The organism is Catonella sp. (assembly GCF_052173895.1).
In the GTDB taxonomy this organism is placed as follows: Bacteria; Bacillota; Clostridia; order Lachnospirales; family Lachnospiraceae; genus Catonella.
The window spans coordinates 57,672-106,836 of sequence record NZ_JBQMXS010000003.1; the positions used below are offsets into that span (position 1 = coordinate 57,672).

A 49,165-nucleotide genomic window follows, 5' to 3' on the forward strand; every position below is an offset into this window, starting at 1 on the left:
GATGAAAAGGTAAGGGATATTGTCAAAAACATTTTTGATATGAAACTGAAAGGCTATTCATCGAAAGCCATTGCAGAAGAATTAAATGATTTAGGGATAGATTCGCCAAAAGTTTACAAGGAAAAGCAGGGCTTGCATTATACAGGCGGTTTTAAAGCAGTAAAAGGTGGAAACTGGTCTGCCAAATCTATCAATCGAATTATTGAAAATGAAGTGTATATCGGAACAATGCTGCAAGGCAAAAGTGCCACAATCAATTACAAAAATAAGAAACAAATTGAAAAAGACAAAAAAGATTGGGTTAAGGTGGAAGATACCCATGAAGGACTGATAAGTAAAGAAGTCTTTTACATTGCAAATCGTATGCTAAAAAGAGATTTGTATAACACGAAAGAGAAAAAAACGGATCTTTTTACAGGAATGTTATTTTGTAAAGACTGTAACAGTCCGCTTGTAAGGAGAGTTGTTAAATATAAAGAAAGAGAGCAGGTGTTTTATATCTGCTCAAAGTACAACAAAGAAAAATCCTGCTCAAGGCATAGCATAAAAAAAGAAGATTTGGAGGAAGTTATTGCAGGAATTTTTGAGGAATACTTGTTATTTCATGAAAATCTGTATCAAAAAGTCCAAAGGATTGATATTACAAAAAACATTAAAGATAGTAAGATAGGGATACTTAAAAGAGAAAAGGAAATGACACAAAATCTTTTATCTTCATTATATTTCGACTTGGAAGAAAAAATTATTTCAAAAGAAGAATATCAGATGTTTCGTGGGAACTATCTGGAGAAAATCACCAAGCTTAATGAAAATATCGAGTACAGGAGAAAAAAACAGGAAAGTGTCAAAGAACGCATTAAAAATAATGAAATGTGGCTGTTTGACCTGAAAAAATATAAAGCACTCACAAAGCTTGATAGACTTTCTGTTGTTATGCTGATTGATAAAATTCTTATCGGAGAGAACAAGGAAATTGAAGTAGTTTTTAATCATCAGGAAGAAGTAGGCTTTTTAGAGGCTATAGCAAATGACAAGACGGAAAATAATGTGAAATGTGCAGGCGGTAAAAAAAATCATAAATTTTTGCTTGAAGATAATAAATGGCAGATACCATTGACACTAGTAGAGGGTGTAGCACAAAAAAGGGCGGAAAGTGAGGTTTGTTATGGCTAGAACTAAAAGAAGATATGAAACCTCTGTTATGGAGGAACGTAGTAGCAGTAGCAAGAACCTTACTATTTATCGAGCGGGAATTTATACCAGATTATCTCAAGACAGAAAGGAAGAATATAGAGATAAAAGCAATTCTCTTGCTATGCAGGAAGAAATTTGCATAAAGTACGCTAAAGAAAAAGGAATCCCTGTTGTTAAAGTCTATCAGGACTATGAATATACCGGAACCAATTTTAAAAGACCTGCCTTTAATGAAATGATGGAGAATATTAGGGAAAGAAAGATAAACTGTATTCTTGTAAAAGATATGTCAAGATTTGGAAGGGAGTATTTGGAAATTGGAAATTATATTGAAAAAGTATTTCCTTTCTTGGGTGTCCGCTTCATATCCGTAAATGATAAGTTTGATACGGAAAATAAGGCAGATGATAAAAAATCCTTTGAAATTACAATCAAAAACATCATCAATGACCTCTATGCAAAAGATATTTCTAAAAAGGTAAGCAGCACTAAACAGGCAAAGATGAAACAGGGGTACTTTATAGGAACTTTTGCCCCTTATGGCTATAAAGCAGTTAGAAAAGATAAGGGAAGGGTTCTAATTGTAGATGAAAAGGTAAAGGAAGTGGTAGAGTTAATCTTTCAGTTGGCTTACGAAGGTGCATCACAAATAGATATTGCAAGAGAACTGACCAAGAAGTATACGACACCTTGGCAGTATATGAAAACGGGGGAAGTTTTAAGAAATGCAGATAATAAAAAGCAATGGAGTCCCGGAGCAATCGGACAGTTTCTTGAAAATGAAGTCTATATCGGAAATATGGTGCAGGGTGTATATGAGAAAAAAAGCCTTAGAAAAGAAAAAGGCTCACAAAAGCCTATGGAGGAATGGATTAGAGTGGAACATACCCATGAAGCTATTGTTAGTAAAGAAAAATTCCTTGCTATCCAAAATATCAGAAAGGAAAAGGGAAATGTTCAAAGAGAAAAGCATAATTTATATACCAAAACCAAAACGATAGATAATAAATACAAAGGACTTTTGATATGCATGGAATGCGGACAATTACTAAAGGTAAGACATACGAATACTTTAAGTGTTCATTCAGGAATAGAAAATAAGGAACAATACTATTTCTTTTGTAAGGGAGAAAATTTTTTGTTTGCAAGTGATTTACATTGTAAGATATGGGAAAGTGAAATTGATAAAATTCTGTTTCATACGATAAAAGATATTATAAACAGTTTTGGTTCAAAATCTGAATTGCAAAATAGATTGAGGTATTTTTATCAATCCCAACAAAAGGATATGGAAATCAAGCTTAAAAATCTGCAAGACAAGAAAAAAGATAGATTATCGGACTTGCAAAAGAAGTATGAAGAATATGTAAGGGGAGATTTTTTATTAGATAAATACCATAAAGAAAAGCTTGTTATTCAAAGACAAATTCATTCTCTCGAAGAAGAAATCGGAATATATTTTGAGAAAGAGGAAAAAACAAAGCAAAAAAGAAAAGAACTTAAACGCTTTATAAATAACTTGTTTGATGTGAAATCAAAAGATGTGGATAGCATAGATGAGGAATTTATTCATAAAATTATTGATTTTATCCAAATTTCCAAGGATAGGGAAGTAATAATACACTTTAAGTTTGATGTATCAAAAGAGATAGAAATGTCAGGAGGCAGTGAATATGAGTAAATTAGCGATTTATCTAAGATTATCCGTAGAGGATTATCAGAAAAAAGAGGAAAGTGAAAGTATTCATAACCAGAGGGCATATATCAGAAACTATCTCAAAGAGCAGAAAGATTTAATGGAGTATGAAGTGGCGGAATATGTAGATGACGGATTTTCAGGAACAGGCTCTAACAGACCGGCATATCAAAGATTACTTGATGATTTAAAAAATAATCAGATAAGCATTATTGTTGTAAAAGATATGTCCAGATTTTCAAGAGATTATATTGAAATGGGAAATTATTTAGAGAATATCTTTCCGTTTATGGGTATTCGCTTTATTTCTATCAATGATGCCTATGACAGCCAAAAAGAAAGAAGTAACGGAACCAAGATAGACACCCAATTCAAAAGCTTGTTATATGATTTTTATTCTAAAGAATTATCTCAGAAAATAAGGAGTATATCCCAAGAGTTAAAATCACAGGGGAAAAACACGAATGGATTAGCTCCTTTTGGCTATTTAAGAGATCCTAATGATAAGTACCGTATTCTTGTAGATGAAAAGACGGCATTTATTGTAAAAGAGGCATTTGAACTTATTTTACAAGGATATTCTTGCAGAAAAATAGCAAGAATATTTAATGAAAAAGATTATATAACTCATTCTGAGAGAAAAGAAGAACTTGGAATTATAAGCTATAAAAATAATTTTAAAACAGGAACAGAGATAAAAAAGAGGATGTGGCAAGGAGCAACAATTTCCAGAATGACAGGTATGGAGATATATACCGGAGATTATGTATATAATCGAATTAAAGATAGTAAAATTGGTGGAAGAAAATCAAAAACACTGCCTAAAGAAGAATGGAAAAGAATTTCTGATACCCATGAAGGAATCATTTCTAAAGAGGTTTTTAATAAAGTTCAGGAAATAAAGCAGCAAAATATAGAGAAAAGTTTCAATAAAAGCAGCAATAAAAAGAGATATTTCGGTATTTTTGAAAGGAGAGTATTTTGTAAAGAATGTGGAAGAAGGTTACTTTACAGGGAAGATCATCGAAAAACAAAGAAGGGGATTTCCACCTATAAAAAATATTATTGTGAATTTTGCAAGGCAAATCAAAAGAGTAATATTGTCAAAGAGAAAAAGTTGGAAGAACTGCTTTTAGATAAGATAAAAAATTAAAGTAGACAAAGAAAGTGTAAAAGCTACAGTTCGGGAAAGGGATAATATTTCTTGTGAGCTTAATAGCATAAACCTTACTTTGCAAAAACAGTATGAGAAGTATAAAGAGAAAAAGCTATCGAAGGAAGAATATTTACAGGAAAAACAAAACTTCTTATCGAAAAAGCAAAGGCTGGAGCAGGAATTGGAAAAAGCAAGTAGATTGAATGATGTAAAGGAAATGTCAAATTTGGCTGATGTTGGAGAGATTACAAAAGGGTTTGTAGATACTATGGTAGAAAAGATTGTGGTATCAAGATATGGAGGGGTGGAAATAGAGTTGAAAGAAGAATAGTAGAAAAAAGCACTTAAATGAATGAGATATTTTACTTTCTCAAAAATTTAGGTGTTTTTTTATATCATATACTTGACATTAGAGGGGAAGACCTCGTTCATTAATCGTATGCAGAAGCGTCTGGATGAAAAGGATAATGAAATTGTCACAGTATATTTTAACACTTGGCAGTATTCCCAATTCAATATGTCGGATAGTCTGTATTATTCTTTTGTACAATGTATTGTCAATTGCATTGAGGCAAAGAGACCAGAACAATCAGCAAAAGTGAAAAAAATTCTAACGAGCCTAGGTAAGATATTCCTAGACATCACTAAACAAATAGTAGAAAATAAGACTGGTTGCAATTTGAATATTGTAGGAGAAGAACTAAATGAACTAAGAAGTGAAAAGATGGAGAATATAAAAAAGCTCAAAGAAGATTATAGAAATCTTATTAATGAGACTGCTGGTAATGATGGAAGAGTAATCATCTTTATTGATGATTTGGATAGATTGAATCCTGAAATAGCAGTAGCACTACTTGAGACGATTAAACTTTTCATGGATGTGGAAAAATCTGTATTTGTAATTGCTATCGATTATGATGTAGTAGTGCGTGGAGTTCAAGCCAAATATGGAAAAGATATGGATGATGAGAAATGTAGAAGCTTTTTTGATAAGATTATACAGCTGCCATTCCGTATGCCTACAGAAAATTATAAAATTGAAAAAATGCTAGAAAATAAGAATAAGCGAAGTCAATTCGCAGAATATACTAATATACTGGGTACTCTTATCGAGGATACACTTGGATCAAGTCCAAGAACATTTAAACGCATTATCAATTCATATGAATTACTGAAGATTGTTGAGAAAAAGAAAGATGATCCATATGAAGAGACTCTTCTATTGATAAATCTTATCTTCCAAACATATGCTTACGAATCATATTTGTCATTTCTTGAAAATGAATGTAATGATATTGTTCGCTTTAATAAGTTTAGAAAGGAAGGGGATAAAACAGAAGAGATACAGCCGGTGTTTAAAGCACTAGATTCAGTAATAGAAAAGTCAAAGAAAGGTGAAAAAGTTATTAGTGATTTTTGGAAAGAGATTAATGCATCATCTGAAATAATGTCTTTAGTTACAAACAACCAAGAAAGTAAAGTAAAAACTAAGGTGACAAAAATCCATATTTGTGGGAATGAAAAGTTGGTGAGCAGTGGGGCTGAAGCAATATGCTTAACTGTTCAAGATATTCTGAATAAATTTCCTGATAAGATTGATGATATTGTTAATAGATATGACACATCAATTACAACTGATGAGAGTAAAACAATCAGTAGGTTTGAGTCAAAGAAAGAAATTAAGGTAAATAATTATCCTCAAAGAATCTATGTAGGGGTGCATTCAGGACTTTTTGATAAGATCAGATTAGTTAAGAATATTTTATCATTTGTTGGTGGATTAGATGATGATGTTAAATGGTATGATGGAGATAGGCAAATACTGTAATACAATATCAGATACTTCAATTATCGAGTGATATTAGACAACACCGTTAGATTGATAAATATATAGATGTCCGTGATTGACGAGTGTTTGCATAAAGTCAGAGTTGAAATTGTAAGCTAAACGGAGTTATCAGTTCCAGTTGATAAATTTCTAAGTGAGCACATTGAAGCGGAATAAGAGTAAGTAGGAAGAATAAACAGTACTCTAACCTTAAGAGAATATGAAAAAATTGTAATCATATATGATAATAAAGGGTGGAAATCTCATAGACAGGATTTCCACCCTTGTTTATTATTTAGTAAGCTTTTGTTTGCTTTTCTTGTTGCCAATGAGATTATAAGTGATGAAGCTAAAAAATTAGTCAACTATAATTTAGTAAAGTATAGTTGACTAAATTATAATTTACTAATATACTTTATATAGAAACGGAGGTATTAGCATGTTCATTGGCAGACATAAAGAACTTAGTGCATTAGAGAGTCTGTACAAATCAGATAAATTCGAATTTGCAGTAATCTATGGAAGGCGCAGGGTAGGAAAGACAGCATTGATTAACTATTTTATAGATAATAAAAAATCTATATATTTTATGGGATTAGAGAGCAATGAAAAACAAAATTTAGAAAACCTGAGTAAAAGCATAATTGAATTTAGTAGTGGCATTTGGGCTGACAGTTATTTTGCATCTTTTCAGGCTGCACTTGAATATGTATTTGAACTGGCAAAAAAAGAGCGTATTATACTGGCAATAGATGAATACCCCTATGTAGCAAGAGCCTCAAGAAGTCTTGCATCTACATTACAGATGCTGATTGATAAAAATAAAGATGAATCAAAATTGATGCTCATTCTATGTGGTTCTTCTATGTCATATATGGTGGATAAAGTTTTGGCATACAAGGCACCATTATATGGAAGAAGGACTGCACAGCTGAAGGTTATGTCATTTGAGTTTGAAGAATGCTGTGATTACTTGAAATATTTATCAGATGAAGATAAGGCTTTGATGTATGGTATTGTGGGAGGAACACCACAATATCTGCTCCAGATGAATGATAAATTAAGTGTAGAAGAGAATGTTAAAAATACTTATTTAAATCCCATTTCTTTTCTGTATGAAGAGCCGGTAAATCTATTAAAACAGGAGGTCAGAGAGCCTGCAATTTATAATGCGATTGTTACTGCTATAGCAATGGGATATTCTAAAATGTCAGAAATATCGACAAAGGTAGGAGAGAGTACCACAGTATGTTCAGGATATATTAAAAATCTGATTGATTTAGGAATAATCAGGAGAGAAGTTCCATACGGTGAGAAAATTTCGAGGAAATCTATTTATTCTATTGAAGATAATATGTTTTGTTTTTGGTATAAATTTATTCTGGGTAATATGTCAATGATTGTACGAGGTGGAGCAGATCTTGTATATAAGCGTATTGAAGCCGGGCTATCTGGTTATATGGGAAGAGTATTTGAAGAAATATGCAAACAATATTTGTGGAAACAGCTTATGAGAGGAAATATGCCTATAGAATTTGTTTCCCTTGGACGCTGGTGGGGCAATGATTCTAAAAATAAAACTCAGGCTAAAATTGATATTATGGGAGAGCAGGATAGTTCTTCGGCAATTTTTGCTGAGTGCAAATGGCGAAATGAGAATGTGGATTTGGATATTCTTGAAATGCTGATTGAACGTAGCAGACTATTTAGCTATACTAATGTGCATTACTTTGTATTCTCGAAGACAGGATTTACTAAAGGTTGCGTAAATAAAGCGAGGGATATGGGGAATGTGACCTTGGTTAGCTATAAGGATATTGTTAATTTATTTGCATCAAAAGGAGAGCAGATATGAGACTATTGCTTGCAGAGGATGAAAAATCGCTTTCAAAAGCTGTAAAAGCCATACTTGAAGCCAGTAAATATAGTGTAGATGCAGTATTTGACGGAGAAGAGGCACTGGATTATATTGAAACGGATACATATTATTGAAGTAGTTCAAAAAAGAGGTGATACATATGTATTTAGAGGAGATAATTAGAGATACACAGCTAGAGAGTGATAAGTTTGAAAGCAAAGCAGTACTAAATCGTGAGGATATTATTGGCTGGCTTAAAAGTATTGCGGGGCTTTAGTTGCTTGCAATGTAATGGAGGCTGCAGGAACAGGGTTTGACAAGATTATGGAAGAGTATGCATCTGCTGATGAAGCACATAAACCATATATTTATTCAAAATCTGATCATTTTACATTGGTACTTCCTGACTTAACTTATGATAAGGGTATTGAGAATGATGGTGTTATTGCCCTTAACTTTATACCGGTTTCAAAAGGAACAGAATTAGATGGAAAAGTATTGTCCTTCTGTTATCTTAAAGCTCATAAGGTTTCAGAAATAGCTGAATATCTTGGTATCAGTGATTCGACTTATTTCAGAAAAAAGGTATTAAATAATCTTGAAAAACATGGATATCTGGAGAAAAGTAAGGTTTCAAGAGCAGCATATTATAAGACAAATCCTGATATGGTAAGGGTTGAATAAGATAAAATTCAAACTAAAAACTTAACTAGAATTATTGGATTTTATATAATTTTTGAGAAATAAAATATAAAAAAGGAGAAGATTATGAGTAAATTATTAAAGAAAGCTATATTATTGCTTTGTTTTTTGGTTGTTGTTTTAGGAGTAAGATTAGAAAAGGTATTTGCAGAATCAAAACCAATTTTATTAAAAGATGGGGAAAATATAGGTAATGGATATACTTATTGGTATAATCAGGATTTGGCAAATCCACAAGAAGAGTCTGTTAAAAATCAATATACAATAAAAAAGGGTGATTATGATATTATATTTAAAACAACTGGTCCATATAAAGATGAAGTTTATGATGATATATATTTGACAAAAATGACTATAACAGATAAAAATGGGAGATTGGTGTATGAAGGAAATTGTGGTACCAAAGGCACTATTGATGGGGTAGTAGTTGGAAAAAATATGTACTATACAGTAAAGTGCTTTGGAGGCTATGAACTTTGGAAAATAGACTTTAATAATGGTAGACGTAAAAAATTAAGAGCTGAATGGGGATTTCGGTTTAATTTTTATGGTAAAAAAATAAAAGATGTAATGTATCTTAAAAATTGGTCAGGAGATGGTGATGGCGGTGGATTTACAATAAATATAAAAACAGATAAGATGAAAGACTATACTTATCTGACTTCTGATGGTAATTATATTTATTCTGCTGTACGTAAGGGCAAGTATTTAGAGATATATAAGGCAAATTTGGATTTTTCAAATGAAAAGCATTTAGGTGATATTAAATTTGAGAATAATATAATGGGTTTAGTTAAGGCAGATAGTAAATTTTTATACTGTTATACTTCTAGTGCTGAAAAAGCAAGTAAAATCAAGCTTATTGTCTCTCTTAAACTTGCTTTTTATGCTTCTATAACAACCTTCATTCCACTGGTTTCTGAAGTACTAAATTGAACGCTCCACTTATAATAACGAGCAATTTGTTTAACGATCCTAAGACCTATTCCGTGTTCTTGAGCATTTTCTAAGTTGTTTAAAACAGGTGTGTTAAGTTTTTTTAATTGTTCTGCAGACACTCCAATACCATCATCTGAAAATTCGATGGTAAACTTATGTGAACGGTGAATTGATTTGCTGATCTTTATTTTAATACTACAACCATTTGGATTATGATGGATGGAATTATTAATAATATTCTCTATAACCCTTTGAAATAGACTTTCATTTACCTTAAGGATAATATTTGAAGCATCTTCTTCAATTTCAAAATCAAATTTATATTTTTGCTCAAATTCCCGATTCATAATATCAATGAGAATTTTTCTTGTTTTTGAACCGACCTTAAAACTCGTGTTTTCAAAATGATCTAGTCCAAAGTCCAACTTACTGGATACATTTAAATTCGCAACCATGTTTCTAATTCGTTCTCCCTGTTTTTCAATAATTTCTGCTTGAATCCGATTTTTTTCTGATTGCGGATCTTTTCTGATTTGATCTGCATGCCCCATGATAAGTGTTAATGGTGTCCTGATATCATGAGAAACACCTGCTATCCATTCTGTTCGGTCAGATTCCTTTCGTCGCAAAACTCTCTTTTGGATGTATAAAGGTATTAGAACCAAAATTAAAATATTTATAAAAATAATTAAAGGCAGGATGCGAGATAAGTTTTGTATAGTATCTATTTTATAAACTAAATTATATTTCCATTCAGTGTTTTTTGGTTCTCCAATAATTAAGAGTCCTTCATCTATGATATATGTCTGTACAGGGTAGTCCTTCAGATAATATCTTGTAAAGGCTGCAACATCTTTTAATGAGTATTGCTTATTTAATTCTTCAGGTAAATTTTTACTTAAAATTATTATTCCATCATCGTTCAGGAGCATAAGAAAATTATTATTCTTCGTCAACATTTCTCCTGTTTGTTCTGACAGCGTATAGTAGTTCCCTTCTCTTTTGATATTGTTGATGATTTCTGCTTCATCAAATGTAGTGACTTTTACCTGGCTGTATAAGATGATCAAGTTAATGGCAATTAATCCGATAGCACAGAATAAGAATATGACAAGATACAAAATAATATTAATCTTTTTTGTTTTCATTTATTTCTCCAACCGATACCCCAAACCTCGAACGGTTATAATGTACTTAGGTTTAGAGGGATCATCTTCAATTTTTTCACGCAAATGACGAATGTGAACAATTAAGGAACTCTCCAACCCATAACTTCCATCCGGCCATAGGGTTTCACACAGATCATCAATAGAAACTATTTTTCCACGATTTTCTACTAATTTTTTTAAAATTATATACTCTTTTGCTGTTAGCGAAGTCACTCTATTCTGTCTGGTGACTGTCCCTGCATCTGTAGAGAACTCTACTTCTCCTAATTGAATTTTAGACATTTTTTCGGCATTCCTGCTTATTCTCCTTAAAACCGCTTTCACTCGAAGCAATAGTTCCATAGGCAAAAAGGGCTTTGTTATATAGTCATCTGCGCCTAAACCAAGCCCTCTTAAGCGATCAGAATCTTCGTCACGCGCAGACAAAAAGATAACAGGTGTATCAAATTGATCTTGTTTTAGTAAATCAAAATATAAATCAAAACCATTTCCATCTGGTAAGGTAACATCAAGTAAAATTAACTGATACACGTTGCTCTTAATTAAACAGTTGGCTTCATAACAGTTCGATGCTCGATCTATATATTTATATCCTTCATGTTTCAAAATCTGATAAACCATCTCAAGTAATTCTGGCTCATCATCCACTAATAAAATATTACTATTATACATAATTAATCCTCAACACAATTTGGTGTTATCATTATAACATTTAAAACAAATGAGATGGTGTCTTTGACCATTTCTTAATGTAATCATAAGGTAGGCACAAGCGACATTTAATCTTATTACGCTATCATATGATTCAGGAGGAAAAAACAATGCAAAATATGATTGAATTACATAATGTTACAAAAAAGTTTGGAGATGTTACTAATGTCAATATTAAGGAATTAACTCTCAAGACGGGTGAAATTTATGGATTTCTTGGCCCTAATGGTGCTGGAAAGTCAACGACAATGAAGATGATCCTGTCTTTAATGTCACCAACGTACGGACAGATTGAGGTAATGGGTCAACCAATAAAAGATAGCCTCACTTATCTTAATAAAATAGGATCTATGATAGAGGAGCCGTCTTACTATCCTAATTTAACAGGATACGAGAACTTACTTGTCTTCCAAAAAATGCTGGGATTTGATGAATCAAATATACAGGAAACATTAAGGCTTGTTGGATTATGGAATAAAGACAATAAAAGAAAACTTGTTAAGTCCTATTCTCTTGGCATGAAACAGCGTCTGGCACTTGCTTTTGCACTCGTAAAAAAACCTCAGATTCTTCTGCTTGATGAACCTACAAATGGACTTGATCCATCCGGCATTCATGAAATCAGAGAATTGATTATCAAATTGTCGAAAGAATACGGTATCAGCATTCTCATTTCGAGCCATATTCTTTCGGAAATTGAGCAGATTGCTGATCGGGTTGGAATAATCAGTCATGGTCAGTTAGTTTATGAGGGTAAGATCAGCCAGATCAAAGCAAACGAATGGATTGAAATAGAAGGAAACTTAAATACTGACGAAGTAAACGATATTATTTCCAGGCATCCACAAACTTCATTGAAAGAAATCAATGATCATTTATTGAAAATTGCAAATCAAAATAATGATGAACTTGCTCTGTTTATATCTGAGTTAGTTTTTCAAGGAAATTTAATTTATCGTGTAGAGAGAAAAAAAGAAAATCTGGAGACGATCTTTTTGAATTTAATAAAGGAGGCCTGATCCATGTTGCAAAACATAAAAATTGAATTGCTTAAAATTCGCCGTACTCACATATTTTTGATATTATTCGTCATAATGATCATTGCAAGCCTTTGGCAGCTTTTTGCAATTAATAGTGAATTGTCGCATTCAAATTTGCATAATATTGCTGTTTTTTATAACAATCAAACGGTAGACTGTCTTATATTGCCCATTATGGTCAGCATATTTGCGTCTAAGATTATCAGTAACGAGAAAGAGGGGCAGACATTTAAGTTACAACAATCAAATGGAACTGAAATTTACAGGATATTTTTATCCAAGATACTGCTGATGGTTAGTACTTCTATAGTTCTTTTTGTGATGGAAACGACTTTTCGATATGTATATGCTTCTATAAATGGTATACATACCAGTGTAATGTTGCTTCTGCTCTTTTTGATAGGTCAAGTGCTGACAGTATTCCCTTTGATTTGTATATTCCTTGTTTTATCATTACTTTTAAATAAACAGGGAATTGTATTAGCAATCGGCTTCTTGTTTGGTTTTTTGGGAATCGTAATGATATCGCGCAGCCAGTCAATTTTAAGTTTCTGGTTGCCGGGAACAGGAAATGCCTATCTTGCCCCTTACAAGTATCATCTTATTGATAATGCTCAGCTTTCATATGAGTACACACTGGATCAATATTTGCCAGTTCGTCTTTTGATTTATATCTTATTCTGTTTATTGATTTATATGATAGCTCGGATGGTAATCCGCAGAAAGGAGATTTCTCTTATATGATGCTACACTATATAAAGTCGGAATGGAAAAAAGCCAGTAAAATACAAGCAGTTTTTATAACTTTCATATTTCTTGCTATTTCAAGTTTTATTGGTCTGGGCATATATTTTGCTAATCGAGAGGTATTGGAGGATGGAACACAGTCGCTTGTTCTATGGGGACAATTGACTTTTTACTATAGCCAAGTTCTTTTTGCACCGATGGTGGCTATTTTAACAGCTATCATTATGATGCCGGAATTTGAAAGAAATACCTTAAGCATGTTGAAAGCAAATAACATTTCTATTAATGGAATGTTGAAAGGAAAGTTTGTTGTAGTATTTGCATTGCTAATTCCTGTTCAGGTAATGCTATTTGTTGTTTATGTATCCGGTATGGCTACGGCACATATTCAAATAGATCATTCTGTCTTCGTGAATGTAAGATGGCTACTGATATCAATGGTTGCTTCCATATCGCTTATTTTCATACAATATTATATTTGTGTTAAAACGCGGAGCTTTGGTCAGGCAGTTGGTATTTCAAGCCTTGGTGCCATGGGTGGATTTATCATTCTTTTTATTAATCAAAATATAGGATATATTTATCCTTATTCGCTTCCAATGATAGCTCTTAGAAGTCGAAAACTTGTCGATTTTTCTCCGCTGGAGTTTGTATTTTTCATTTTTGTTTGTTTGATATATGCAATGATTTTTTATCATTTAACTAAGAAAGAATTGATGAGAAAATAATCTGATAGTAAGGAAAAATTCATAGCGATGCTAAGGTATACTTATTTATCAGAAATTATAGTAGGATTAGCACTAAGAATCAATTTATTTGGTGTTCCGGAAATCATCACATCTGCAGGTCATCTGAGACTCAGGGATTGCCGAAATGGCATGAACTGAGATCTTTCGTTAAAGCTTCCCATTAAACGTGATATTTAACGATGTATTAAACTCTGCAACACACATAAGATGAAAACCAAACGTAGGATTGAACGCAATATAAGACGATAGATTAAATGCCGTCCCGATAAGGTTTTCAAGCAAAAACAAATTTGCTTGGAATCTTATTGTGATATACAATAAAAGCGATTATATTTTGACTAAAATATAATCGATAAAATTCATAAGGAGCGTTATACTAAAATAAAGTTATTGTGAGAGGAGGATACTTATGGCAGCTTTTATAGTAATTTATGTATTAGCAATTTTGGGAATGGTAGGCTTTTTCTTTTTTGCAGGAACAACAATTGTAAGATTAACATTATTTACCTTAGATAAATTCGCTCTTTTTATAGCTACTTGGTATTACACTCATACATATTTTTCTATGAAATTTTCGTCAGGAAATGCGGTTTATTTTTGGGATACTATAGCCTCTTTATTGGCAGTCGGACTGTATACATTACTATTTAAATTACTATACAATAGATTTTCAATAATTGGTAAAATAATAAATTTTGCAATATCTTTCTTTCATTTTCAATATACTTATTATTGGAATATGAATTGTTGTTACTAAATAAGCTAATCTCCTTGTCCCAACAATCCATACCCATTATTTATAGCAAAATCACAAATTTCAGTTAGTTTTTTTGCAAAAATTTTTATTTTAGTAAAACTCAAATTATATTTAGCAATCAATTTATTTTCATCAATTTTGCAATGTTCTACCCATTCTGTTATAGAAATGGAAAAAAATTTTATTTTATCTACATTTTTGTTATCGATATATATTTCTCCGTATGGGTCAAATTTATAGTAATAATTGTAATTTTCAAAATTATCTTTGAAATCGTATAAAAAATCCCCAATATTATTAGGCTCGACAACACATATTTTATTATTTGTTTTTGCTGAATTTTGTGCTAAAAAAATAACTAAAGACATAATATCTCCTTATTTGATTGGATATGCTGTTACTACATTTCCATATTCATCTATTACCACTTTCATTTTATTTAAACTTTTAATTCCCTCAGTGCCTATTTTTCCGTAAAAATTTTTTATAAATATATATCCTTTTCTGCCGTTTATATTATTAGATATTGTAGACGCACTACTTGTTAACGTTTCCTTAATCGCCCATTTTATATCAAAGTTTTTCACAAATTTAGATTTATTTTTTAACCTCATCTACATTTAAGAGTAATTTCCCACCTTTTCTAAAATATGCAGAAGAAGGTAATGCAGGCAACAGAGCAACTGTGTCAAGAGCTGCCCAACCTAAATTTGCAAGTGATGGTTCGTTAAAGAATTCAGCCCAACTTGCACCTGCCATAACTACATCTAAGGCATTCCAAATTGTTCTTGGTTTCATTGGAGAGTTATAGAATCTGTCCACATAGTATGCAGTTCCATACTTTGTTTCAACTTTTCCTACTATTTTACCATAAGGAAATATTTTCTTAACTTCTTCGTTCACATTTTCTGATTCCGATGATTGAACATTTAATAAATTAAAATAATGTGAATTTGCTCTATTTTCAGCAAAAACCGGAATATTACTACTAAAAGTTATAATAAAAACAAGTAAGAAAGACAATATTTTTTTGAAATTGTTTTTCTTAGATAAATCCTTTCTCTGATTGATAAAATTTTGTCTACATTGATACTGAATAGTTAACTATTGTAATTGGTATAATATAATAAATTATTTAGTTTTTCAAGTAGCATAAAAATATTGTTTCTATCTCTCATTTTCAATATACTTGCATAGAGCTTTCAATTTGCTTAATTTTACCTAATGTATCTTGCCTTTGTGAAGCCATTTCTTGTAGCTTTTTATCAAGTTCATCATAAGAATTTACTCCGTACGTACAGGGGTTTGGGGATACTCCCAAACAAGCTGAAATTGACGAATTTATCCGCAGTGAAAGCGAAAGGATATGTCAATTTTTCGTAAGTGCATATGCACTTACTGTGCTTGTTATAAAACTTCGGAAGAGATTTTGATGTTTCTTGTATTTACAATATTTAAGCTATTGAGATTAAAGAATTGTCTATATTAAAGTAAAATAAGGCAAAATATAAGGATAAATCTTTTAGATTTTAAGTATCTCATAAACAAAAAATATTTGGAAAAAATGCGGTATAATTGTTGTCGAAGGTATAACAAAATCGGTATAACTCAAAATTGAAAATTTTATTTTTTTGCACTTTTTACTCATAACATTTTTTATAAATGTTAGTATAATATGAGCAAATAAGAAGAAAGGAAGAAAAACTAATGCTACAAGAAAAAATTTTAGCTGAAGCAATTGAAGAAGTGCCAGAAATGGAACTTGAAGAAATTGCTGGAGGTAAAAAAGGTTGTGGTTGGTTCTGCACTATTACAGACGATTGCCCTAATTTAGTGTTTGTGTGCTGCTAATTAAAGACCAGTTATAGGGAAATATACATTAGATGAAGAAGAGTTTTTATCCTTAAAGCCTGCATAGATATAATGGAACTACAATAGCTAGAGAATTTTGTTCTTTAGAAAGTGAAAAAAATGGAATGTATAAATTATCGGGAAGTAATATGTTAGATATAGAATTAGATAATGTTAGTTATAGATATGAATATAATAGTGATGAAGTTTAAAAAATATATCTTTAAAAATAAGGGATGGGGAATTTGTTTCTATTATAGGTAAAAGTGGATGTGGAAAATCTACACTTGCGAAAATAATATTAGGTTATTAAGAAGCAACAGATGGGGTTGTTAATTATAATAATGTAGACATAGTTACCGAAAAAATAATTCAAAGAAATATAGGAGAAAAAATAATGAACAAATTAGAATTAAAAAAAGTGTATAAAAAATACAATGGTCAAGAGAAGTATGTATTAGATGACATTTCACTAAATGTTAAAGATGGTGAGTTTGTATCCATTATGGGTAGGAGTGGCAGCGGAAAAACCACTTTGTTAAATTCCGTATCTACAATTGATAAGATTAACAAAGGAACTATTTTATGTGGAGATGTGGACATTTCCAAGCTGACAGATAAAGAGGCATCAGAATTTAGAAAAAATGAAATAGGATTTGTTTTTCAAGACTATATGCTTTTAGACAGTTTAACAATTAGAGAAAATATCGCTGTGGCATTATCTCTTAAAAAAGTAAATAAAAAAGAAATAGATAAAAGGATAGATACATATGCTGAAATGCTTGGAATTTATGACCAGTTGGATAAGTATCCATATCAGCTTTCAGGAGGACAAAAACAAAGGGCAAGCATTATAAGAGCAATAATCAAAAAACCTCTTATACTGTTTGCGGATGAACCTACAGGTGCTTTAGATCTGAAATCATCAAAGGATATAATGAAAATTTTTGAAAAAATAAATAAAGAGCTGAATGTAACTATAGTTATGGTAACGCACGATGCAATTTCATCTTCTTATTCAGACAGAGTTGTATTACTGAAAGATGGAAAAATTGAAAAAGAAATATACAGAGAAAATAATGGAATATTTTATGAAGATATAACAAATTCATTATCTAAGTTAGGAGAATAAAATGGAATTTAAGATTACTAAGGCAAATATAAAATCAAACTTCTTTTTGTATAAAGTTTATTTTTGGGCAACTGCAATTATCCTAACTATATTTTCAGCATTTTTAAATTTTTCATCAGATAGTATGATATTAGAAAGAATCAGCGAAAGTGGTAGAGTTGAAGCAATGGCAAAAGCTATCTATTTTTTTCTGCTAATTTTGGTTGTGTTCTTTCTTATGTATTTTAATCACTTCTTTTTAAAAAATAGAAGTAGAGAAATAGGCATACTTGCATTACTTGGATTTTCAAAAGCTGAACTGGTAAAAATTTTATGCTATGAGAGTATTGTAATATTATCACTAAGCTATATCTTTAGTGTGGTGCTGGGAGCATTTGCGTATTTAGGTATTAAAGTGGCTCTTATAGGCATATTAAATCTTGGCATATATCCTAATTTATATATTGATTCCGGTGCAGTGATAAAACTGTTATTGATAGCTTTTGTTATATTTATGGTAAATATGGTTATTAATTTGATTTTAGTGATGAAACATTCTTTGATAGAATTTGTTAATTACTCTAAAAAGAGTGAAAGAATTGTAAAAATAAGACCTGTGATGTCTATTTTGGCGTTTTTATTAATTATCAGCGGATATATAATTTGTTTGACAAGTTACTTTGGAATAAAAGGAATATGGAAAATAGGAGTTACACCTGTTTTTGTATTGGTTGCTGCCTTAATAGGGTTTGGAACAATTATACTTGTAAAATTTGGAGTGCCATATATATTAAACAAAATCAAACGAAATGTGAATAAATTATATACGCCGGTGGGTAATATTGTATATCCTAAAGTAATTTTTAGAATATCATCAAAAAACAAATTATTGATAGTTTTAAGCTTACTTATAACAATGACAGTTACAATGATTGGTATAATGACATTTACGCTTGTATATCCGATGAAAGCGATTGATAGATTGAATCCGTCTGTAATTGAGTATAATTCTAAAAATGATATATTTAATGAGGACAAGCTATCAGAAATTGCAAAATTAAATAATGCTGATGTGTTGAATACCACGATATTGAGAGTGAAGACCACGCCAAGCATTCCTATAACAGAAAGTGGAAATAAGGAAATAGATTTTTTTGATATTGTGAAGTTTAGTGATTATAAGAGGTTGATGGAAGCTCAGGATAAAGAAAATAAGATAGAGAAATTAGAAAAAGATGGATATTTGTTAATAAACTACTATCCTACTGAGAAACCTTTATATATCAAATTTACTCTTTACAACGACGATGAAATCAATATAAAGAAAGTAAATACAAATAATATTTTTAGTTTTGCTAACAGCGTAACAACTCTTGTGGTTGATGATGCTTATTATGAAAAATTAAAAACAGAAAATATCGGAGAAAATATTAACATAACTACTATAAATGGAAAGGGGTTAAGAGATAGCAAAGATTTTTATGAAAATTTTAAAGAAATAGAAGATATTCAAAGTAGTTATTTAAAAAAATATACTATTGTAAGAGATAATTCATCTACATTTATATTTATTTCTTTTATAGCAATATTGCTTGTTATATGTACTGCAAGTATTCTCTATTTCACAAATTTGATTGAAATAATTGAAAATAAAGAAGAATATAATTATCTTGGCAAAATTGGATATTCTAAAGTAGAGATTATTAATATCATAAAAAAAGAAATAGGTGTGCTATATAAAATACCACTAATTATAGGAATTTTGAATGGAGGTTTTATGTTGTTTTCTTTTCGCCATATATTGATTGATAAGTTAGTAGGTTCAAAAGATTTGATAACAACGACATCTGTAACCCTAATTTCTTTTATAGGAATTTATTTCTTGTTTTACCAAATGACAAAAAAAGCAGCAAAAAAAATGATTAAAATATAATATGTGTTATAATAAGTAGGATTGGATATACTGATCCTATTTATTTATTGGAGGTGGTAATAGTTTGTACGAGATAGTTCCTTTTTTTAAAGAAAATATAAATAGATATAGTTGGATAATGTTTATAATAGTACAGCAAATTCTTTTTCTGTTTTATTTAAAAACAAATATTTTGTTCGGTGAAATTTTATTTGTTGATGCTATGGTCTTAATTTTTGATTTGATAAGTATAATATATATTTATTTGGCTTGCCATATTAGGAAAAACAATGAAATTTTCCTAAAAAAAATTATAATTTATGTATCATTAATTTGTTGGCAGCACTTTTTTGTATTAAACGAAAACAATTTTTGGTATGGAATGGGAGCGATACTTCAGCCAATAGTAACATATGTTTTCACTATTGGAAGTTTCAATTTATTGTTATATGGAAAGACGGATTTTAAGAGGAAAATTGATACTTTTATTTGCATTGTTTTGTGGTTGATAGTGCCGATGTTTTTGGTAAATAGAACCATATTTAATTTTATGTACCTTATATTATTTGTCGGATTGCATTTGTATCCATTTTTAATAATGGTATTTTATAGGAAATATTTTAATAGCATTTTATCAAAAATTAGAAAAGAGTGTACTCTTTTTTCTTTTTTTCTTTTGTTTTTATTGTGCTTAATTTTTGTAGACGGGTTTGTTAAAATTGGCTTAGTTTATTCAAATATAGGCTGGTATGTGGTTACAATTACAATATGTGTTATTACTTATTTGAGATTTGTTCAAGAAGTATTATTAGTAAAAAGCAAAAATATTGTTGGAAAAATGACTTTAATCAGTAGCTTTATAATATTATTATTTGTTGCGTTATGGATGCTGATACTATATCAAAATGTGAAAAGATTTGATTATATAGTATTATATTTAGGATTAACCGAGCTATTTATGTTTATAATTGTATTATACATAAAGATATATTTGGAATATAGATTGTATATCAGGGCTTCTAATTTGGAAAATAGTAAGTTTATAAGTATGCTGAAAGTAGAGGAAGAAATCAAAGAGCAATTTGCGGAATATTTACATGATGATATTTTGCAAAGTGTTATTGCTGTAAAAAACATTACTCAAATATCTTGTATAGAGAATGAAAATAAAAAACTAATAGTAGGCGAATTAAATAATTTGGTGGATAGTATTAGAAATGAAGTAGATACCCAAAAACCAATCATTAATTCAGATGTAAATTTAAAAATGGTATACAGGGAATTGATAAATAGTTTATGTAGGAAATATAAAACAAACAAGATAGTTAACTTTAGATGTACTGATGAATTAAATATATATTCACCTTATTCTGCAATCATATATAGAATGATTAAGGAGCTTATAAATAATGCAATAAAATATTCTGAAGGATATGTAACCAATCTTTATTTAGATGTTAGATTTGATAATATCTACATAAAAATAAATAATATTACTCAAAATGATGAAATAAAAATAGGTAATGGACTTAATAATTTAAAAAAGAAGGTTGAATTTTTAAAAGGAAAAATAGATATTTATATCGAAGATGGTTGTTATTATGTAGATATTATAATACCAATGGAAAGGAGGGTTTGTTTTGAAAATATTGTTAATTGATGACCATAAATTATTTTCACTTAGTATACAGATGATTTTGAAACAAAATACAGAAATAGAAAAAATTGATATAATGTCAGATATAAAAGATTTAGAAAATATAAATACTGCACAATATGATATTTATTTAATAGACATTAACCTTAATAATATTTCAGAAGAAACAGGATTAGAACTTGCTGAAAAATTAATAAAAAAAGATAATAGTATTTGTATTGCAATACTAACAGGACACTTGAAGTTAATGTATGAAGAAAAAGCAAGTAAAATAGGTGCTAAAGGATTTATAGATAAAAATATAGAACCTGAAGAACTTATAAAAATTTTAAAATTAATATATGCCGGAGGAAAATATTTTAAAAATATCGAAACCAAAGAGTTTTTTTATGATAAATTAACTCCTGCTGAAATAAAAATTCTTTCTTTAACAAGGAAAGGCAAAAGCATAGATGAAATTACCAAAGAAGTCTATATAAGTAAAAGAACAGTATTTAATCATTTGAACAACATATATTCTAAACTTGAGGTTAATAATAAGCAAGAGGCTGTGTATAAGGCTGAACAGTTAGGATATTTTTTTGATTTTTAATGTTTGGTGTGAATTTAATATGTGAGAAATTATAGAGGGGAAAAATAGGCTGAATAATAAAAATATATTATGAAAATAAAAAAGGAGATTTGAAACAGGATATGCATTTCAGGAGATATCTAAGCAAGTGTGCATCAAATGTTTTGGCAGAAAGCATTCTGCTGGCTATAGCCAGGAATATGAATAAACTGCATAACAAAATTCAAAAAGGTAAAACAGGCACACATTTATTTAAGTTAAAAAGTGCATAAATTTAGAAAAATCAATATTGCCTTGCAGAAGTCATTCAAGGCTTTTTTAGTATACACTTTTTTATGGCACTTGGTAATAAATATAGATTTATATAGTTGAAAACTCATAAAAAAGGGATTGCACATTAACTTTTAAAAATTTGTTAATGCGACAGCCCCAGAGGTCCCAGAAGGAGATTTGGAACAAATGAAAACTTTGACCGGAACGGAAAGGAGGGTGGCAGATAAAATTTGTCTTAGAATATCTTTCATTTTTACAGCAAATATGGTATGATATGGGTGCTTATCAGAGTAAAAAGGAGTAACACCCATGGTTTTTTCGAGTATTTTGTTTCTTACAAGATTCCTGCCACTGGTACTGGCAATTTATTTTATAGTGCCAAAGCGTATAAGGAATCTTGTTTTGTTTTTGTCAAGTATACTTTTTTATGCTTGGGGAGAGCCTATATATATCTTGCTTATGTGTTTCACTATAACAGTGGATTATGTTTTTGGAATTATTATTAATAAACAAATGGGAGCAGGTAAAAAAAATGGAGCAAAGGTTTCACTGGCTTTAGCCGTAGTAATCAATCTTTTATTACTAGGCTTTTTTAAGTATGCCAATTTTACTATAAATACTGTAAATTCACTTACGGGAGCAGGAATTGCAGCTATAAAACTTGCACTTCCGATAGGTATTTCTTTTTACACATTTCAGAGCCTTTCCTATGTAATAGATGTTTACAGAGGAGATACCAAGGTACAAAAGAGCATATTGGATTTTGGAACTTATGTGACTCTTTTTCCACAGCTCATAGCAGGACCGATAGTAAGATACCGTACAGTAGCAGAGGAAATGCAGGGTAGAGTAGAGAATAAAGCAGATTTTGCAAAAGGAATCAGTCGTTTTATTTTCGGCTTGGGAAAAAAGGTGTTGCTTGCAAACAATGCTGGCTTGCTTTGGGATAGTGTAAATGCACTTACAAATTCGCAGATGTCGGTGGGAGGATTTTGGTTAGGTATCCTTGCATATACTTTCCAGATTTATTTTGATTTTTCAGGATATTCAGATATGGCGATAGGTATGGGACTTATGTTCGGTTTCCATTTTGACGAAAATTTTAACTATCCATATATGGCAAAGTCAATAACTGAATTTTGGAGAAGGTGGCATATTTCACTTTCTACTTGGTTTAAAGAGTATGTATACATCCCTCTTGGAGGAAACAGAGAGGGAATTGTTAAACAGATTAGAAATATAATAATTGTTTGGATGCTTACAGGATTTTGGCATGGAGCAAGTTGGAATTTTGTAGCTTGGGGGCTTTATTATGGAGCAATTCTCATTATGGAAAAAATATTCTTATTAAGATGGATTGAAAAAGCACCTATATTTATAAGACATATTTATACAATGCTCTTAGTAATTGTAGGATGGGTCTTATTCTCTTTTGACTCATTTAAAAAGGGAGCATCATTTCTGGCAGGAATGTTTGGACTTGGAGGCTATGATATTATAAATACTGAATTTATTTATCTTTTATTAAACAATCTAAGCCTTATTATAATCCTTATTTTTGCAAGTACGGATTTACCTAAAAAATGTATTGAAAAAGTTGCATCTAAAGAGAAAATGGCAGGTAAATTCATAAATATTGTTGTACTGGAAATAATTTTTGGAATGTGTGTAGCTTACCTAGTTGCAGCGACATATAATCCGTTCTTGTATTTCAGGTTCTAATGGGAGAGATATATGAAGATATTAACTTATGAAAATGCTAAGATAGCAGTCTTTGGAACTACCTTAGCGGTATTATTTTTGGGAGCTGTACTCCATAAACCGATAGAGTTTTCAGAAACAGAGAACAGGTATCTTGAACAAAGACCTAAACTTACGACAGCCAAACTTTTAGATGGAAGTTTTATGAAAGATTACGAAACATTTATTACCGATCAATTTCCAAAAAGAAGTTTCTTTATGGGAGTAAAGACGGCTCTTGAGAGATTTCGTGGAAGAACGGATGATAATGGAGTATATTTTGGAAAAGAGGGCTATCTTTTTGGAAAGTATGATGGTGCTTTGTTTGAGTCGGAAACGGCTAAGAACAACATGACTGTAATAGCAGACTTTGTAAAAATGTATGCAGATAAATTCGGTAAAGAACATTTTAAGATAGCACTTGCTCCATCTTCTTCAGAAATATTGAAAGATAGGTTACCTGCCAATGCACCTGTTTATAATCAGACGGGTTTTATAGATAAGGTAATCAAGAAAGCAGGAGATGATTTTGTAATAGATTTAGGCAAAAATCTTAAAGAGCATATAGATGAATACATTTATTATAAAACTGACCATCACTGGACAAGCCTAGGAGCTTATTACGGTTATGAAACCATAGCAAGGGCAATGGGACTTGAGGTTTTGCCTTTAAAAGATTTTAAGGCGGATATTGTTGATAAAGATTTCCTTGGAACTTATGATTCTAAGGTAAATACAGGGATTACAGGCGGAGTGATACCGGACAGTATTACAATTTATTTTTCAGAAGAGATAGACAAAGCCGGTATGATGTGGGATAATGACAAGGATAAGACTTTTAACAGCATCTACCATTTGGATGCTCTTAAAGGAAAAGATAAGTACACAGTCTTCTTTGGTGGCAATCATAGCGTGACAGATATAAATACAGAAAATAAAACAGGTAAGACTCTGCTTATTATCAAAGACAGTTTTGCACATAGTCTTGCACCATTTCTAATTAAGGACTATGATAGGATAATAATGCTTGACCTCAGATATTTTAATAAGAGTCTTAAAAAATATCTGAATGAGAATAAAATTACAGATTTACTTGTACTTTACAGTACGCCTGACTTAGCAGAGGACGCAAATATTGGCAGATTGTTGAGGTAGATATGTTAAAAAAAGCTTTGAAGATTTCATTTATAATTTCAATTTTTTTTGCAGCAGTATTAGCAGGAGCAGCCTTTTTAACAAAGACTACAAAAGAAAATATCAAAAAAGCAGAAACTACTGTTCCTGATAGGGTAGAGTATGCAAAGCCTGAAATTATTACAGCAGAAAGTATGTATAAAAAGGTGGCAAAAAAGCTTAAGACTAAAAAGCCTGAAGTATATTCTATGAAATATCAAAAAATGGCAAAAAGTATAATAGACAAGTTCAAAAAAAAGAGAAAATATACTTTAGACTCTCCACTTTTAATTGTAAATCCTTATGGAACTAATACTACCGGACTCTATATTTATTTTAAGCATAAGTTTAGAGTAAATACCAAATACACAGTGAGCGTGAAAGAAATTGATGGTAGGGAAAATGTTAAGGCCGGCAATTTTTCAAATTCATTGTATACAAATACAAGTGGAATGCCTCTTGCAGAGCAGGAGGGGCTTATAGTAGGGTTGATTCCCGGTGAACGAAATTATGTATCTGTATATATTTATGATGAAAATAATAAGATGATAGCTAAGGCAGGATATAAAGTAGAAATTCCTGAGTCGGAGTCTGTTACAATGAAAACTCTTGATGTAGCTCATGAGAGGGAGATAAGCCAGATGTCAGAAGGGCTTTATGCTGTATTTGGTTTAGATGATAAGGGTAGAAAGAATAGACACATATTATTTTATGATAATTATGGAGTAATAAGAGCTGAACTTCCACTTGTTACAGGAGGAGAGGCACCTGAAACCAATATAGGACTGATTGATGATAAACTATTTTATGCAATAGACAAGAGAAGGTTTGCTTTAGTTGACAGGATGGGAAAAGTAGAAAAGTTTATTGGACTGGAAGACGGTACGGTAGCTTTTGGTGACATGGATTTAAATACAGGTATAAGAAAGGCAGTTACCCTGTCTAAAAGGAATGGGAATGACGGTATTTCTTCCTTAGATATTTTAGAGGGAAAATCAAAGGAAATAGTGAATTTTAATAAGCTGTTTTCTTCTTATTATAAGAAGGGGGGCTCTAAACTTAAATTTACTTCTGTACAGTTTATAAATGATAATGACCTTATAGTAAGTGAAAAGAATACCTCGTCAACAATAAGAATAAATAATGTTTTTAGAAATCCTAATATTAAGGCGGTTATTTCAGGAACTGATGAATTGAAGTCTGCTTATGAGAAAGTTTTTTATAGTAAGGACGGAGATTTTGTTGGTCAGAAGAGGCAGAGTACCGCTTATATAGATAAGAATGAGAAAATGGATAACAGGCAGTATCATGTAATGGTATTTAATAATAATACCGGAGGTAGGCATTCATTTTATTATAAATATCTTGTAAATGAAGAAAAGATGACTTATAGCTTGGAAAATGCAATAGAACTGCCTTATTCTGCGGATAATGGTAATATTGCTGTAAATAATGGTTATCTTATTGTGGCCTCATCAGATAATGGAAGTTTTGAGGAATACAATCCTGATGGGTACAAACTGGCAAATTTTTCGTTTGCAAATGATAAAAAGGCTTATAGGATATTCAAACATACTATGAAAGGTAGTTGGTTTACAAAATAATGGAATTTAATGAGTTTATAGAAGATAAGAAGATACTGGCAGGAATAGGGAAGTTTGGGTTTAAGCATCCTACTCCGGTTCAGGAAACAGCTTACAAGAAAATAATTGAGGGTGGAAGTTTCTTTGTGCAGGCACCTACAGGTTCAGGTAAAACATTAGCTTACTTGCTGCCGTTATTTGAAAAATATAAAAAGATAGAGCATGAGAATAAGATTGTAATTGTTGCTCCAACTACGGAACTTGCATTACAAATTCACAGACAGGCAGAGCTGGTGAGGGGGAATACAGGTATAGGACTTCATTCGGTGTGTCTTGGTGGCAATACAAGTATAATAAGGCAGATTGAGAATTTAAAGAAAAAGCCACAGATTATAGTAGGTACTTCGGGAAGAATTATAGAACTGATAAGAAAGCGTAAGATAGCTGCTCATTTGGTAAGGACTTTAGTACTGGATGAGGGCGACAGGTTATTTGATAAGAATAATAAAGAAAATACGGATACTTTGATTAAATGTTTTGTAAGAGACAGGCAGCTATTGTTATTTTCGGCCACAGCTACCGGTGCAGCTTTGGAAGGTGCAAGAGCTTGGGATAAAGATATTTCGGAAATTATTGCTGATGGTGGAAAAGAAATTCCGACAAACATCAAGCACTGGTATATAGTTTGTGAAAAGCGTAACAAACTTGAAATGCTGCGTGGAACAACCGGTGCTGTAAGAACAAGAAAAGCTATTATTTTCGTAAATGGTATTTATGATATAGAAGAAACATTTAAAAAGCTTGCTCATCATCATTATCAGGTAGATTTCATAGGTGGCGAGAGGGGAAAAGAAGAGCGAAAGAACGCTATGCAGGGATTTAGGAATAATAAGATTAAATATCTGATAGCAACTGATATTGCTGCAAGAGGTTTACAGTTTGATGATGTAGATACTGTATTTCATTTAAATTTGCCGGAAGATGCTGATACATACCTTCATAGAGCAGGTAGGACAGGAAGAGCAGGAAGGGTTGGAAGAAACCTAAGTATAATAACAGAAAGAGAACTCCCTCTTATAAAAAAATACGAGAAGGCACTTGGCATTAAATTTTCAAGGAAATTTTACTATGATGGAAAGTTAATGGATGTGGAAAAGGGAGATAAGTGAAATCCTCATATTCAGACAAATAATAATCTTAAATAGAAAGACAGGCTGATACTTATAATTGTAACAGCCTGTCTTTATGTTTATTGAATAGGATATTTCTTTGAAAATTAATAAGAATCAAAGCCTCTAAGCATTTTTGCTCTATTTGGATGACGGAGCTTTCTGAGAGCCTTAGCCTCTATCTGTCTGATACGCTCTCTAGTTACATTAAATTCTTTTCCTACTTCTTCAAGAGTCCTTGTCCTTCCGTCAAGAAGTCCGAACCTAAGTACGAGTACTCTCTGCTCTCTGTCGGATAAGGTTTTAAGAAGTTTTTGTATCTGATCCTGGAGCATTGTATAGGCAGCGGCATCTTCAGGCCCCATAATAGTATCATCTTTTATGAAATCTCCAAGGTGGCTGTCATCTTCCTCGCCTATAGGTGTGTCAAGTGAAATAGGGTCAGCAGAAATTTTCATAATTTCACGTACTTTATCTACAGAAAGGTTCATTTTCTCGGCAATTTCTTCCTCGGTAGGTTCACGCCCTAATTCTTGTAGAAGACTTCTAGATATTCTGTAGGCTTTATTTATAACTTCCGACATATGAACAGGTATTCGTATTGTTCTAGACTGATCTGCTATTGAACGGGTTATAGCCTGTCTTATCCACCAAGTAGCGTAAGTACTGAATTTATATCCCTTAGAGTAGTCAAATTTATCAACCGCCTTAATTAGCCCTAAGTTACCTTCCTGAATAAGATCGAGGAAAGAAAGTCCGCGTCCCACATATTTCTTAGCAATACTTACAACGAGTCTGAGGTTGGATTCTGTAAGCCTTTCAGAAGCAGACTGATCGCCTTCGGCAATTTTTTTAGCAAGTTCGACCTCTTCTTCCATGCTCAATAATGGATAATTTCCTATTTCTTTAAGATAAATCTTAACAGGATCATCAGACATGATAGAAAGGGTGATATCATCACTTATGTCAAGGTCGGCATCATCTTCAACTTCCGGAAGGACATCATCAAAAGCATCCTCGTCCATGTCATTGATGTTAATTATTGTAATATTATTATTTTCAAGGTAATCACAAATTTTTTCATATTGATTGGAGTCGATATTCAGATCCTTAAAAAAGTCATTTAATTTATCTGACTCGATAACATCTTTGTTCTTTCTGGCGATTTCAACAATTTGTTCTAATCTGGCAAGAAAATCATCTTTCGAGACTGTTATATTGTTAGCAGATTTTGTGTTTTCAGATTTTTTAACAGACTTTCTGGCAGTTTTTTTAAGTTCATTTTCATTTTTTAAAGATTTTTCTTCTTTATCTTTAGCATTGGAAGTCATTAGCACCATTCCTTTCACATCTTACATAGTTAAAAAGCGTAAACTTTTGTAATTATACCATAAATATAGATTAAAATCTATTGCAAAATTTTAAAATTGAGTGCGAAAATTTGAATATTTTGCCGAAAAGTGATAATATATAAGTATAGTATAATAATTAATAATATGAAGTGTCTGCTTGTATGAAGGCAGATTTTTGGTACAGACGATTAAAGTATATCACTATGGAGGTGTAATTTGGAGAGCAATAAGGTAAACAGCCAAATAATTGAGTTAAAAAATGAGGGTTCGGTAAAAAGAGTTATAGGAGTAGTAAGTGGAAAGGGAGGAGTGGGAAAGTCCTTTGTAACATCTAGGCTTGCATCAATATTTTCTAAAAAAGGTTATAAGTCAGCAGTATTAGATGCGGATATTACAGGTCCATCTATTCCAAGATGCTTTGGGCTTAAAGGGAAGGCGGAAGGACATGAAAATGGAATACAACCGGTTGTAAGTAAAGGTGGTGTTCAGGTTATGTCGGTCAATCTTCTTTTAGATGATGAATCCACACCTGTTGTCTGGAGAGGTCCAATCATAGCTGGCACTGTAAAGCAGTTTTGGTCTGAGGTAGATTGGAGGGATGTAGATTACATGTTTGTAGACATGCCTCCCGGTACAGGAGATGTTCCACTTACAGTATTCCAGTCACTTCCTGTTGATGGTATTATTATAGTAACATCTCCGCAGGAACTTGTATCAATGATTGTAGAAAAAGCTGTAAACATGGCAAATGCTATGGAAGTTCCGGTTCTTGGAATAGTAGAAAACTATAGTTATATTAAATGTCCGGACTGTGGAAAACTAATTTATCCATTTGGTGAAGGCAAGACAGATGATGTTGGCCTTAAATATGGAATACCGGTGCTTTCAAGACTGCCTATGGATACGAGAATTGCAGAGGCTATGGATAAAGGGCTGGTAGAAGAACTTGAATTGGATGTACTTTCTGAAACTGCTGATACGATTGAATATCTACTTCGTAATGTCAATCATACTACACCTATAGAAAGAAATGAAGAGGATCATAAAATTGCTATTGCTCTTGATAAGAATGAAACAGTGGTAGGGAAACTTGTGGATGCGAATAGATTTTTGATTGTAGATACAAGGGGAAAAAAGGTTTTAGAAAAGTCGGTTTTAGAGCTTAAATCTAATGAAGATGCCGTATTAGCCCTTAAAAATGCAGGGATTGAAATGATTATATCTAATGGAATTGATAAAAAACTTAGAAATGATTTGGCTGCAAAAGATATAGCGTCAATTCCGGTACTAAGAAGTACGGTTGAAACTGCAATTGACAATTTTTTAAATGGAAAATACAATAAGGCTTAAGTTTTATTTACATTTATGCATTGTTGTGATAAAATGTGGACAGTTAAATATAACTTATCATTAAAATAGCATTGTAAAAATGCGGAATGGAGTTTATTATGTATTTAGTATCAGCAAGAGATATGTTGGTTAAAGCAAAGGCAGGTCACTACGCAGTAGGTCAGTTTAACATCAATAACCTTGAGTGGACAAAGGCTATTCTTTTAACGGCAGAAGAGCTTAAAAGTCCTGTTATCCTTGGTGTTTCTGAGGGTGCAGGAAAGTATATGGGTGGCTACAATGCAGTTGTTGGTATGGTAAACGGTCTTCTTAAAGACCTTAAAATATCAGTTCCGGTAGCTCTTCATCTTGACCATGGCTCATTTGAAGGCTGCTATAAGTGTCTTGAGGCAGGTTTTTCTTCAATTATGTTTGATGGTTCACATTATCCTATAGATGAAAATGTGGCTAAGACAACTGAACTTGTTGCATCTGCTCATAAGATGGGAGTTTCTATTGAGGCTGAAGTTGGTTCAATCGGTGGAGAAGAAGACGGAGTAGTTGGTATGGGAGAATGTGCTGATCCGGATGAGTGCAAGAGAATTGCAGATCTTGGAGTAGATTTCCTTGCAGCAGGTATTGGAAATATTCATGGTGTATATCCTGAAAATTGGCAGGGACTTTCTTTTGATACTCTTGATGCTATCCAGAAAAAGACAGGTATTCTTCCTCTCGTTCTTCATGGTGGTACAGGAATTCCTGCTGATATGATTAAGAAGGCTATTGACCTTGGAGTATCTAAGATTAATGTTAATACAGAGTGCCAGTTATCATTTGCAGCAGCTACAAGAGAGTATTTTGAGGCAGGTAAGGATAAGTCCGGTAAGGGATTTGATCCTCGTAAGGTACTTGCTCCGGGATTTGAGGCTATTAAGGCTACAGTTAAGGAGAAGATGGAACTTTTCGGTTCAGTAGGAAAAGCTGAATAAGTTGTATTTACTTGAGCTAAAATTAAAATTATTTTGCCACATCAGGCTAAAATTAGTCAGATGTGGCAGTTTTATTAGAAAATTAGGAGCTATATATTAATGTGGATTGCTAACAATTGGAAAGAATATGAAGTTTTAGATTGTTCAAAGGGTGAAAAACTTGAAAATTGGGGAGGACATACTTTAATAAGGCCGGATCCGCAGGTTATCTGGGATACTGAAAGAGAATTGAAAGAATGGAAAAGACCATCTGCACATTACCATAGAAGCAATCGAGGTGGAGGTGAATGGGAGTTTTTTAATCTTCCGGAACAATGGAATATTCATTACAGGGATTTAACTTTTAATCTGAAACCTTTTAGTTTTAAGCACACAGGACTTTTTCCTGAACAGGCTGTAAACTGGGATTGGTTTTCGGATATAATTAGTAAGAGTGATAGAAAACTGAAAGTTCTTAATCTTTTTGCCTATACAGGTGGAGCGACGGTAGCTGCGGCAAAAGCAGGGGCAGAGGTGGTGCATGTCGATGCTGCCAAGGGAATGGTTGCGTGGGCAAAGGAAAATGCTAAACTTTCAGGACTTGAAAATGCTCCTATTCGTTATATTGTAGATGACTGTGTAAAGTTTGTAGAAAGAGAAATAAGGCGGGGTAATCAATATGACGGTATTATAATGGATCCTCCATCTTATGGAAGAGGTCCCAAAGGGGAAATTTGGAAAATTGAGGAATCGGTATATCCTTTTATGAAAAAATGTACAGAATTATTGCATAAGAAAAGTGAGTTCTTTCTTATAAATAGTTATACAACGGGGTTACAGCCGGCGGTGTTAAGTTATATGCTTAATACATTAATGGTAGAAAAGTTTGGCGGAAAGGTAATGGCAGAAGAAATAGGACTGCCGGTTAAGAAAAATAGTTTGGTGTTGCCTTGTGGGGCATCAGGAAGGTGGACTAGAAAATAATGGAAAATAAAATAGAAAATAATAAAAATAAAAAATGGGATAAAAAGTCTATTATTAAGGAAGTAAGGGATTATGTTTTTCTTATAATATTGGCGTTTGCTCTGGCATTTTTAATGAATAAATTTGTATATGCAAATGCAGAAGTTCCTACAGGTTCAATGATTCCTGTGGTTCAGCCGGATGACAGGCTTATAGTGAATAGGCTTGCTTATTTATTTGAAGAACCAAAGAGAGGTGATATAGTAATGTTTGCTTATCCGGATAATGAAAAGGAAAGTTATTTGAAGAGGATTATAGGTCTTCCGGGTGAGAAACTTGAAATAAGAGATGGCTTGATTTACATAAATGACAGTAAAGAACCATTATCTGAACCGTATCTTAATGATCCACCAAATGGGAATTATGGACCTTATAATATTCCTGAGGATAGCTATTTTATGCTTGGGGACAACAGAGATATAAGCAAGGATGCAAGACATTGGACGAATAAATTTGTAAAGAAGGAAAAGATAGTTGGCAAGGCATGGCTTAAGTATTATCCTAATATAACTATATTACATTCAGCTGAATACGGTGAAAATAACTAACATGGAGGTAACTTATGAGAGGGGACTCTAAAAAGTTGATTTTTTTACTGTGTGGGATTCTGATAATTTTATTGATGTTTGGTCAGAAAGGATATGCAGGAGTTGATAAAAAAACTAAACAAAATAAGACGGTTTTAGTTATAGGTGACAGTATTGCTTATGGGATGTCAAAAGGGAAAAAGAGTTATACGGGGGTTGATGATGGAGATAAGGTGTATTGGCTTGCTGAGGGAGGAATTAATATAACCTTATTGCATCCGAATTTTGATATTTGTATGGGAAAGACAATGTCTAAAGCTGTTACCAATACATTTACAACATCTAAGAAATTTAATCTACTAGAAGAAGTTAAGAAAAAGAAAGTTGAAGATATTGTTGTTATACTGGGGGCGAATTGGCCGGGGGAAAAATCGTCTAAATTAATTGTTAGTTGTTTAAAAAAACTCGCAAAAAAAAGTGGATGTAGGGTTTATTATGTAAATACGTTGCCTTATGTAGATAAGGGCAGGTACAAAAATAGAGAAAATATAATGATAAAGCATAATAAGATGACACGAGATGGATTCAAAAAAAGTGATATAATTTATGTGGATGCATATAAAATAGTAAAGTCTGTAAAAGGTTATCATAAGTATACCAGTGATGGGATTCATTATTCGAAGAAAATTTATAATGCAATATTTAATGAAATTTTATTATTGGTTCATGATAAAGAAAAAGTGGTGGCAGACAATAAAGAAAAAGTGAAGTCTCGCAATAAAGAAAAAGTGAAGTCTCGTAATATAGAAAAAGCAGAGACTGGTGAAAAAGAAGATGTAGATTGATTTAATAGACTTAAGGAGGTACAGTATCTATGGATGAGAATAAAAGATACAAGCTCTTTAAGTTTTTTTTGATTTTTACAATGTTAAATATTCTTGGCATATTGATATATGAACAGGTGGAGTGGAAGTCATTATTAAAAAAGAAACCGGAATTTTATGTGAAATCTATTAAGCAAGAAACTAAGAAAGAAACTAAGAAAGAAACTAAGAAAGATGAAAGAGAGGCAAAAACTGATACAGAAAAAGAAATTTTGATTGAAAATAAGCTGTCTGAAATTGAAGAAAAGAAGTTTTTGGTTCTAGGTGATAGTAATGTTTTTCTTATGGCTCAAAGTAGAGATGAATATGAAGAAAAATTTGGTAGAAAAATATATTGGTTGGCTGAAAGTGGAGTGGGCACTGAGTTTATAGATGATGAAATGAAGGTAAGACTTGGTAAGGTACAGGAAAGATACATTATAAATACATTGAATAAGGCAGATGAAGTAGATTTGGTAAAAAATATTGCTGAAAAAGACATAACAGATGTTGCGATTATTTTAGGAGTAAATAGTTTGGGAGAAAGTTATGCCAAGGAATTGAGCAATAATCTTATCAAATTGTCTAAAAAATCAAAAGCCCAAATATTTTACATATCTGTGTTGCCCTATGTGAACAAAGCAAAATATAAACTTGATAATAAAGATGTAGTGAAGTTTAATAATGTTATGAAGAAGAGTTTAGCCGGAAGTGATATCAAATATATTGATGGCTATAGTGAAATATCTTCAATAAGGGGGTATGAAACTGAAACAACAGATGGTTTACATTACAGCAAAGCAATATATGACAAGATGATGAAAAAAATAGTGCAAAATATTATGCAAAATAACTAAAAAAGAAAAATACATAATTATTGCTTGCAATATTATAAAAAATAGAATATAATAGTACTGTTGTGGCATTGATAGCTAAGAAGCGGAGGTTGCCGAGAAAGCTGTTTGTACAGGTTTTTGGGTTTTTCGTGGAGCGAATGTCAAGAGGCTGAAAAGCCTGCAAACCTGGCGACAAGTCACTGTACAGAAAACAACTAATATGTTCTACAAAGTAGGGCGTGGTGTGAGTTGATCATGATTATGATTATGATAGCGAAACACCCGGGTGTGTGTACAGTCACCGCTTGTCGTACTAAATAGTGAGAATTCACGAAAGTGCGAAAAGGAGGCGACTTTTTTTATGGCAAGTCAAGTAATGAGAATTACATTAAAAGCGTATGATCATCAGCTTATCGACAGTTCAGCAACAAAGATTGTAGATACTGTAAAGAAGGCTGGAGCAAAGGTTAGTGGTCCTGTGCCTCTTCCTACAAAGAAAGAAGTGGTTACAATACTTCGTGCAGTGCACAAGTATAAGGACTCCAGAGAACAGTTTGAACAGAGAACTCATAAGAGACTCATCGATGTTTTCGAGCCAAACCAGAAATTGGTTGATGCGTTATCAAGACTTGATGTTCCTGCTGGTGTTGAAATAAAAATCAACATGAAAAATAAGTAGGAAACAAACTAATTTGGCAAGATCCTTAGGGTTATGATAGAGAGAAAACTCCTATTTATGCCGTCTAGGATGACCGAGAAAATTCGGTCCGCTGTAGATTAACAGGAGGTAAAGAAATGAAAAAAGCAATACTTGCTACAAAAATCGGTATGACACAGATTTTTGCTGAAGATGGTTCATTAATTCCTGTAACTGTACTTAAGGCTGATCCTGCTGTAGTAACTCAGGTTAAAACAGTAGAGAATGATGGCTATAGCGCAGTTCAGGTGGGTTTTGGCGAAATTCGTGAGAACCTTGTTAATAAGCCAAGGAAGGGACATTTTGCTAAGGCAGGTGTTTCAGTAAAGAGATTCTTAAGAGAGTTCAAACTTGAGGATGCTGAGAATTACAAGGCTGGAGATGAGATTAAAGCAGATGTATTTGCGGTTGGTGATAAGGTTGATGCAACTGCTACATCTAAGGGTAAGGGTTTCCAGGGTGCTATTCATAGACATGGTCTTCACAGAGGACCTATGGCACATGGTTCTAAATACCACAGACATGCAGGTTCAAATGGTGCTTGTTCTGATCCTAGTAAGGTATTTAAGGGTAAGAAGATGGCAGGACATATGGGACATGTAAAGGTTACAATCCAGAACCTTGAAATTGTAAGAGTTGATGCAGAGAAAAACTTAATCCTTGTTAAGGGAGCAGTTCCGGGAGCCAAGAAGGCACTTGTAATGCTTAAGAGTACAACAAGGACTGATAAATAATAGAAGCTGACGGGAAGGAGGAAAAATAAATGGCAAACATATCTTTATTAAATATAGAAGGCAAAGAAGTTGGATCATTAGAGCTTAATGATGCAGTATTTGCGGTAGAAGTTAAAGAGCACTTGATGCACAGAGCAGTTGTTTTACAGCTTGCTAATAACCGTCAGGGAACACAGAGCGCTAAAACCCGTGCAGCAGTTCGCGGAGGCGGAAGAAAGCCTTGGAGACAGAAAGGAACCGGTCACGCTAGACAGGGATCTATCAGAAGTCCGCAGTGGAAGGGTGGCGGTGTTGTATTTGCGCCACAGCCAAGAGATTATTCATTTAAGATGAATAGAAAAGAGAAGAGAGCGGCTATCTGTTCTGCACTTACAACAAAGTTAAATGAGAATAAACTTATCGTGCTTGATGAGTTTAAGCTTGGTGAGATTAAAACACAGGCAGCTAAAAAGGTATTAGAGGACATTAAGGCGAATAAAGCACTTATTGTTCTTGGAGAGAAGGAAGAAAATGTAATTCTTTCAACAAGAAACCTTGAGTCAGTTGCAACAACTTTGACAAATAGCATCAATGTATATGATATCTTAAAGCATGACAGCCTTGTTATGACTAAGGATGCTGTTTCAAAGATTGAGGAGGTATACGCATAATGGCAGATATTAAATATTATGACGTTATTTTGAAGCCTATCATCACTGAGAAAAGTATGAACGGCATGGCAGAGAAGAAGTATGTATTCTCTGTAAATCCTGATGCTACTAAGACTCAGATTAAAGAAGCTGTAGAGAAAATGTTTGCAGGCACAAAGGTTGTTAAGGTAAACACAGTAAATGCAGATGGAAAAGTTAAGAGACGTGGAGCAACATTTGGAAGAACAGCTAAGACAAAGAAGGCTTATGTAAAACTTTCTGAGGATAGCAAGGATATTGAAATCTTCCAGGGATTATAATTGATAAATAGTATGGCACGCAGCCGATAACAGCGAAAGGAGTTATATAATGGGAATTAAGAAATTCGGCCCATATACACCGTCAAGACGTAATATGACCGGTTTAGACTATGCAGAGATTACAAAGTCAACACCGGAAAAGTCTTTGTGTGTATCACTTAAGAAAAATTCAGGTCGTAATAATCAGGGTAAGATAACAGTAAGACATAGAGGTGGCGGTTCTCGCAGACTTTATAGAATTATTGATTTTAAGAGAAGAAAAGATGGAATTCCTGCAAAGGTTGTTGCTATTGAGTACGATCCAAACCGTACAGCAAATATAGCACTCTTACATTATGCAGATGGAGAAAAGGCTTATATCCTTGCTCCAGTAGGTTTAACTGTAGGAACAACTCTTATGAATGGAGCTGGAGCTGAAGTTAAAGTAGGAAATTGTCTTCCACTTTCAGCAATCCCTGTAGGTTCAAATATTCATAATATAGAGTTATATCCGGGTAAAGGCGGACAGTTAGTTCGTGCAGCAGGTAATGCAGCTCAGCTTATGGCTAAAGAAGGTAAGTATGCAACACTTAGAATGCCTTCAGGTGAGATGAGAATGGTACCTGTAGAGTGTCGTGCTACTATCGGTCAGGTTGGAAATATTGAACATGAACTTGTAAATGTTGGTAAAGCAGGACGCACACGTAATAAAGGTTTCAGACCTACAGTTCGTGGTTCTGTCATGAACCCTAATGACCATCCACATGGTGGTGGTGAAGGTAAAACAGGTATTGGTCGTCCGGGTCCTGTTACACCTTGGGGTAAACCTGCTCTTGGTCTTAAGACAAGAAAGAGCAATAAGAGGTCCAATAAGTTAATCGTAAGAAGACGCGATGGTAAGGGACTTAAATAATAGATTATAAGGAGGTTTAATCATGGCAAGATCACTTAAAAAGGGACCATTTGCTGATGGACATTTATTAAAGAAAATAGATGCTCTTAACGCTGCCGGTGATAAGAGCGTAGTTAAGACTTGGTCACGTCGTTCAACAATCTTCCCTTCATTCGTTGGACATACAATAGCTGTTCACGATGGAAGAAAGCATGTGCCTGTATATGTTACAGAAGATATGGTAGGACACAAGCTTGGAGAATTTGTACCAACAAGGTCTTATAGAGGACATGGTAAAGACGAAAAGAGAATGTAATAGAATATTTCCACAAAACTGAAAGGAGGTACATCCATGGCAAAAGGACATAGATCCCAGATCAAAAGAGAGAGAAATGAGAACAATAGAGAAATGAGACCACATGCAAAGTTATCTTATGCAAGAGTTTCAACTCAGAAAGCTTGTTTCGTTCTTGATGCGATCAGAGGCAAGGATGTAAATACAGCACTCGGTATATTAGCATACAACCCAAGATATGCTTCAACAGTAATAGAAAAGTTACTTAAATCTGCGATAGCAAATGCAGAGGTTAAAGGTCTTAACCGCGACAACCTTTTCGTTGAGGAGTGTTTCGCAGGAGATGGCCCAATCATGAAGAGAGTACAGCCAAGGGCAAGAGGAAGCGCATACCGCATCTTCAAGAGAATGAGTCATATAACTGTAATTCTTAACGAGAAGTAATACGAAAGGAGAGTTAAGGCCAAATGGGACAGAAAGTTAATCCTCATGGTATAAGAGTTGGCGTAATCAAAGACTGGTCATCAAAATGGTATGCTGGTAAAGATTTCGCAGACTTCCTTGTAGAAGATTATAAGATTAGAGAATTTCTTAAGAAGAAACTCTATGATGCTGGAGTAGGCAGCATTGAAATAGAAAGAACAACTGACAGAGTTATCGTTATTGTTAATACTTCACAGCCTGGTATCGTAATCGGTAAGGCTGGTGCTGATGTTGACAAGTTAAAGGTAGAAGTTCAGAAGTTAAGCAAGCAGAAGGTAGATATCAAGGTTAAAGAGATTAAGAAGGCTGATTTAAGTGCACAGTTAGTTGCAGAGAAGATAGCTAAGGATCTTGAAGCCCGTATTTCATTTAGACGTGCTATGAAGTCTGCAATGGGCAGAACTATGAAGAACGGTGCTAAGGGTATAAAGACAAGCGTATCCGGTCGTCTTGGTGGTGCTGATATGGCTCGTACAGAGTTCTATAGTGAGGGAACAATTCCTCTTCAGACACTTCGTGCAGACATCGAGTATGGTTTTGCAGAGGCTGACACAACTTATGGTAAAGTTGGTGTTAAGTGCTGGATCTACCTTGGAGAAGTTCTTCCTACTAAGGGAAACAACAAAAAGGAAGGGAGCGATAAATAATGTTAATGCCAAAAAGAGTAAAGCATCGTAAGCAGTTTCGTGGCTCTATGAAGGGCGCTGCTCACAGAGGCAATACTATATCAAATGGAGAGTTCGGTATCGTTGCACTTGAGCCATCTTGGGTTAAGTCAAATCAGATAGAAGCAGCCAGAATTGCTATGACTCGTTACATTAAGCGTGGTGGTAAGGTTTGGATTAAAATATTCCCAGATAAGCCGGTTACCTTGCAGCCGGCTGAAACCAGAATGGGTTCTGGTAAAGGTTCCCTTGACTACTGGGCAGCAGTTGTTAAACCTGGCAGAGTAATGTTTGAAATTGGTGGAGTTGATGAAGAAATTGCAAGAGAGGCACTTCGTCTCGCTATGCATAAACTTCCACTTAAGTGTAAAGTAGTGTCTAAGGCAGATTTAGAAGGAGGTGCTGAATAATGAAGAGTAGAAAGTATGTTCAGGACCTTAATGGTAAAACACAGGTTGAGCTTAATGAAGAATTAGTTGCTGCAAAGAAGGAACTTTTTAATTTGAGATTCCAGAATGCAACAAATCAGCTCGATAATACAAGCCGTATTAGAGAAGTTAGAAAGAATATCGCAAGAATTCAGACTGTATTAACAAGACAGGCTAACTAGGCTTAGGTAATTAATCCGAAGAAAGGAGACATACTCGTGGAAGAGAGAAATCTTAGAAAAGTGCGTACCGGCAAGGTAGTTAGCGATAAGATGGATAAGACTATCGTTGTTGCAGTTATAGATAATGTGAAGCACCCACTGTATGGTAAGATCGTTAAGAGAACTCGTAAGCTTTATGCTGAGGATGCTAACAACGAGTGCCATGTAGGAGACAGAGTAAAAGTTATGGAGACAAGACCTCTGTCAAAGACAAAGAGATGGAGACTTGTTGAAATAGTTGAAAGAGCAAAATAATTGACCCATCTTTTAATATTTGAAAGGAGTGCTAGTAATGGTACAGCAGGAAACCAGATTGGCAGTTGCTGATAATACAGGTGCAAAAGAGCTTCTTTGCATTCGTGTTATGGGTGGCTCGACTAGAAGATATGCCGCTATAGGCGATATAATCGTTGCCAGTGTTAAAGATGCAACACCAGGCGGAGTTGTTAAAAAAGGTGACGTTGTAAAGGCTGTTGTAGTTCGTACTAAAAAAGGATGCCGTAGAAAAGACGGTTCTTATATAAAATTTGATGAGAATGCAGCAGTAATAATAAAGGAAGATAAGACACCAACCGGAACTCGTATATTTGGACCAGTAGCAAGAGAGCTTCGTGAGAAACAGTTCATGAAGATCGTATCACTTGCTCCGGAAGTTTTATAAGGAGGTGTAAGAGTGGCTACTAGTAAGATTAAAAAGGGTGATACTGTTAAGGTAATCACAGGAAAGTATAAAGGCACCGAAGGAAAGGTTATCTCTGTTAAGGAAGGTAGGGTAATCGTTGAAGGTGTCAATATGGTAACTAAGCATAAGAAGGCATCACAGAGCAATCCTAACGGCGGACTCGTTCATGAGGAAGCTGCTATAGATATCTCTAATGTTATGTATGTTGCAAAGGGCAAGGTAACAAGAGTTGGATTTACTATGCAGGGGGATAAGAAAGTCCGCGTAGCTAAGGCAACTGGTGATATCATTGACTAATACTGAGAGGAGGTATTCATAGTGAACAGGTTAAGAGAAACCTACGATAAGGAAATTGCACCTGCTTTACAGAAAAAGTTTGGTTATAAGAATGTAATGCAGATTCCAAAGCTTGATAAGGTAGTTATAAATATGGGCGTTGGTGAGGCTAAAGAGAATTCTAAGATTCTTGAGACGGCGGCTAATGATCTCGGTATAATTACAGGACAGAAAGCTGTATATACAAAGGCAAAGAAGTCTGTTGCAAACTTTAAACTTCGTGAGGGTATGCCAATCGGATGTAAAGTAACTCTCAGAGGTGATAAGATGTATGAGTTCGTTGATCGTCTTATAAATCTTGCACTCCCACGAGTTCGTGACTTCAGAGGTGTTAATCCTAATGCTTTTGACGGCAGAGGAGATTATGCACTTGGTCTTAAGGAACAGCTTATTTTCCCTGAGATTGAGTATGATAAAGTAGACAAAGTAAGAGGTATGGACGTAATTTTCGTAACTACCGCTGAAACAGATGAAGAGGCAAGAGAATTGCTTAGAGCATTCGGAATGCCTTTTGCAAAGTAATTAAGGAGGAAACATGGCTAAGTTATCAATGAAACTTAAGCAGGAAAGACCTGCAAAGTTCTCTACCAGGGAATATACCCGTTGCAAAATCTGTGGCCGTCCTCATGCTTATTTAAGAAAATACGGAATTTGCAGAATCTGCTTCCGTGAATTAGCTTATAAAGGACAGATCCCAGGCGTAAAGAAAGCTAGCTGGTAATATTAGGAAGGAGGTTATATAAATGACAACAAGTGATCCAATTGCTGATATGCTTACAAGAATCCGTAATGCAAATACGGCTAAACACGATGAGGTTGATGTGCCTGCTTCCAATATGAAGGTATCAATCGCAGAAATTCTCTTAAAAGAGGGTTATATAAAGAGCTTTGAAATCAATGAGGTTAACGGTTTTAAGAATATCCACATCGTACTTAAGTATGGTAAGGATAAGAATGAAAAGGTTATTAACGGAATTAAGAGAATTTCAAAGCCTGGTTATAGAGTATATGCTAACTGTGCAGACCTTCCAAAGGTTCTTGGAGGACTCGGAGTTGCTATAGTATCTACAAACAAGGGAGTTATCACTGACAAAGAAGCAAGAGGCTTTGGTGTTGGTGGGGAAGTTCTTGCATTTGTTTGGTAATTAGTATCTGATAACAAAAATTAAAATGGAGGTGCGGGCATGTCACGAATAGGAAGAATGCCTATCGCAGTACCAGCAGGTGTTACTGTTGATATTGCAGAAAATAATAAAGTGACTGTAAAAGGTCCTAAGGGAACACTTGAAAGAGTGCTTCCTAAGGAAATGATAATCAAACTTGAGAACAGTGAGATTGTTGTTACAAGACCTAACGAATTGAAGAAGATGAAGTCTCTTCATGGACTTACAAGAACACTTATTAATAACATGGTAGTTGGTGTAACTGAAGGTTATACTAAGACACTTGAAGTAAATGGTGTAGGTTATAGAGTTTCTAAGGCTGGAAAAGAACTTACCCTTAACTTAGGATACTCTCATCCAATAGTTATGACTGATCCTGAGGGTGTTGAGTCAACAGTTGAAGGTACAAACAAGATTCTTGTTAAAGGTATTGACAAGGAGAAGGTTGGACAGTACGCAGCTGAAATTAGAGAGAAGAGAATGCCAGAGCCATATAAGGGCAAGGGTATTAAGTACGATTATGAGATTATTAGACGTAAGGTTGGTAAGACCGGTAAAAAATAATTAAAGGAGTGAACAAGAATGGTTCGTAAAGCATCAAGAAGCGCTATTCGCGAAAAGAAACATAGAAGAATGCGTGCACATCTTTCTGGTACAGCTGCAAGACCTCGTCTCGCTGTATTTAGAAGTGATAGCCATATGTACGCACAGATCATAGACGACCAGGCTGGAGCTACTTTAGTTGCTGCATCCACACTTGAAAAGGATGTTAAGGCCGGTCTTGAATATACTAACAATGTAGCAGCTGCAGCTGCAGTTGGTACAGCTATTGCTAAAAAAGCACTTGAAAAAGGAATTAAGGAAGTCGTTTTCGATAGAGGTGGTTTCATTTATCAGGGAAAAGTACAGGCACTCGCAGACGCTGCAAGAGAAGCAGGTCTTGAATTCTAAGAGAAGGAGGAATAAACATGAATCGTTCAGTAGATAATAATACTGAGAACAATGAGCTTTTTGACAAAGTAGTTGCCATTAAGCGTGTTGTCAAGGTTGTAAAGGGCGGACGCAACATGAGATTCTCAGCTCTCGTAGTTGTAGGAGACAAGAACGGCAGAGTTGGTGCAGGTCTTGGAAAGGCTGCTGAAATCCCTGAAGCTATCCGTAAGGGTAAAGAAGACGCAATTAAGAATATGGTTTCACTTCCAATTGATGAAAACGGAAGCGTACCTCACGATTTTATTGGTAAGTTTGGAAGTGCAGAGGTTCTTCTTAAGAAAGCACCTGATGGTACCGGAGTAATTGCCGGTGGTCCTGCTCGTAATGTACTTGAGCTTGCAGGTTACAGGAATATTAGAACTAAGTCTCTTGGTTCTAATAACAAGCAGAATGTTGTACTTGCAACAATCAATGGTTTATCTAAGCTCAAGACTCCTGAAGAATTTGCTAGGCTTCGTGGCATTTCCGTTTCTGATCTGTAAATGCTCATTCGGATATAGTAAATTATAATATAGGAGGATAATATAATGGCTGATAAATTAAAAGTAACATTGGTTAAGTCTGTTATTGGACGTATACCAAAGCACAGGAAGACAGTAGAAGCTCTTGGTCTTAAGAAAACAGGCCGCAGCAACACTCTTCCTAACAATGAGGCAACAAGAGGAATGATTAAGCAGGTTGCATATCTGCTCAAGGTAGAGGAAATCTAAGAAGGGGAGGTGTGAACATGAATTTAACAGACTTACAGCCTGTAGCAGGCTCTCATCAGAGTAATAATTTTAGAAGAGGCCGTGGACATGCTTCTGGAAATGGTAAGACTGCCGGTAAGGGACATAAGGGACAGAAGGCTCGTTCTGGTGCTCCAAGACCAGGTTTTGAAGGTGGTCAGATGCCACTTTACAGGAGAATTCCTAAGAGAGGCTTTGTGAACAGAAATTCTAAAGAGATTGTAGCTATAAATGTATCAGAACTTAACCTCTTTGAAGATGGAACTGAAGTAACAATTCAGAATCTTCTTGATGCAGGTGTAATTAAGAAAGTTTGTGATGGTGTTAAGATTCTTGGAAATGGAGAACTTACAAAGAAGCTTACAGTTAAAGTAAACGCTTACAGTGCTTCGGCAGAAGAAAAGATTAAAAATCTTGGCGGGATTGCTGAGGTGATCTAATGATAAAAGCGATTCGTAATGCTCTTAAGGTAAAGGATATAAGAGAGAGAATTTTATTCACTCTCTTGTGTCTTGCAGTAGTCAGACTTGGATCACAGCTTCCAATTCCAGGGATTGATCGTAGCAGGATATCTGAGTTCTTATCTCAGATTACTCAGCTGTCCTTTCTGAATGCCATTACCGGTGGATCATTTGAACAGTTATCAATTTTTGCACTTAGTATTACTCCTTACATCACTTCTTCTATTATAATGCAGCTTCTCACCATAGCCATTCCAAGGCTTGAGGAGATACAGAAGGAAGGAGAAGATGGAAGAAAGAAGATTGCAGCAGCCACTCGTTATCTTACAGTAGCACTTGCTCTTATAGAAAGTGTGGCAATGGCAATAGGCTTTAGCAATTTGAACTATTTGGAAAATAAATCCGTAGCTTCAATAATAGTTATTACACTTACACTTACAGCAGGATCTGCCTTCCTTATGTGGATAGGTGAGAAAATTACTGATAAGGGTGTGGGTAATGGTATATCAATCATCCTTCTTGTAAACATAGTTTCAAGAATGCCATCAGACATTATTAAATTATTTAATACTTATGTTGTTGGCGGAACAACTGTTATCAATAAGGTTATTGCAGCAATCCTCATAGTAGTTGTAATTGTTGCACTTACAATTTATATAATTGTGTTAAATGATGCAATCAGAAAAATTCCAGTGCAGTATGCACAGAAACTTCAGGGCAGAAGACTTGTAGGAGGTTCAGGTTCCAATATTCCACTTAAGGTTAATACCGGTGGTGTTATGCCTATTATCTTTGCAAGTTCTATTTTACAAACACCGATTATTATAGCTAGATTCCTTGGTGTAGAACCAAAAAGTGGTGCAGGTGCAACTCTTGGAGAGAAAATTCTGAAGGTGTTAAATCAAGGTGCTTGGTGTAATTTTAGCAACTTGGGAGAAGCTAAGTACACATTAGGTCTTGTACTTTATGTGGTAATGATAATATTCTTTGCTTACTTCTATACATCTATCACATTTAATCCACTTGAGATTGCGAACAATATGAAGAAGTCAGGTGGATTCATACCTGGTATAAGACCTGGCCGCCCAACAAGTGATTATCTTACAAAGGTGCTCAACAGTATAATATTTATAGGAGCTTGTGGGCTCACATTTGCAGCACTTGTTCCAATTATTTTTTCAGGTGTATTTGGAGCAGATGTATCATTTGGAGGAACTTCTCTTATAATCGTGGTAGGAGTTATTCTTGAAACCATGAAACAGATTGAGTCAATGATGCTTGAGAGACACTACAAAGGTTTCTTAAATGATTAAGAGTTGTATTTAATATCGAGCTGTAGCAGGTTATGACAGATGAATGTTATAGTCCGGCTGCAGCTTTTATTTTAATAGGAAATTCCACTGGAATTCCCTATTAAATAATTAAGGAGGTCTATATGAAAATAGTTATGCTTGGTGCTCCGGGTGCGGGCAAAGGTACACAGGCAATTAAGATTGCTGAAAAATACGGTCTTCCACATATATCTACCGGCGATATATTCAGATATAATATCAAGAATAATACAGAGCTTGGTCTTAAGGCTAAGGAATATATGGATAAGGGACAGCTTGTTCCTGATGAACTTACTGTAAGCATTCTTTTAGACAGAGTAGCAAAAGACGACTGTGCTAAGGGCTATATTTTAGACGGTTATCCAAGAACTATACCACAGGCTGAAGTTCTTGAAGAGGCACTTAAAAAATTGGGCGAAAAAATTGACTATGCGGTAAATGTAGTTGTGCCTGATGAGAATATTGTGGAAAGAATGTCAGGAAGAAGAACCTGTCCTAATTGTGGAGAGACCTATCATATTATTTATAACAATACCAAGGCAGAGGGTGTTTGTGATAAATGTAGTGGAGATTTAATTCAAAGACCTGATGATATGCCTGAAACAGTTAAGAAACGTCTTGAGGTATATCATGCTCAAACACAGCCTCTTGAAGAATTTTATCAGAGTAGGAATGTGTACAAAGAGGTAGATGGAACTAAGCCTATGAAAGAAGTGTTTGAGGCTATCTGTGAAATTTTAGGTTAATTAGATAGAAAGAAGAGGAGAGAAATGGCTGTTGGGATTAAGGCTGAAAGTGAGATAGCTTTGATGAGGGAGGCAGGAAAGCGTCTGAAATTTGTACTTAGTGAGCTTGAAAGCTATATAAAGCCAGGACTTTCAACTTTTGATATAGATAAAAGAGGAGAAGAACTTATCCGCAAATGCGAAGGTATTCCTTCTTTTCTTGGCTATAACGGTTTCCCAGCATCTATTTGTGTTTCTGTAAATGATCAGGTTGTGCATGGAATACCAGATAAGGAACATTTCATAGAAGAAGGTGATATAGTAAGCCTTGATGCAGGGCTTATATATAAAGGCTTTCATGCAGATGCTGCAAGAACAGTACCTGTAGGAAAAATTATTCCTGAACTTAGTGATTTGATTGAAGTTACTAAACAGAGCTTTTATGAGGGAATACAAAAGGCTATTATCGGTAATCATATAAATGATATATCTATAGCTATCCAGAATTATGTGGAAAGTCATGGTTATTCAGTAGTAAGAGATTTAGCCGGACATGGCATAGGATGTAATCTGCATGAAGAACCTGATATATTTAATTTCAGGCAGAAAACCAATGGAATTAAAATTGAAAAGAACATGACCTTTGCTATAGAGCCAATGGTGAATATGGGAGGTTATGAGGTAGAATGGGGAGAGGATGGCTGGACAGTATATACTGCAGACTATTCATTTTCAGCCCATTATGAAAACACAATTTTAATTACTGATGGTGAGCCGGAAATATTGACGCTATAAATATGTAATTAATGTAAAAGAGAGTTGGTGGCAGACACTGGAAAGGAGACAAATGTCTAAGGCAGATGTACTTGAAATTGAGGGAACAGTAATAGAGAAACTTCCAAATGCGATGTTTCAGGTTGAACTTGAAAATGGGCATAAGGTGCTTGCACATATTAGTGGTAAGCTTAGGATGAATTTTATCCGTATCTTGCCGGGAGATAAGGTAACACTTGAAATGTCACCTTACGATTTAACTAAGGGCAGAATAATCTGGAGAGATAAATAAATAGCTTGAAATTAAGGGCAGAGGCTAAGGCTTCTGTCTTTTTTTATAGGAAATTTCGAAGAAATTTCCTATAAAAAATCTCTCCGAGGGAAACACAGCTTGCGGTAGGGAAGTTTGCCTTGCGGCACCGCTCGCGCGCGAAGGGTGTGCAAGCACACACTTTTTTAACTTGTGCAAGGTATACTTACATAAACAATAATAAAATATAGTTTTATGCAAGGTAAGCTTGCACAAATTATCGAAATATACTATAATGTGCAAGTAGGAGGTGCACATTATGAGATTAGTAAGAGAAACATATCTTGAACAGATTCGTCCATATTATGATTCAGACATTATAAAGGTAATAACCGGAGTAAGGAGAGCCGGTAAATCTATGCTTTTAGATACGATAAAAGACGAGCTTCTTGAAAATGGGATAGCAGAAGATAAAATAATTTATCTTAATCTGGAAGATATGGACTTTGATTATATAGTAAATGCATCAGATTTGAATAAAGAAATTAAAAGCAGGATTTCAAATGATGGGAAATATTATGTATTTTTAGATGAGATACAGCATGTAGAAAACTTTGAAAAGGCACTGGCTTCTTTTCGTGCTACCCTTAATGTATCCCTTTTTGTTACAGGAAGCAATTCTACACTTTTGTCAGGTGAGCTTTCCACCCTTTTAACAGGAAGAACAGTGGAGTTTGAAATATTGCCATTTTCATTTTATGAAATGAAACAATACTATGATTTAAACAAAATGGAATGGAGTGAGGAGTTTTTTACTAACTATTTGAAATGGGGAGGCTTTCCGCTTCGCTTTGATTATAAAGATGATGAGGCTATACAGAGATATTTGACAAATTTATATAAGGGCATTGTTAACAGAGATATTGTTGGAAAAAGTAAAAGTGCAGACAAAAACAGCTTTATGGATATTTCACTGTATATTCTTGCAAATGCAGGAAAAGAATTATCTATAGAAAATATTATTTCAGCATATAAAAAGAACGGCAAAGAAATATCGAAAAGAACAGTTTACAATTATCTGGAGCGGATGAAAAAGGCTTATCTGATACATGGAGTAGGAAGATATAACATTACAGGCAAGTCTGCACTTGGCAATCGTGAAAAACAGTATGCAGTAGATATGGGATTTAGAACTATTAATACTAATACGATTAACTATGAGGATACATTTTTTCTTGAAAATATAATATACAACGAGCTTCTTACAAGAGGCTACACTGTTTTTGTAGGAAAGACATATAAGGGAGAAATTGACTTTGTGGCAATAAAGGACGGTAAAAAATGCTTTATTCAGGTATCGTACTTGTTGGCATCTAAAGAAACCATACAAAGAGAGTTTGGGGCATATAAAAATATTACAGATGCATCCCCCAAATATGTAATGTCACTTGATAAAATTGATTTAAGCCACGATGGTATTGTGCACCTAAATATAATAGATTTTCTGCTTAGAAGAAAAGATTTAATGCTGACATAAAAGTAATTAAAGACTGAAATAAAGAAAAAGTGTCAAAATAGCCTATAAATTTCCTTGGAAAAATGTCTTTTTAAAGGTATAATAACCTTGGAAAATGTACAAAGCATTTCTCTGTATTTACAATATGCTTTTATTGCTTGTGCTACCTGAGAGAAAATTATGCTCTAGACTGAAAAACTAAAAAGCAACCTTACCATTTTGCAAAAGTCACATTACATCTTGAAAATTACATAAATTTCTGCTACAATGTAACCAAAGTTTTTTTGAAGGGCTTGACAGGGAAAATGAGAAAAGATAGCATTATTACAGACAGACAGACAGACAGACAGACAGACAGACAGACAGACAGACAGACAGA

At 33.7% G+C, this 49,165-nt stretch carries 59 protein-coding genes and 3 pseudogenes (1 of these 62 running past the window's edge); 56 read left to right on the top strand and 6 right to left on the bottom strand.

What is annotated here, in order from left to right:
- The 9 genes and pseudogenes from ACTTG8_RS01280 to ACTTG8_RS01320 all read left to right on the top strand — a co-directional run.
- Positions 1 to 1,173, top strand: partial view of a recombinase family protein gene (locus ACTTG8_RS01280; RefSeq protein WP_442560320.1) — the 3' portion only. 546 nt of this gene lie to the left of the window's left edge; 1,173 of the gene's 1,719 nt are visible here — the last part of the coding sequence; the start codon falls outside the window, past its left edge; its stop codon occupies positions 1,171 to 1,173.
- Positions 1,166 to 2,875, top strand: a complete 1,710-nt coding sequence (locus ACTTG8_RS01285; RefSeq protein ID WP_442560321.1) for a recombinase family protein — start codon at positions 1,166 to 1,168, stop codon at positions 2,873 to 2,875. Before ACTTG8_RS01280 ends, ACTTG8_RS01285 begins: the two co-directional genes overlap by 8 nt.
- Entirely contained in the window at positions 2,868 to 4,043 is a 1,176-nt protein-coding gene (locus ACTTG8_RS01290) for a recombinase family protein (protein WP_442560322.1), read from the top strand. The genes ACTTG8_RS01285 and ACTTG8_RS01290 overlap by 8 nt, the downstream gene beginning before the upstream one ends.
- 79 nt (positions 4,044 to 4,122) lie before the next feature.
- Positions 4,123 to 4,377, top strand: a complete 255-nt coding sequence (locus tag ACTTG8_RS01295) for a hypothetical protein (RefSeq protein WP_442560323.1) — start codon at positions 4,123 to 4,125, stop codon at positions 4,375 to 4,377.
- Positions 4,378 to 4,428: 51 nt separating this feature from the next.
- The gene (locus tag ACTTG8_RS01300) at positions 4,429 to 5,874 is read left to right on the top strand and encodes a KAP family P-loop NTPase fold protein (RefSeq protein ID WP_442560324.1); all 1,446 of its coding nucleotides are present in this window, start codon (positions 4,429 to 4,431) and stop codon (positions 5,872 to 5,874) included.
- 439 nt (positions 5,875 to 6,313) lie between these two features.
- Entirely contained in the window at positions 6,314 to 7,729 is a 1,416-nt protein-coding gene (locus ACTTG8_RS01305; RefSeq protein WP_442560325.1) for an ATP-binding protein, read from the top strand.
- Positions 7,726 to 7,860 (top strand): annotated as a pseudogene (locus tag ACTTG8_RS01310) (DNA-binding response regulator); the annotation flags it as partial. The gene ACTTG8_RS01305 and the pseudogene ACTTG8_RS01310, both read left to right, overlap by 4 nt.
- Positions 7,861 to 8,023: 163 nt before the next feature.
- Complete coding sequence (locus ACTTG8_RS01315; protein WP_442560326.1) at positions 8,024 to 8,416, top strand: hypothetical protein; 393 nt, start codon at positions 8,024 to 8,026, stop codon at positions 8,414 to 8,416.
- 84 nt (positions 8,417 to 8,500) lie between these two features.
- Positions 8,501 to 9,370 carry a hypothetical protein gene (locus ACTTG8_RS01320; RefSeq protein WP_442560327.1) on the top strand — a complete coding sequence of 290 codons (870 nt, stop codon included), beginning with the start codon at positions 8,501 to 8,503 and terminating at the stop codon, positions 9,368 to 9,370.
- Here the strand turns inward: ACTTG8_RS01320 and ACTTG8_RS01325 are convergent.
- Entirely contained in the window at positions 9,319 to 10,521 is a 1,203-nt protein-coding gene (locus tag ACTTG8_RS01325) for a sensor histidine kinase (RefSeq protein WP_442560328.1), read from the bottom strand. The genes ACTTG8_RS01320 and ACTTG8_RS01325 overlap by 52 nt on opposite strands.
- Positions 10,522 to 11,214, bottom strand: a complete 693-nt coding sequence (locus ACTTG8_RS01330; protein WP_442560329.1) for a response regulator transcription factor — start codon at positions 11,212 to 11,214, stop codon at positions 10,522 to 10,524.
- Positions 11,215 to 11,363: 149 nt separating this feature from the next.
- Between ACTTG8_RS01330 and ACTTG8_RS01335 the strand changes: the two genes are divergently transcribed.
- From ACTTG8_RS01335 to ACTTG8_RS01350, 4 genes are all read left to right on the top strand, one after another.
- Complete coding sequence (locus ACTTG8_RS01335; protein ID WP_442560330.1) at positions 11,364 to 12,272, top strand: ABC transporter ATP-binding protein; 909 nt, start codon at positions 11,364 to 11,366, stop codon at positions 12,270 to 12,272.
- A gap of 3 nt (positions 12,273 to 12,275) precedes the next feature.
- Positions 12,276 to 13,037: an ABC transporter permease gene (locus ACTTG8_RS01340; protein ID WP_442560331.1), complete on the top strand. Its 762-nt coding sequence runs from the start codon at positions 12,276 to 12,278 to the stop codon at positions 13,035 to 13,037.
- A complete protein-coding gene (locus ACTTG8_RS01345; RefSeq protein ID WP_442560332.1) occupies positions 13,034 to 13,768 on the top strand; it encodes an ABC transporter permease in 735 nt (244 codons plus the stop codon). Before ACTTG8_RS01340 ends, ACTTG8_RS01345 begins: the two co-directional genes overlap by 4 nt.
- A gap of 430 nt (positions 13,769 to 14,198) precedes the next feature.
- Positions 14,199 to 14,546 carry a hypothetical protein gene (locus tag ACTTG8_RS01350; RefSeq protein WP_442560333.1) on the top strand — a complete coding sequence of 116 codons (348 nt, stop codon included), beginning with the start codon at positions 14,199 to 14,201 and terminating at the stop codon, positions 14,544 to 14,546.
- A gap of 5 nt (positions 14,547 to 14,551) precedes the next feature.
- Here the strand turns inward: ACTTG8_RS01350 and ACTTG8_RS01355 are convergent, their stop codons facing one another.
- The 3 genes from ACTTG8_RS01355 to ACTTG8_RS01365 are packed head-to-tail and all read right to left on the bottom strand — an operon-like array spanning position 14,552 to position 15,449.
- On the bottom strand, positions 14,552 to 14,914 hold the full coding sequence (locus tag ACTTG8_RS01355) for a hypothetical protein (RefSeq protein ID WP_442560334.1): 363 nt from the start codon (positions 14,912 to 14,914) through the stop codon (positions 14,552 to 14,554).
- 9 nt (positions 14,915 to 14,923) lie between these two features.
- The gene (locus ACTTG8_RS01360; RefSeq protein ID WP_442560335.1) at positions 14,924 to 15,160 is read right to left on the bottom strand and encodes a hypothetical protein; all 237 of its coding nucleotides are present in this window, start codon (positions 15,158 to 15,160) and stop codon (positions 14,924 to 14,926) included.
- Positions 15,144 to 15,449 (bottom strand): hypothetical protein, encoded by a 306-nt coding sequence (locus ACTTG8_RS01365; protein WP_442560336.1) that lies wholly within the window; start codon positions 15,447 to 15,449, stop codon positions 15,144 to 15,146. Before ACTTG8_RS01365 ends, ACTTG8_RS01360 begins: the two co-directional genes overlap by 17 nt.
- Positions 15,450 to 16,253: 804 nt before the next feature.
- Between ACTTG8_RS01365 and ACTTG8_RS01370 the strand changes: the two genes are divergently transcribed.
- From ACTTG8_RS01370 to ACTTG8_RS01420, 11 genes and pseudogenes are all read left to right on the top strand, one after another.
- Entirely contained in the window at positions 16,254 to 16,397 is a 144-nt protein-coding gene (locus tag ACTTG8_RS01370) for a type A2 lanthipeptide (protein ID WP_442560337.1), read from the top strand.
- 217 nt (positions 16,398 to 16,614) lie between these two features.
- A complete protein-coding gene (locus ACTTG8_RS01375; RefSeq protein ID WP_442560369.1) occupies positions 16,615 to 16,710 on the top strand; it encodes an ATP-binding cassette domain-containing protein in 96 nt (31 codons plus the stop codon).
- Between the two features lie 84 nt (positions 16,711 to 16,794).
- Entirely contained in the window at positions 16,795 to 17,529 is a 735-nt protein-coding gene (locus ACTTG8_RS01380; RefSeq protein WP_442553620.1) for an ABC transporter ATP-binding protein, read from the top strand.
- Position 17,530: 1 nt separating this feature from the next.
- Positions 17,531 to 19,441, top strand: a complete 1,911-nt coding sequence (locus ACTTG8_RS01385) for an FtsX-like permease family protein (protein WP_442560338.1) — start codon at positions 17,531 to 17,533, stop codon at positions 19,439 to 19,441.
- A gap of 64 nt (positions 19,442 to 19,505) precedes the next feature.
- Complete coding sequence (locus tag ACTTG8_RS01390; protein WP_442560339.1) at positions 19,506 to 21,080, top strand: hypothetical protein; 1,575 nt, start codon at positions 19,506 to 19,508, stop codon at positions 21,078 to 21,080.
- Positions 21,061 to 21,669: a response regulator transcription factor gene (locus ACTTG8_RS01395; protein ID WP_442560340.1), complete on the top strand. Its 609-nt coding sequence runs from the start codon at positions 21,061 to 21,063 to the stop codon at positions 21,667 to 21,669. Before ACTTG8_RS01390 ends, ACTTG8_RS01395 begins: the two co-directional genes overlap by 20 nt.
- An 80-nt stretch (positions 21,670 to 21,749) precedes the next feature.
- Positions 21,750 to 21,920: pseudogene (locus ACTTG8_RS01400) on the top strand (IS5/IS1182 family transposase); the annotation flags it as partial.
- Between the two features lie 310 nt (positions 21,921 to 22,230).
- On the top strand, positions 22,231 to 23,643 hold the full coding sequence (locus ACTTG8_RS01405; RefSeq protein ID WP_442560341.1) for an MBOAT family O-acyltransferase: 1,413 nt from the start codon (positions 22,231 to 22,233) through the stop codon (positions 23,641 to 23,643).
- 12 nt (positions 23,644 to 23,655) lie between these two features.
- The gene (locus ACTTG8_RS01410) at positions 23,656 to 24,816 is read left to right on the top strand and encodes a DHHW family protein (protein WP_442560342.1); all 1,161 of its coding nucleotides are present in this window, start codon (positions 23,656 to 23,658) and stop codon (positions 24,814 to 24,816) included.
- A 2-nt stretch (positions 24,817 to 24,818) separates the two neighbouring features.
- Complete coding sequence (locus tag ACTTG8_RS01415; protein WP_442560343.1) at positions 24,819 to 26,438, top strand: aryl-sulfate sulfotransferase N-terminal domain-containing protein; 1,620 nt, start codon at positions 24,819 to 24,821, stop codon at positions 26,436 to 26,438.
- Positions 26,423 to 27,586 (top strand): DEAD/DEAH box helicase, encoded by a 1,164-nt coding sequence (locus ACTTG8_RS01420; protein ID WP_442560344.1) that lies wholly within the window; start codon positions 26,423 to 26,425, stop codon positions 27,584 to 27,586. Before ACTTG8_RS01415 ends, ACTTG8_RS01420 begins: the two co-directional genes overlap by 16 nt.
- 107 nt (positions 27,587 to 27,693) lie before the next feature.
- On the opposite strand, the gene rpoD is transcribed toward ACTTG8_RS01420, so the two are convergent.
- Positions 27,694 to 28,803 carry an RNA polymerase sigma factor RpoD gene (gene rpoD, locus ACTTG8_RS01425; protein WP_442560370.1) on the bottom strand — a complete coding sequence of 370 codons (1,110 nt, stop codon included), beginning with the start codon at positions 28,801 to 28,803 and terminating at the stop codon, positions 27,694 to 27,696.
- A gap of 330 nt (positions 28,804 to 29,133) precedes the next feature.
- On the opposite strand from rpoD, the pseudogene ACTTG8_RS01430 reads away from it, so the two are divergent.
- From ACTTG8_RS01430 to ACTTG8_RS01585, 32 genes and pseudogenes are all read left to right on the top strand, one after another.
- Positions 29,134 to 29,931 (top strand): annotated as a pseudogene (locus tag ACTTG8_RS01430) (P-loop NTPase); the annotation flags it as partial.
- Positions 29,932 to 30,386: 455 nt separating this feature from the next.
- Positions 30,387 to 31,256: a class II fructose-1,6-bisphosphate aldolase gene (gene fba, locus ACTTG8_RS01435; protein WP_442560345.1), complete on the top strand. Its 870-nt coding sequence runs from the start codon at positions 30,387 to 30,389 to the stop codon at positions 31,254 to 31,256.
- 99 nt (positions 31,257 to 31,355) lie between these two features.
- Entirely contained in the window at positions 31,356 to 32,219 is an 864-nt protein-coding gene (locus ACTTG8_RS01440; protein ID WP_442560346.1) for a class I SAM-dependent methyltransferase, read from the top strand.
- Positions 32,219 to 32,806, top strand: a complete 588-nt coding sequence (gene lepB, locus ACTTG8_RS01445; protein WP_442560347.1) for a signal peptidase I — start codon at positions 32,219 to 32,221, stop codon at positions 32,804 to 32,806. The genes ACTTG8_RS01440 and lepB overlap by 1 nt, the downstream gene beginning before the upstream one ends.
- 74 nt (positions 32,807 to 32,880) lie before the next feature.
- The gene (locus tag ACTTG8_RS01450) at positions 32,881 to 33,630 is read left to right on the top strand and encodes an SGNH/GDSL hydrolase family protein (protein WP_442560348.1); all 750 of its coding nucleotides are present in this window, start codon (positions 32,881 to 32,883) and stop codon (positions 33,628 to 33,630) included.
- 29 nt (positions 33,631 to 33,659) lie between these two features.
- Positions 33,660 to 34,505: a hypothetical protein gene (locus ACTTG8_RS01455; protein WP_442560349.1), complete on the top strand. Its 846-nt coding sequence runs from the start codon at positions 33,660 to 33,662 to the stop codon at positions 34,503 to 34,505.
- Between the two features lie 340 nt (positions 34,506 to 34,845).
- A complete protein-coding gene (gene rpsJ / locus ACTTG8_RS01460; RefSeq protein WP_442560350.1) occupies positions 34,846 to 35,163 on the top strand; it encodes a 30S ribosomal protein S10 in 318 nt (105 codons plus the stop codon).
- Between the two features lie 116 nt (positions 35,164 to 35,279).
- Complete coding sequence (rplC, locus tag ACTTG8_RS01465) at positions 35,280 to 35,915, top strand: 50S ribosomal protein L3 (protein WP_442560351.1); 636 nt, start codon at positions 35,280 to 35,282, stop codon at positions 35,913 to 35,915.
- Between the two features lie 29 nt (positions 35,916 to 35,944).
- Complete coding sequence (gene rplD / locus ACTTG8_RS01470; RefSeq protein WP_442560352.1) at positions 35,945 to 36,565, top strand: 50S ribosomal protein L4; 621 nt, start codon at positions 35,945 to 35,947, stop codon at positions 36,563 to 36,565.
- On the top strand, positions 36,565 to 36,864 hold the full coding sequence (rplW, locus tag ACTTG8_RS01475; protein ID WP_442560353.1) for a 50S ribosomal protein L23: 300 nt from the start codon (positions 36,565 to 36,567) through the stop codon (positions 36,862 to 36,864). Before rplD ends, rplW begins: the two co-directional genes overlap by 1 nt.
- A gap of 49 nt (positions 36,865 to 36,913) precedes the next feature.
- A complete protein-coding gene (gene rplB / locus ACTTG8_RS01480) occupies positions 36,914 to 37,756 on the top strand; it encodes a 50S ribosomal protein L2 (protein ID WP_442560354.1) in 843 nt (280 codons plus the stop codon).
- 22 nt (positions 37,757 to 37,778) lie between these two features.
- Entirely contained in the window at positions 37,779 to 38,051 is a 273-nt protein-coding gene (gene rpsS, locus ACTTG8_RS01485) for a 30S ribosomal protein S19 (protein WP_023353561.1), read from the top strand.
- A 36-nt stretch (positions 38,052 to 38,087) separates the two neighbouring features.
- A complete protein-coding gene (gene rplV / locus ACTTG8_RS01490) occupies positions 38,088 to 38,474 on the top strand; it encodes a 50S ribosomal protein L22 (protein ID WP_023353560.1) in 387 nt (128 codons plus the stop codon).
- A gap of 23 nt (positions 38,475 to 38,497) precedes the next feature.
- A complete protein-coding gene (gene rpsC / locus ACTTG8_RS01495) occupies positions 38,498 to 39,160 on the top strand; it encodes a 30S ribosomal protein S3 (RefSeq protein ID WP_442560355.1) in 663 nt (220 codons plus the stop codon).
- Complete coding sequence (rplP, locus tag ACTTG8_RS01500; protein ID WP_442560356.1) at positions 39,160 to 39,588, top strand: 50S ribosomal protein L16; 429 nt, start codon at positions 39,160 to 39,162, stop codon at positions 39,586 to 39,588. The genes rpsC and rplP overlap by 1 nt, the downstream gene beginning before the upstream one ends.
- Positions 39,588 to 39,788, top strand: coding sequence for a 50S ribosomal protein L29 (gene rpmC, locus ACTTG8_RS01505; RefSeq protein WP_442552297.1), 201 nt, complete (start codon positions 39,588 to 39,590; stop codon positions 39,786 to 39,788). The genes rplP and rpmC overlap by 1 nt, the downstream gene beginning before the upstream one ends.
- Before the next feature lie 36 nt (positions 39,789 to 39,824).
- The gene (gene rpsQ, locus ACTTG8_RS01510; protein ID WP_023353556.1) at positions 39,825 to 40,082 is read left to right on the top strand and encodes a 30S ribosomal protein S17; all 258 of its coding nucleotides are present in this window, start codon (positions 39,825 to 39,827) and stop codon (positions 40,080 to 40,082) included.
- A gap of 37 nt (positions 40,083 to 40,119) precedes the next feature.
- A complete protein-coding gene (rplN, locus tag ACTTG8_RS01515; RefSeq protein WP_023353555.1) occupies positions 40,120 to 40,488 on the top strand; it encodes a 50S ribosomal protein L14 in 369 nt (122 codons plus the stop codon).
- Positions 40,489 to 40,500: 12 nt separating this feature from the next.
- Positions 40,501 to 40,806: a 50S ribosomal protein L24 gene (gene rplX, locus ACTTG8_RS01520; protein ID WP_442560357.1), complete on the top strand. Its 306-nt coding sequence runs from the start codon at positions 40,501 to 40,503 to the stop codon at positions 40,804 to 40,806.
- Positions 40,807 to 40,827: 21 nt separating this feature from the next.
- Positions 40,828 to 41,367, top strand: coding sequence for a 50S ribosomal protein L5 (gene rplE, locus ACTTG8_RS01525; RefSeq protein WP_442552298.1), 540 nt, complete (start codon positions 40,828 to 40,830; stop codon positions 41,365 to 41,367).
- A 13-nt stretch (positions 41,368 to 41,380) separates the two neighbouring features.
- Positions 41,381 to 41,566, top strand: a complete 186-nt coding sequence (locus ACTTG8_RS01530; RefSeq protein WP_023353552.1) for a type Z 30S ribosomal protein S14 — start codon at positions 41,381 to 41,383, stop codon at positions 41,564 to 41,566.
- Between the two features lie 22 nt (positions 41,567 to 41,588).
- Positions 41,589 to 41,990, top strand: a complete 402-nt coding sequence (gene rpsH / locus ACTTG8_RS01535; protein WP_442552300.1) for a 30S ribosomal protein S8 — start codon at positions 41,589 to 41,591, stop codon at positions 41,988 to 41,990.
- 39 nt (positions 41,991 to 42,029) lie between these two features.
- Positions 42,030 to 42,572 (top strand): 50S ribosomal protein L6, encoded by a 543-nt coding sequence (gene rplF / locus ACTTG8_RS01540; protein ID WP_442560358.1) that lies wholly within the window; start codon positions 42,030 to 42,032, stop codon positions 42,570 to 42,572.
- 18 nt (positions 42,573 to 42,590) lie between these two features.
- Positions 42,591 to 42,959, top strand: coding sequence for a 50S ribosomal protein L18 (gene rplR, locus ACTTG8_RS01545; protein WP_442560359.1), 369 nt, complete (start codon positions 42,591 to 42,593; stop codon positions 42,957 to 42,959).
- A 17-nt stretch (positions 42,960 to 42,976) separates the two neighbouring features.
- The gene (gene rpsE, locus ACTTG8_RS01550; RefSeq protein ID WP_442552303.1) at positions 42,977 to 43,483 is read left to right on the top strand and encodes a 30S ribosomal protein S5; all 507 of its coding nucleotides are present in this window, start codon (positions 42,977 to 42,979) and stop codon (positions 43,481 to 43,483) included.
- A gap of 45 nt (positions 43,484 to 43,528) precedes the next feature.
- Positions 43,529 to 43,711 carry a 50S ribosomal protein L30 gene (gene rpmD / locus ACTTG8_RS01555; RefSeq protein ID WP_023353547.1) on the top strand — a complete coding sequence of 61 codons (183 nt, stop codon included), beginning with the start codon at positions 43,529 to 43,531 and terminating at the stop codon, positions 43,709 to 43,711.
- 17 nt (positions 43,712 to 43,728) lie between these two features.
- Entirely contained in the window at positions 43,729 to 44,169 is a 441-nt protein-coding gene (gene rplO, locus ACTTG8_RS01560) for a 50S ribosomal protein L15 (RefSeq protein ID WP_442560360.1), read from the top strand.
- The gene (gene secY, locus ACTTG8_RS01565) at positions 44,169 to 45,503 is read left to right on the top strand and encodes a preprotein translocase subunit SecY (RefSeq protein WP_442560361.1); all 1,335 of its coding nucleotides are present in this window, start codon (positions 44,169 to 44,171) and stop codon (positions 45,501 to 45,503) included. The genes rplO and secY overlap by 1 nt, the downstream gene beginning before the upstream one ends.
- A 122-nt stretch (positions 45,504 to 45,625) precedes the next feature.
- Positions 45,626 to 46,267, top strand: coding sequence for an adenylate kinase (locus ACTTG8_RS01570; protein ID WP_442560362.1), 642 nt, complete (start codon positions 45,626 to 45,628; stop codon positions 46,265 to 46,267).
- A 24-nt stretch (positions 46,268 to 46,291) separates the two neighbouring features.
- On the top strand, positions 46,292 to 47,041 hold the full coding sequence (gene map / locus ACTTG8_RS01575; RefSeq protein WP_442560363.1) for a type I methionyl aminopeptidase: 750 nt from the start codon (positions 46,292 to 46,294) through the stop codon (positions 47,039 to 47,041).
- 52 nt (positions 47,042 to 47,093) lie between these two features.
- On the top strand, positions 47,094 to 47,312 hold the full coding sequence (infA, locus tag ACTTG8_RS01580) for a translation initiation factor IF-1 (protein WP_023353541.1): 219 nt from the start codon (positions 47,094 to 47,096) through the stop codon (positions 47,310 to 47,312).
- 277 nt (positions 47,313 to 47,589) lie between these two features.
- On the top strand, positions 47,590 to 48,807 hold the full coding sequence (locus ACTTG8_RS01585; RefSeq protein WP_442560364.1) for an ATP-binding protein: 1,218 nt from the start codon (positions 47,590 to 47,592) through the stop codon (positions 48,805 to 48,807).
- Positions 48,808 to 49,165: the final 358 nt, after the last annotated feature.

Bases quoted from the DNA above. Each gene is read 5' to 3' on its own strand.
- ACTTG8_RS01285 (WP_442560321.1), top strand. From the start codon at position 1,166: ATGGCTAGAACTAAAAGAAGATATGAAACCTCTGTTATGGAGGAACGT.
- ACTTG8_RS01290 (WP_442560322.1), top strand. From the start codon at position 2,868: ATGAGTAAATTAGCGATTTATCTAAGATTATCCGTAGAGGATTATCAG.
- ACTTG8_RS01305 (WP_442560325.1), top strand. From the start codon at position 6,314: ATGTTCATTGGCAGACATAAAGAACTTAGTGCATTAGAGAGTCTGTAC.
- ACTTG8_RS01315 (WP_442560326.1), top strand. From the start codon at position 8,024: ATGGAGGCTGCAGGAACAGGGTTTGACAAGATTATGGAAGAGTATGCA.
- ACTTG8_RS01320 (WP_442560327.1), top strand. From the start codon at position 8,501: ATGAGTAAATTATTAAAGAAAGCTATATTATTGCTTTGTTTTTTGGTT.
- ACTTG8_RS01325 (WP_442560328.1), bottom strand. From the start codon at position 10,521: ATGAAAACAAAAAAGATTAATATTATTTTGTATCTTGTCATATTCTTA.
- ACTTG8_RS01330 (WP_442560329.1), bottom strand. From the start codon at position 11,214: ATGTATAATAGTAATATTTTATTAGTGGATGATGAGCCAGAATTACTT.
- ACTTG8_RS01335 (WP_442560330.1), top strand. From the start codon at position 11,364: ATGCAAAATATGATTGAATTACATAATGTTACAAAAAAGTTTGGAGAT.
- ACTTG8_RS01340 (WP_442560331.1), top strand. From the start codon at position 12,276: ATGTTGCAAAACATAAAAATTGAATTGCTTAAAATTCGCCGTACTCAC.
- ACTTG8_RS01345 (WP_442560332.1), top strand. From the start codon at position 13,034: ATGATGCTACACTATATAAAGTCGGAATGGAAAAAAGCCAGTAAAATA.
- ACTTG8_RS01350 (WP_442560333.1), top strand. From the start codon at position 14,199: ATGGCAGCTTTTATAGTAATTTATGTATTAGCAATTTTGGGAATGGTA.
- ACTTG8_RS01355 (WP_442560334.1), bottom strand. From the start codon at position 14,914: ATGTCTTTAGTTATTTTTTTAGCACAAAATTCAGCAAAAACAAATAAT.
- ACTTG8_RS01360 (WP_442560335.1), bottom strand. From the start codon at position 15,160: ATGAGGTTAAAAAATAAATCTAAATTTGTGAAAAACTTTGATATAAAA.
- ACTTG8_RS01370 (WP_442560337.1), top strand. From the start codon at position 16,254: ATGCTACAAGAAAAAATTTTAGCTGAAGCAATTGAAGAAGTGCCAGAA.
- ACTTG8_RS01380 (WP_442553620.1), top strand. From the start codon at position 16,795: ATGAACAAATTAGAATTAAAAAAAGTGTATAAAAAATACAATGGTCAA.
- ACTTG8_RS01385 (WP_442560338.1), top strand. From the start codon at position 17,531: ATGGAATTTAAGATTACTAAGGCAAATATAAAATCAAACTTCTTTTTG.
- ACTTG8_RS01405 (WP_442560341.1), top strand. From the start codon at position 22,231: ATGGTTTTTTCGAGTATTTTGTTTCTTACAAGATTCCTGCCACTGGTA.
- ACTTG8_RS01410 (WP_442560342.1), top strand. From the start codon at position 23,656: ATGAAGATATTAACTTATGAAAATGCTAAGATAGCAGTCTTTGGAACT.
- ACTTG8_RS01415 (WP_442560343.1), top strand. From the start codon at position 24,819: ATGTTAAAAAAAGCTTTGAAGATTTCATTTATAATTTCAATTTTTTTT.
- fba (WP_442560345.1), top strand. From the start codon at position 30,387: ATGTATTTAGTATCAGCAAGAGATATGTTGGTTAAAGCAAAGGCAGGT.
- ACTTG8_RS01440 (WP_442560346.1), top strand. From the start codon at position 31,356: ATGTGGATTGCTAACAATTGGAAAGAATATGAAGTTTTAGATTGTTCA.
- lepB (WP_442560347.1), top strand. From the start codon at position 32,219: ATGGAAAATAAAATAGAAAATAATAAAAATAAAAAATGGGATAAAAAG.
- ACTTG8_RS01450 (WP_442560348.1), top strand. From the start codon at position 32,881: ATGTTTGGTCAGAAAGGATATGCAGGAGTTGATAAAAAAACTAAACAA.
- ACTTG8_RS01455 (WP_442560349.1), top strand. From the start codon at position 33,660: ATGGATGAGAATAAAAGATACAAGCTCTTTAAGTTTTTTTTGATTTTT.
- rpsJ (WP_442560350.1), top strand. From the start codon at position 34,846: ATGGCAAGTCAAGTAATGAGAATTACATTAAAAGCGTATGATCATCAG.
- rplC (WP_442560351.1), top strand. From the start codon at position 35,280: ATGAAAAAAGCAATACTTGCTACAAAAATCGGTATGACACAGATTTTT.
- rplD (WP_442560352.1), top strand. From the start codon at position 35,945: ATGGCAAACATATCTTTATTAAATATAGAAGGCAAAGAAGTTGGATCA.
- rplW (WP_442560353.1), top strand. From the start codon at position 36,565: ATGGCAGATATTAAATATTATGACGTTATTTTGAAGCCTATCATCACT.
- rplB (WP_442560354.1), top strand. From the start codon at position 36,914: ATGGGAATTAAGAAATTCGGCCCATATACACCGTCAAGACGTAATATG.
- rpsS (WP_023353561.1), top strand. From the start codon at position 37,779: ATGGCAAGATCACTTAAAAAGGGACCATTTGCTGATGGACATTTATTA.
- rplV (WP_023353560.1), top strand. From the start codon at position 38,088: ATGGCAAAAGGACATAGATCCCAGATCAAAAGAGAGAGAAATGAGAAC.
- rpsC (WP_442560355.1), top strand. From the start codon at position 38,498: ATGGGACAGAAAGTTAATCCTCATGGTATAAGAGTTGGCGTAATCAAA.
- rplP (WP_442560356.1), top strand. From the start codon at position 39,160: ATGTTAATGCCAAAAAGAGTAAAGCATCGTAAGCAGTTTCGTGGCTCT.
- rpmC (WP_442552297.1), top strand. From the start codon at position 39,588: ATGAAGAGTAGAAAGTATGTTCAGGACCTTAATGGTAAAACACAGGTT.
- rplN (WP_023353555.1), top strand. From the start codon at position 40,120: ATGGTACAGCAGGAAACCAGATTGGCAGTTGCTGATAATACAGGTGCA.
- ACTTG8_RS01530 (WP_023353552.1), top strand. From the start codon at position 41,381: ATGGCTAAGTTATCAATGAAACTTAAGCAGGAAAGACCTGCAAAGTTC.
- rpsH (WP_442552300.1), top strand. From the start codon at position 41,589: ATGACAACAAGTGATCCAATTGCTGATATGCTTACAAGAATCCGTAAT.
- rplF (WP_442560358.1), top strand. From the start codon at position 42,030: ATGTCACGAATAGGAAGAATGCCTATCGCAGTACCAGCAGGTGTTACT.
- rplR (WP_442560359.1), top strand. From the start codon at position 42,591: ATGGTTCGTAAAGCATCAAGAAGCGCTATTCGCGAAAAGAAACATAGA.
- rpsE (WP_442552303.1), top strand. From the start codon at position 42,977: ATGAATCGTTCAGTAGATAATAATACTGAGAACAATGAGCTTTTTGAC.
- rpmD (WP_023353547.1), top strand. From the start codon at position 43,529: ATGGCTGATAAATTAAAAGTAACATTGGTTAAGTCTGTTATTGGACGT.
- rplO (WP_442560360.1), top strand. From the start codon at position 43,729: ATGAATTTAACAGACTTACAGCCTGTAGCAGGCTCTCATCAGAGTAAT.
- secY (WP_442560361.1), top strand. From the start codon at position 44,169: ATGATAAAAGCGATTCGTAATGCTCTTAAGGTAAAGGATATAAGAGAG.
- ACTTG8_RS01570 (WP_442560362.1), top strand. From the start codon at position 45,626: ATGAAAATAGTTATGCTTGGTGCTCCGGGTGCGGGCAAAGGTACACAG.
- map (WP_442560363.1), top strand. From the start codon at position 46,292: ATGGCTGTTGGGATTAAGGCTGAAAGTGAGATAGCTTTGATGAGGGAG.
- infA (WP_023353541.1), top strand. From the start codon at position 47,094: ATGTCTAAGGCAGATGTACTTGAAATTGAGGGAACAGTAATAGAGAAA.
- ACTTG8_RS01585 (WP_442560364.1), top strand. From the start codon at position 47,590: ATGAGATTAGTAAGAGAAACATATCTTGAACAGATTCGTCCATATTAT.